Annotated in this window: 62 protein-coding genes, 3 tRNA genes, 1 riboswitch and 1 other annotated feature (2 of these 67 cut by a window edge); of the genes, 13 read left to right on the top strand and 52 right to left on the bottom strand. The window is 44.6% G+C overall.

What is annotated here, in order from left to right; all coding sequences use genetic code 11:
• Together ACZQK9_RS10490 and ACZQK9_RS10485 are read right to left on the bottom strand one after the other, a co-directional pair.
• Positions 1 to 917: the 5' portion of an HD-GYP domain-containing protein gene (locus ACZQK9_RS10490; RefSeq protein WP_178017596.1), read on the bottom strand. It extends 178 nt beyond the left edge of the window; only the first 917 of its 1095 coding nucleotides appear in the window; the start codon lies at positions 915 to 917; its stop codon lies beyond the left edge, outside the window.
• Between the two features lie 151 nt (positions 918 to 1068).
• Positions 1069 to 2739 (bottom strand): 2-isopropylmalate synthase, encoded by a 1671-nt coding sequence (locus tag ACZQK9_RS10485; RefSeq protein WP_483270524.1) that lies wholly within the window; start codon positions 2737 to 2739, stop codon positions 1069 to 1071.
• Between the two features lie 45 nt (positions 2740 to 2784).
• Positions 2785 to 3063, bottom strand: a binding site (T-box leader).
• A gap of 206 nt (positions 3064 to 3269) precedes the next feature.
• Here ACZQK9_RS10485 and ung point away from each other — a divergent pair.
• Positions 3270 to 3944 carry a uracil-DNA glycosylase gene (ung, locus tag ACZQK9_RS10480; protein WP_178017598.1) on the top strand — a complete coding sequence of 225 codons (675 nt, stop codon included), beginning with the start codon at positions 3270 to 3272 and terminating at the stop codon, positions 3942 to 3944.
• A 75-nt stretch (positions 3945 to 4019) separates the two neighbouring features.
• Positions 4020 to 4640, top strand: coding sequence for a histidine phosphatase family protein (locus ACZQK9_RS10475; protein WP_483270523.1), 621 nt, complete (start codon positions 4020 to 4022; stop codon positions 4638 to 4640).
• Between the two features lie 93 nt (positions 4641 to 4733).
• Here ACZQK9_RS10475 and ACZQK9_RS10470 read toward each other — a convergent pair whose 3' ends face one another.
• Genes ACZQK9_RS10470 through ACZQK9_RS10460 form a run of 3 tightly spaced genes read right to left on the bottom strand, consistent with a single transcriptional unit; the run spans position 4734 to position 6116 of the window.
• A complete protein-coding gene (locus ACZQK9_RS10470; RefSeq protein ID WP_021984605.1) occupies positions 4734 to 5375 on the bottom strand; it encodes a manganese catalase family protein in 642 nt (213 codons plus the stop codon).
• The gene (locus ACZQK9_RS10465; RefSeq protein ID WP_178017600.1) at positions 5376 to 5642 is read right to left on the bottom strand and encodes a spore coat protein CotJB; all 267 of its coding nucleotides are present in this window, start codon (positions 5640 to 5642) and stop codon (positions 5376 to 5378) included.
• Between the two features lie 6 nt (positions 5643 to 5648).
• Positions 5649 to 6116, bottom strand: a complete 468-nt coding sequence (locus tag ACZQK9_RS10460; protein WP_483270522.1) for a spore coat associated protein CotJA — start codon at positions 6114 to 6116, stop codon at positions 5649 to 5651.
• Positions 6117 to 6262: 146 nt separating this feature from the next.
• Here ACZQK9_RS10460 and ACZQK9_RS10455 point away from each other — a divergent pair, with 146 nt between their 5' ends.
• Both ACZQK9_RS10455 and ACZQK9_RS10450 read left to right on the top strand, forming a co-directional pair.
• Positions 6263 to 7288, top strand: coding sequence for a lysylphosphatidylglycerol synthase transmembrane domain-containing protein (locus ACZQK9_RS10455; protein ID WP_178017601.1), 1026 nt, complete (start codon positions 6263 to 6265; stop codon positions 7286 to 7288).
• Between the two features lie 208 nt (positions 7289 to 7496).
• Entirely contained in the window at positions 7497 to 7622 is a 126-nt protein-coding gene (locus ACZQK9_RS10450; protein ID WP_483270521.1) for a hypothetical protein, read from the top strand.
• A gap of 21 nt (positions 7623 to 7643) precedes the next feature.
• Here ACZQK9_RS10450 and sdaAA read toward each other — a convergent pair whose 3' ends face one another.
• From sdaAA to ACZQK9_RS10430, 4 genes are all read right to left on the bottom strand, one after another.
• Positions 7644 to 8510, bottom strand: a complete 867-nt coding sequence (sdaAA, locus tag ACZQK9_RS10445; protein ID WP_483270520.1) for an L-serine ammonia-lyase, iron-sulfur-dependent, subunit alpha — start codon at positions 8508 to 8510, stop codon at positions 7644 to 7646.
• Positions 8507 to 9199, bottom strand: coding sequence for an L-serine ammonia-lyase, iron-sulfur-dependent subunit beta (sdaAB, locus tag ACZQK9_RS10440; protein ID WP_483270519.1), 693 nt, complete (start codon positions 9197 to 9199; stop codon positions 8507 to 8509). Before sdaAB ends, sdaAA begins: the two co-directional genes overlap by 4 nt.
• A 176-nt stretch (positions 9200 to 9375) precedes the next feature.
• Positions 9376 to 10173, bottom strand: coding sequence for a CotH kinase family protein (locus ACZQK9_RS10435; RefSeq protein ID WP_483270532.1), 798 nt, complete (start codon positions 10171 to 10173; stop codon positions 9376 to 9378).
• Positions 10174 to 10237: 64 nt separating this feature from the next.
• Entirely contained in the window at positions 10238 to 10918 is a 681-nt protein-coding gene (locus tag ACZQK9_RS10430) for a polyphosphate polymerase domain-containing protein (RefSeq protein ID WP_483270518.1), read from the bottom strand.
• A gap of 178 nt (positions 10919 to 11096) precedes the next feature.
• Here ACZQK9_RS10430 and ACZQK9_RS10425 point away from each other — a divergent pair, with 178 nt between their 5' ends.
• The 3 genes from ACZQK9_RS10425 to ACZQK9_RS10415 are packed head-to-tail and all read left to right on the top strand — an operon-like array spanning position 11097 to position 12966.
• A complete protein-coding gene (locus ACZQK9_RS10425) occupies positions 11097 to 11471 on the top strand; it encodes a GntR family transcriptional regulator (protein ID WP_483270517.1) in 375 nt (124 codons plus the stop codon).
• Between the two features lies 1 nt (position 11472).
• Positions 11473 to 12330, top strand: a complete 858-nt coding sequence (locus ACZQK9_RS10420) for an ABC transporter ATP-binding protein (protein WP_483270516.1) — start codon at positions 11473 to 11475, stop codon at positions 12328 to 12330.
• Positions 12331 to 12966 (top strand): ABC-2 transporter permease, encoded by a 636-nt coding sequence (locus ACZQK9_RS10415; protein ID WP_483270515.1) that lies wholly within the window; start codon positions 12331 to 12333, stop codon positions 12964 to 12966.
• A gap of 58 nt (positions 12967 to 13024) precedes the next feature.
• Here the strand turns inward: ACZQK9_RS10415 and ACZQK9_RS10410 are convergent, their stop codons facing one another.
• From ACZQK9_RS10410 to ACZQK9_RS10390, 5 genes are all read right to left on the bottom strand, one after another.
• The gene (locus tag ACZQK9_RS10410; RefSeq protein WP_483270514.1) at positions 13025 to 14026 is read right to left on the bottom strand and encodes a sensor histidine kinase; all 1002 of its coding nucleotides are present in this window, start codon (positions 14024 to 14026) and stop codon (positions 13025 to 13027) included.
• Positions 14027 to 14066: 40 nt separating this feature from the next.
• Complete coding sequence (locus ACZQK9_RS10405; protein ID WP_483270513.1) at positions 14067 to 14246, bottom strand: response regulator; 180 nt, start codon at positions 14244 to 14246, stop codon at positions 14067 to 14069.
• A 78-nt stretch (positions 14247 to 14324) separates the two neighbouring features.
• Positions 14325 to 14398, bottom strand: a tRNA-Pro gene (locus ACZQK9_RS10400).
• A gap of 104 nt (positions 14399 to 14502) precedes the next feature.
• On the bottom strand, positions 14503 to 15282 hold the full coding sequence (locus ACZQK9_RS10395) for a tRNA lysidine(34) synthetase (protein WP_483270512.1): 780 nt from the start codon (positions 15280 to 15282) through the stop codon (positions 14503 to 14505).
• Between the two features lie 15 nt (positions 15283 to 15297).
• Positions 15298 to 16923 (bottom strand): metallophosphoesterase, encoded by a 1626-nt coding sequence (locus ACZQK9_RS10390; RefSeq protein WP_483270511.1) that lies wholly within the window; start codon positions 16921 to 16923, stop codon positions 15298 to 15300.
• Between the two features lie 279 nt (positions 16924 to 17202).
• Here ACZQK9_RS10390 and ACZQK9_RS10385 point away from each other — a divergent pair, with 279 nt between their 5' ends.
• The 4 genes from ACZQK9_RS10385 (at position 17203) to ACZQK9_RS10370 (ending at position 21848) form a co-directional block, all read left to right on the top strand.
• Entirely contained in the window at positions 17203 to 18378 is a 1176-nt protein-coding gene (locus tag ACZQK9_RS10385) for a glycosyltransferase (RefSeq protein ID WP_483270510.1), read from the top strand.
• 36 nt (positions 18379 to 18414) lie between these two features.
• Positions 18415 to 19374: a glycosyltransferase family 2 protein gene (locus tag ACZQK9_RS10380; RefSeq protein ID WP_483270509.1), complete on the top strand. Its 960-nt coding sequence runs from the start codon at positions 18415 to 18417 to the stop codon at positions 19372 to 19374.
• Positions 19375 to 19470: 96 nt separating this feature from the next.
• On the top strand, positions 19471 to 21081 hold the full coding sequence (pyrG, locus tag ACZQK9_RS10375) for a CTP synthase (RefSeq protein WP_177971278.1): 1611 nt from the start codon (positions 19471 to 19473) through the stop codon (positions 21079 to 21081).
• Positions 21082 to 21194: 113 nt separating this feature from the next.
• Positions 21195 to 21848, top strand: coding sequence for a phosphatase PAP2 family protein (locus ACZQK9_RS10370; RefSeq protein WP_483270508.1), 654 nt, complete (start codon positions 21195 to 21197; stop codon positions 21846 to 21848).
• An 82-nt stretch (positions 21849 to 21930) separates the two neighbouring features.
• Here the strand turns inward: ACZQK9_RS10370 and ACZQK9_RS10365 are convergent, their stop codons facing one another.
• The 5 genes from ACZQK9_RS10365 to ACZQK9_RS10345 all read right to left on the bottom strand — a co-directional run bounded on the left by ACZQK9_RS10365 (position 21931) and on the right by ACZQK9_RS10345 (position 25755).
• Positions 21931 to 22959: a glycosyltransferase family 2 protein gene (locus ACZQK9_RS10365; protein WP_483270507.1), complete on the bottom strand. Its 1029-nt coding sequence runs from the start codon at positions 22957 to 22959 to the stop codon at positions 21931 to 21933.
• Positions 22960 to 22962: 3 nt separating this feature from the next.
• Positions 22963 to 23988 carry a branched-chain amino acid aminotransferase gene (locus ACZQK9_RS10360; protein WP_177982132.1) on the bottom strand — a complete coding sequence of 342 codons (1026 nt, stop codon included), beginning with the start codon at positions 23986 to 23988 and terminating at the stop codon, positions 22963 to 22965.
• Positions 23989 to 24115: 127 nt separating this feature from the next.
• Positions 24116 to 24496 carry a RidA family protein gene (locus tag ACZQK9_RS10355; protein WP_483270506.1) on the bottom strand — a complete coding sequence of 127 codons (381 nt, stop codon included), beginning with the start codon at positions 24494 to 24496 and terminating at the stop codon, positions 24116 to 24118.
• Between the two features lie 27 nt (positions 24497 to 24523).
• Positions 24524 to 25363: a CvfB family protein gene (locus tag ACZQK9_RS10350; protein ID WP_483270505.1), complete on the bottom strand. Its 840-nt coding sequence runs from the start codon at positions 25361 to 25363 to the stop codon at positions 24524 to 24526.
• Positions 25364 to 25404: 41 nt separating this feature from the next.
• Positions 25405 to 25755, bottom strand: a complete 351-nt coding sequence (locus ACZQK9_RS10345; protein WP_178017613.1) for a hypothetical protein — start codon at positions 25753 to 25755, stop codon at positions 25405 to 25407.
• Between the two features lie 262 nt (positions 25756 to 26017).
• On the opposite strand from ACZQK9_RS10345, the gene ACZQK9_RS10340 reads away from it, so the two are divergent.
• Positions 26018 to 26090: transfer RNA gene (locus ACZQK9_RS10340), tRNA-Gln, on the top strand.
• A 254-nt stretch (positions 26091 to 26344) separates the two neighbouring features.
• On the opposite strand, the gene ACZQK9_RS10335 is transcribed toward ACZQK9_RS10340, so the two are convergent.
• The 9 genes from ACZQK9_RS10335 to rpmG all read right to left on the bottom strand — a co-directional run bounded on the left by ACZQK9_RS10335 (position 26345) and on the right by rpmG (position 30937).
• Positions 26345 to 26418, bottom strand: a tRNA-Arg gene (locus ACZQK9_RS10335).
• 156 nt (positions 26419 to 26574) lie between these two features.
• On the bottom strand, positions 26575 to 27300 hold the full coding sequence (locus ACZQK9_RS10330; protein ID WP_483270504.1) for a 4'-phosphopantetheinyl transferase family protein: 726 nt from the start codon (positions 27298 to 27300) through the stop codon (positions 26575 to 26577).
• A 1-nt stretch (position 27301) separates the two neighbouring features.
• A complete protein-coding gene (locus ACZQK9_RS10325) occupies positions 27302 to 28357 on the bottom strand; it encodes a hypothetical protein (protein WP_483270503.1) in 1056 nt (351 codons plus the stop codon).
• Positions 28358 to 28375: 18 nt separating this feature from the next.
• Positions 28376 to 28621 (bottom strand): acyl carrier protein, encoded by a 246-nt coding sequence (locus ACZQK9_RS10320; RefSeq protein ID WP_178017616.1) that lies wholly within the window; start codon positions 28619 to 28621, stop codon positions 28376 to 28378.
• A gap of 149 nt (positions 28622 to 28770) precedes the next feature.
• Positions 28771 to 29460: a 50S ribosomal protein L1 gene (rplA, locus tag ACZQK9_RS10315; RefSeq protein WP_178017617.1), complete on the bottom strand. Its 690-nt coding sequence runs from the start codon at positions 29458 to 29460 to the stop codon at positions 28771 to 28773.
• A gap of 55 nt (positions 29461 to 29515) precedes the next feature.
• Positions 29516 to 29941 carry a 50S ribosomal protein L11 gene (rplK, locus tag ACZQK9_RS10310; RefSeq protein WP_021984629.1) on the bottom strand — a complete coding sequence of 142 codons (426 nt, stop codon included), beginning with the start codon at positions 29939 to 29941 and terminating at the stop codon, positions 29516 to 29518.
• A 21-nt stretch (positions 29942 to 29962) separates the two neighbouring features.
• The gene (gene nusG / locus ACZQK9_RS10305; RefSeq protein WP_178017618.1) at positions 29963 to 30550 is read right to left on the bottom strand and encodes a transcription termination/antitermination protein NusG; all 588 of its coding nucleotides are present in this window, start codon (positions 30548 to 30550) and stop codon (positions 29963 to 29965) included.
• Positions 30551 to 30562: 12 nt separating this feature from the next.
• Complete coding sequence (secE, locus tag ACZQK9_RS10300; protein ID WP_021984631.1) at positions 30563 to 30772, bottom strand: preprotein translocase subunit SecE; 210 nt, start codon at positions 30770 to 30772, stop codon at positions 30563 to 30565.
• Between the two features lie 15 nt (positions 30773 to 30787).
• Positions 30788 to 30937 carry a 50S ribosomal protein L33 gene (gene rpmG / locus ACZQK9_RS10295; protein ID WP_177985712.1) on the bottom strand — a complete coding sequence of 50 codons (150 nt, stop codon included), beginning with the start codon at positions 30935 to 30937 and terminating at the stop codon, positions 30788 to 30790.
• Between the two features lie 203 nt (positions 30938 to 31140).
• Here rpmG and fliD point away from each other — a divergent pair, with 203 nt between their 5' ends.
• Positions 31141 to 32400, top strand: a complete 1260-nt coding sequence (gene fliD / locus ACZQK9_RS10290) for a flagellar filament capping protein FliD (RefSeq protein ID WP_483270502.1) — start codon at positions 31141 to 31143, stop codon at positions 32398 to 32400.
• A gap of 6 nt (positions 32401 to 32406) precedes the next feature.
• Here the strand turns inward: fliD and ACZQK9_RS10285 are convergent, their stop codons facing one another.
• The 24 genes from ACZQK9_RS10285 to ACZQK9_RS10170 form a co-directional block, all read right to left on the bottom strand.
• Positions 32407 to 33222: a TraX family protein gene (locus ACZQK9_RS10285; RefSeq protein ID WP_483270501.1), complete on the bottom strand. Its 816-nt coding sequence runs from the start codon at positions 33220 to 33222 to the stop codon at positions 32407 to 32409.
• Positions 33223 to 33291: 69 nt separating this feature from the next.
• On the bottom strand, positions 33292 to 33933 hold the full coding sequence (locus ACZQK9_RS10280; protein WP_483270500.1) for an HAD family hydrolase: 642 nt from the start codon (positions 33931 to 33933) through the stop codon (positions 33292 to 33294).
• A gap of 122 nt (positions 33934 to 34055) precedes the next feature.
• The gene (locus ACZQK9_RS10275; protein WP_483270531.1) at positions 34056 to 35408 is read right to left on the bottom strand and encodes an MATE family efflux transporter; all 1353 of its coding nucleotides are present in this window, start codon (positions 35406 to 35408) and stop codon (positions 34056 to 34058) included.
• 60 nt (positions 35409 to 35468) lie between these two features.
• Positions 35469 to 36056, bottom strand: a complete 588-nt coding sequence (locus ACZQK9_RS10270; protein WP_483270499.1) for an HD domain-containing protein — start codon at positions 36054 to 36056, stop codon at positions 35469 to 35471.
• Positions 36057 to 36243: 187 nt separating this feature from the next.
• A complete protein-coding gene (locus ACZQK9_RS10265; RefSeq protein WP_178017623.1) occupies positions 36244 to 36555 on the bottom strand; it encodes a DUF308 domain-containing protein in 312 nt (103 codons plus the stop codon).
• Between the two features lie 121 nt (positions 36556 to 36676).
• Positions 36677 to 37714 carry a sensor histidine kinase gene (locus tag ACZQK9_RS10260; RefSeq protein ID WP_483270498.1) on the bottom strand — a complete coding sequence of 346 codons (1038 nt, stop codon included), beginning with the start codon at positions 37712 to 37714 and terminating at the stop codon, positions 36677 to 36679.
• Between the two features lie 82 nt (positions 37715 to 37796).
• Positions 37797 to 38486 carry a response regulator transcription factor gene (locus ACZQK9_RS10255; protein ID WP_483270497.1) on the bottom strand — a complete coding sequence of 230 codons (690 nt, stop codon included), beginning with the start codon at positions 38484 to 38486 and terminating at the stop codon, positions 37797 to 37799.
• Positions 38487 to 38599: 113 nt separating this feature from the next.
• Positions 38600 to 39880, bottom strand: a complete 1281-nt coding sequence (locus ACZQK9_RS10250; RefSeq protein WP_483270496.1) for an ABC transporter permease — start codon at positions 39878 to 39880, stop codon at positions 38600 to 38602.
• Between the two features lie 113 nt (positions 39881 to 39993).
• The gene (locus ACZQK9_RS10245; RefSeq protein WP_483270495.1) at positions 39994 to 40947 is read right to left on the bottom strand and encodes a COG1361 S-layer family protein; all 954 of its coding nucleotides are present in this window, start codon (positions 40945 to 40947) and stop codon (positions 39994 to 39996) included.
• Between the two features lie 108 nt (positions 40948 to 41055).
• Positions 41056 to 41724: an ABC transporter ATP-binding protein gene (locus ACZQK9_RS10240; RefSeq protein ID WP_483270494.1), complete on the bottom strand. Its 669-nt coding sequence runs from the start codon at positions 41722 to 41724 to the stop codon at positions 41056 to 41058.
• Positions 41725 to 41792: 68 nt separating this feature from the next.
• Positions 41793 to 42065 (bottom strand): hypothetical protein, encoded by a 273-nt coding sequence (locus tag ACZQK9_RS10235; RefSeq protein WP_483270493.1) that lies wholly within the window; start codon positions 42063 to 42065, stop codon positions 41793 to 41795.
• Positions 42062 to 44284, bottom strand: a complete 2223-nt coding sequence (locus ACZQK9_RS10230) for an ABC transporter permease (RefSeq protein ID WP_483270492.1) — start codon at positions 44282 to 44284, stop codon at positions 42062 to 42064. Before ACZQK9_RS10230 ends, ACZQK9_RS10235 begins: the two co-directional genes overlap by 4 nt.
• Positions 44285 to 44523: 239 nt before the next feature.
• Entirely contained in the window at positions 44524 to 44874 is a 351-nt protein-coding gene (locus ACZQK9_RS10225) for a DUF6198 family protein (RefSeq protein ID WP_483270530.1), read from the bottom strand.
• A 19-nt stretch (positions 44875 to 44893) separates the two neighbouring features.
• On the bottom strand, positions 44894 to 46399 hold the full coding sequence (locus tag ACZQK9_RS10220; protein WP_483270491.1) for a hypothetical protein: 1506 nt from the start codon (positions 46397 to 46399) through the stop codon (positions 44894 to 44896).
• 23 nt (positions 46400 to 46422) lie between these two features.
• Positions 46423 to 46908: an RNA polymerase sigma factor gene (locus ACZQK9_RS10215; protein ID WP_177982127.1), complete on the bottom strand. Its 486-nt coding sequence runs from the start codon at positions 46906 to 46908 to the stop codon at positions 46423 to 46425.
• An 86-nt stretch (positions 46909 to 46994) separates the two neighbouring features.
• Positions 46995 to 48191, bottom strand: coding sequence for a cation:proton antiporter (locus ACZQK9_RS10210; RefSeq protein ID WP_483270490.1), 1197 nt, complete (start codon positions 48189 to 48191; stop codon positions 46995 to 46997).
• A 132-nt stretch (positions 48192 to 48323) separates the two neighbouring features.
• Positions 48324 to 48395, bottom strand: a riboswitch (Fluoride riboswitch).
• 47 nt (positions 48396 to 48442) lie between these two features.
• Entirely contained in the window at positions 48443 to 48823 is a 381-nt protein-coding gene (locus ACZQK9_RS10205) for a DUF1934 domain-containing protein (RefSeq protein ID WP_216507945.1), read from the bottom strand.
• Between the two features lie 108 nt (positions 48824 to 48931).
• Complete coding sequence (locus tag ACZQK9_RS10200; protein ID WP_483270489.1) at positions 48932 to 50341, bottom strand: MATE family efflux transporter; 1410 nt, start codon at positions 50339 to 50341, stop codon at positions 48932 to 48934.
• Between the two features lie 40 nt (positions 50342 to 50381).
• Positions 50382 to 50822 (bottom strand): MarR family winged helix-turn-helix transcriptional regulator, encoded by a 441-nt coding sequence (locus ACZQK9_RS10195; RefSeq protein ID WP_483270488.1) that lies wholly within the window; start codon positions 50820 to 50822, stop codon positions 50382 to 50384.
• 134 nt (positions 50823 to 50956) lie between these two features.
• The gene (gene rbr / locus ACZQK9_RS10190; protein WP_021984654.1) at positions 50957 to 51496 is read right to left on the bottom strand and encodes a rubrerythrin; all 540 of its coding nucleotides are present in this window, start codon (positions 51494 to 51496) and stop codon (positions 50957 to 50959) included.
• A gap of 494 nt (positions 51497 to 51990) precedes the next feature.
• Entirely contained in the window at positions 51991 to 52983 is a 993-nt protein-coding gene (locus ACZQK9_RS10185) for a helix-turn-helix domain-containing protein (protein WP_483270487.1), read from the bottom strand.
• A 420-nt stretch (positions 52984 to 53403) separates the two neighbouring features.
• Positions 53404 to 54168 (bottom strand): ABC transporter ATP-binding protein, encoded by a 765-nt coding sequence (locus ACZQK9_RS10180; protein ID WP_178017639.1) that lies wholly within the window; start codon positions 54166 to 54168, stop codon positions 53404 to 53406.
• A 39-nt stretch (positions 54169 to 54207) separates the two neighbouring features.
• Positions 54208 to 56571 (bottom strand): ABC transporter permease, encoded by a 2364-nt coding sequence (locus ACZQK9_RS10175; protein ID WP_483270486.1) that lies wholly within the window; start codon positions 56569 to 56571, stop codon positions 54208 to 54210.
• A gap of 85 nt (positions 56572 to 56656) precedes the next feature.
• Positions 56657 to 57671: the 3' portion of a sensor histidine kinase gene (locus ACZQK9_RS10170; RefSeq protein WP_483270485.1), read on the bottom strand. 209 nt of this gene lie beyond the right edge of the window; only the last 1015 of its 1224 coding nucleotides appear in the window; its start codon lies off the right edge, out of view; its stop codon occupies positions 56657 to 56659.

The following is a 57671-nucleotide window of genomic DNA, read 5'->3' as shown; positions in this document are numbered from 1 at the left end:
GATATGACAAGTCCCTTCTCACGGTTTGTAAGTTCGATGCAGACACCTGGTGTCAGGATGTTAATACTCTTGATAAGTGCACCAACTATCTCCTCGTCAAACTCGTCTTTATTCAATAACAGATATTTGATTGCTGCAATCTCCGATATCGCTTCCTCGCTGATCTTCATACAGGTCATTGTATCAAACAGATTCGCAACTTTCAAAATCTTTGTGCTCTTTAAAATCTTGCCCTGTTCCAGATTGCTGTTTCCATATTCCATGCGATGAATCTGGGCTACAATTCTACGGACACCACTGTCAATTCCGATCTCCGGTCTGAGCAGTCCCAGACCATCGTTTTGGATTTTCTTAACAATAATCAGATCATTCGTATCGTAATCATCATATTTTTCACGCACCTTGTTCGGCAATAACAGCTTTCCGATATCATGCAACAACGCTGCCAATACCAGTTCTTCCTGCTCCGTCGGTGTGTAATACGCCTGTGCCGAAATCAGTGCACACAAAATCGCCGTGTTGATCACATGCTTATACACATAATCCGTTGTGGAACGGAGATTCTGTGTAAATGTAATCTTGTGATCCAAACGTCCATAGTTCGTGATGATTGCATTTGCCAGACGCTTCAGATTCACTGGTTCTCTGCCAGCAATGATATTATCCAGTTCTTCCCGGATACTGAACACTGCCATCGTCTGAAAACGTTCAAAGTCCAGATCTTCCTCTGACATCGGTGGCACCGGTTCCGCCGGTTCCAGAATATAAAGTCCAAGCAGTCCGAAGTTCTTTACACTCTCGATACCCTGAAGTGTCAGTCTTGTATTACGCTCATACAACAAAACACCAGTCTTATTGTAGATTGGTTTTGCCAGACGCATACCATATTTCAAGTCTTCCGACTTCACAAATATCATGGTGTTACTCCTCCTGCTCGTTTACTACGCATTTTTCTGCACATGTTGTTAACTGTGTTATCGGCACAATACAACACAACATTTAGATTATTTTAGCACAAACTGTCAGATAAAACAAGAAGAAACAACATGGTATATTATATTCAAATATCTATTTGTTCATATGGTTTGAACGATTCAACGCACTGAGCAGAGCATATGCAGATGCATCAATAATGTCCGACTTGATGCCTGCGCCCCAGACAATACCATTCACGCCTTCCACTTCCAATCCTACATACGCACACGCCTGTGAATCCGAACCTACCTGCAATGCATGCTCTTCGTATGTAACAAGTGCAAACTTAATATTGAAATGCTTCATAATCGCGTTACTGATCGCATCAAGACGTCCATTTCCCTGTCCGTGATATACCTTCTTCTCACCATTTACGAGGATGGTAAGCTCTGCCTGAATACCGTCAATCTGCTTGAAATGACACTCTACAAGCTTGACCGTATCCTCGCGGTTTACATATTCATTCTGGAAGATATCCAGTACTTCCTTTGGAGAAAGCTCCTTATGCTGATGATCCGATACGTCTTTAACTGTATAGCCAAGATCCTCACGCATCTTCGGTGGCAGGTTAAAGCCATACTTCTGCTCGAGCAAAAATCCGATGCCGCCCTTTCCGGACTGGCTGTTAATACGGATGACATCGCCGTCGTATTTTCTTCCGACATCTTCCGGATTTAACGGCAGATACGGAACTGTCCACATACCATCCGGATCATTCTCACGATACTTCATGCCCTTGGCAATCGCATCCTGATGCGAACCGGAGAACGCTGCAAATACCAACTGACCTGTATATGGAGAACGCTCGTATACATGCATTCTTGTCAGTCTCTCATAAACCTCTGTCAAGTGTGGAATATCAGACAGATCCAACTTTGGATCAACGCCGTGTGTGAACATATTCATAGCAAGTGTGATAATATCAACATTTCCGGTACGCTCACCATTTCCAAACAGTGTACCCTCAATACGGTCAGCGCCAGCCAGGATACCAAGTTCTGCATCTGCGACACCACAGCCACGGTCGTTGTGTGGGTGAAGAGAAAGCACAACATTATCACGGTCATGCAGATTCTTGCTCATGTACTCAATCTGGCTTGCGTAAACATGTGGCAATGACATCTCAACGGTTGCAGGAAGATTGATAATAACCTTGCGCTCCGGTGTTGGCTTCCAGATATCAATTACCGCATTACATACCTCCAATGCGTAATCAACTTCGGTTCCGGTAAAGCTTTCCGGTGAATACTCAAACTGGTGGTTCACACCATACTGATCTGCCATATCATTTAACAGCTTTGCGCCGTCTGTTGCAATCTTCAGGATTTCTTCCTTGGACTTCTTGAATACCTGTGTTCTCTGTGCATAGGATGTAGAATTGTACAGATGCACAACAACATTCTTTGCACCCTGAATCGCCTCAAATGTCTTCTTGATAATATGCTCTCTCGCCTGTGTCAAGACCTGAATCGTCACATCATCCGGAATCAGGTTCTCCTCAATCAATGTACGACAGAACTTGTATTCTGTCTCTGAAGCTGCCGGAAATCCAACCTCGATTTCCTTGAAGCCTACACGTACCAGTTCTTTGAAAAATTCAAGCTTCTCATCCAGACTCATCGGAATGATCAATGCCTGATTACCATCACGAAGATCCACGCTGCACCATGCAGGTGCCTGATCGATATACTCTTTGTTTACCCAGTCTGTACTCTGTGCCGGCGGCATATAATAGCCACGCTTGTAATGCTCAAAATTTTTCATCTTTCTACCTCCATACATAAAAAAATAAACCTGTGCCTCCAACTACTTAGAGACGCAAGTTTCATCATTCTAACCTCTTACGCGGTACCACTCTAATTCATACATATCGTATGCTCTCACAGATACAAAGATGCATGCATCCTATATCTTCCCGCTGTAACGGTCAGGCTCCGTCCGGATCTACTTATGTCAAACCGCTTCGTCTCACATCTGTTCAATCGGCTACTCCAAGGCGAGTTCAAAATCTTCGGATTATCGTTTCACACCAGCCAACGACTCTCTGAAATCCTTTGGATTCCTACTATTCCTCTTCTCTGTATTTACAGACTTACATTATCACAGATTCTTTTTGCGGTCAACCACCTTTTTTCAAATAAGCAGAAAAGATTTATATCTACAAAATATTTCCTATTATATAGAGAAATTCCCTGTGGTATTCTTCTGGCAGTTGTGATAATCTAGTACTAACGAAAATCCATAGATTGATAACTGCCTGCTTCCTGCCGGCAGCATTTACAAAGGAGAGTATTATGCCACCAATCCGAAATGACTGGGCCAAGGTTTTGGCACCGGAATATGATAAGCCTTATTATCGAAAGCTGTTTGATTTTGTCGGTAAGGAATACAGCACCCACACAATCTATCCACCTGGAGATGATATCTTCAACGCATTTCATCTGACACCGTTAAAAGATGTAAAATGTGTCATCATCGGTCAGGATCCTTATCATGGTCCCGGACAGGCGCACGGACTTTCGTTCTCTGTAAAACCGGGCGTGGATATCCCCCCGTCACTGGTCAATATCTATAAGGAATTACATGACGATGTCGGTTGTTATATTCCAAACAACGGCTACCTTGTCAAATGGGCCAAGCAGGGCGTTCTTCTGCTCAATGCGGTTTTAACCGTGCGGGCACATCAGGCTGCCTCCCATCAGGGCATGGGCTGGGAGGAATTTACAGACGCGGCAATTCGCGCTGTCAACAAGCAGAACCAGCCAATCGTATTTTTGTTGTGGGGAAGCTTCGCACAAAAAAAAGCAGCCATGCTGGATAATCCAAATCATTTGATTTTAAAAGCACCTCACCCATCACCACTTTCTGCCTACCGTGGATTCTTCGGTTGTAAGCATTTCAGTCAGGCGAACGAATTTTTGCAGAGACATGGTGTCGCTCCAATCGACTGGCAGATTGAGAATATTTAACTACAGGCTTCTGTAGTTGCAATCTATATATGCAGCTACAATTGTGGTAATTCTATATAGAATGGAGATTAATAGATGGAAATATACATTGTAAGGCATGGGGAAACCCTGTGGAATCGTGAGAAACGTCTGCAAGGACGTGAGGATATCGAATTAAGTGAAAAAGGCCGCGAGGTTGCACGACTGACAGGTGCGGCATTAATGGACACAAGGATTGATAAAATATTTTCCAGTCCCCTAAAACGTGCCTATGAAACAGCTTGTCTGATCCGGAATGGACGCGACATCGAGATTGAAACCGATGACCGGCTGCGCGAATTATCGTTCGGACATTTTGAAGGTCAGAACTTCTCAGAGCTGATCAAGGACGAATCCCTTACCTTCCGCTACTTCTTCAAGCAGCCGGAATTGTATGTGCCTGCGGACGACGCAGAGACGCTTCCGCACCTGATCGCGCGTGCCGGGGATTTTATGCAGGATAAGATTGAACCGCTCGCTGATTCCTGCGAGCGTGTGATGATCGTTGCACACGGTGCCCTCAACAAAGGAATCATGTCTTATATTAAGAAACACGGGATCAAAGATTTTTGGTCAGGCGGATTACAGCAAAACTGCAATGTGATGATCGTCGATTATACCGATGGGAACTATCGGATTGTGGATGAGACGAAGTTATTTTATACACTGCAGGAGTGAAAGTTCAAAGCACACAGTACCCCGAAATCAAGGGACTGCCATCCCCATTACATGGCAGTCCCTTTTTATATTGGCTTAAGTCCCGAGAAATCCTTATTTCTCACAATTACATTTCTTCTTATCCACGCAAGGTGCCGAACGGTCAAACGCCGGATTGAATGCATAGAAATTCTTCTCATCCAATTTATCCTGCACCAGGCGAAGTGCTTCACCAAACCGCTGGAAATGCACTACTTCACGTGCACGCAGGAATTTGATCGGCTCGTAGACATCCGGATAATCCTTACATAATCGGAGGATGTTGTCGTAGGTACTGCGTGCCTTCTGTTCAGCCGCCAGATCCTCGTACAGGTCGGTAATCGTATCCCCCTTGCTCTGGAATTCACAGGCATTAAACGGAATACCTCCCGCTGCCTGCGGCCAGATACCAATCGTGTGATCGATATAATATTTGTCAAAGCCGGAGGCTTTGATTTCTTCCATAGAAAGATTCTTTGTCAACTGGTAGATGATAGATGCAACGATCTCCAGATGGCCGAGTTCCTCCGTTCCGATATCGGTCAGAGTTGCCTGACACTCTTTGTATGGCATGGCATACCGCTGGGACAGATACCGCATGGATGCGCCCATTTCCCCGTCAGGGCCGCCATATTGTGAAATTATCGCCTGTGCCAGCTTCGCATTTGTCTCCTTGATATTCACAGGACATTGAAGTCTCTTTTCATAAATCCACATTTAACAACCACACGCTCCTTCCCAAGGCCATGGACCATCGATCCATGCATTCCAATCATCGCACGTGTCCACATCATAACGGTTGAGCGGACCATACTGCTTCACATAGTCAGATACTGCATCGCACCGCATCATCTTGAAATGATTGTAGGCATCTATTGCTTCCCGGCAGTCCGGATGTGTATCTAAAAATAAGGTAATATCATCGATCATAAAGGAAACCTGATCGATAAACTGTCGAAGCTCTGCTTTACACATAGGTTTCATGATCCGTTACCCCCTTTTCCCGCAGAAAATCAGATTTAAAGATGGAAAAGCTGTACCCTGACACAATGCCGTCGCAGGATCATACATTTCCTCCCATTTTTGCATTGGAACATAGCCCATACCAACCGGCATGTGCCGCATATGTTCATTTGGATCTCCGCATCTGCAGTTATTTCTGCGTGGAATGGATGCACACCCACCATCTGATTTCATCGGCAATTCCTTGCAACCGCAATCCGGCATGGATGGTTTATTTCCGCAGCCACAATCTGACATGGATGGCTTATTACCGCAACCGCAATCTGACATGGATAATTTATCGCCACAACCACAATCCGGCATGGATGGTTTCCGGCACATCGTATCGCCCGGCATCACACAGCGACCGGTACCTGAACACGGATAGCAGCTATTTGTGCCGCGCGGATTCATGACACGGCCTCTGCCGCAGCCATAATTTCTATAAGAATCCAAACTGGTTACCTCTTACATTCTTTTTGTATACTTCATTGTATGTATTTGTGAGAAAAATGTGAAAACAGGAATATATCTTGCAAAGATTGGACAAACATACTAAAATAACGCTATTATCTTTTATTTCCATATAATGGGGGAACAAAATGGACGATACACATCAGTCAGATAAAAATCAGAAAATGGTATTAAAAAGCATCGCAAAATGGTTGGTTATCTTTGCACTGATTGCTTTTGTATGCTATAAAAATCAGAATCTGATGCAGGAAGCGTTGGAAGAAATCCAAATAACTCCTGTATGGAAACTGGTTGTGTGTCTGCTGCTTGGAAATCTGTATTTCATCGCGGAAGGCTGTATCATCAGCGAAATGACGAACACCTGCGACCATCGTTTATCTGTATGGCAGGGAATCACCTGTGCATACCTGTGTACATTTTTCCGGATTGCAACACTTGGAAGCGGAACCGGAGTCGCACAGCTTTATTATTATAATCTGCATGGCATCCGCGTGAGTACCGCAACCGGCATGTCCCTCGCACAATATACATTCCAGAAAATTACGATTGGTTTATTCGGCGTTGTGTCATTTCTCCTTCTGATTCTGAGCGGGCACAGTGGCATCCGCAAATACGCATGGTATATGTTTGCCGGGGCTGTTGTGATTTCATTGATCTGTCTGTTTTTGTTTATATTAACGGTTTCCAAGAAATTCTCCGATCTGATCATGAAGCTGGCTCGAAAGCTTGTGAAACAAAAGAGCCGTCTGTATCCGCTATTGGATAAAGCGCAGGTTTCCATCGACTATCTGCAGGAACAAGGGCGCATCGTATGGAAAGATAAGCGATTGTTTCTGACTGTCGTTTGTTTGGATTTCTTCAAATTCGCATGCTGGTATGCAATTCCGGGAATTTTCTTTGCCGGAAGTTATTCTGTCACAGTTGCAACCTGTCTGGGACTTACTGCCGTCTGCAACATGGTTGGCTGTGTCATGCTGGCACCATCCGGTGTCGGTACGCTTGACTTTGTATTCGCGTTGTTCTTCGCCTGTGTCATTCCGGACGGCGATGCCGTAGCAGCCGCACTTGTAATCTACCGGTTATTCACCTGGATCGTACCTTTCGTGATCGGACTGGTTCCGGCACTAGCGGTACGGAAGAAGGATGCGAAGTAAGTTAAATATGGTTGATTTTCTTCACAAGTGGTGGCAAATTGTCACCACTTGATTTTTTTCTCTAATTTCCCGAAAAAGGCGAAACACTGTTTCGCATATTTGATTATTATTTTCCTACAATTTCAGAATTCTAAGGTTGATTTAAGGTTCGTCCTCTATACTTCGTATTGTAAACAAAAACAAAATGAATTTGAAAGGACGTGATTTTATGAAGAAAAAATCCATTTTGCCACTTGTAACAGTAACGATGCCTGCAACCGCCCTGCTTGGTGGATGTGCAAATAAGACAGATTCGACTACAAGCTTTTCGGGTTATGCAGTCACACAGCCTTAAACAATAAATATTTCTTCACAATTATAAACTCTTTCCTATTTGAATCGCGGTCGGGGTGGTTGCAAGTCCACCCTGACCCGTTTCTTTTATGTTCGGAGACATTTCATTTCCGATTCTGCGCATCGCGTCGATCACTTCATCCACCGGAATCGCACTCTTAATCCCTGCCAAAGACAACTGCGCCGCACTTACTGCATTGACAGCTCCGGCAACATTCCGTTTCACACAAGGCACTTCCACGAGTCCGCAGACCGGATCACATGCAAGCCCGAGCATATTTTTAAGCGCCAGCGCAGCCGCATTTGCGATCATTGCATTCGTGCCACCCTGCAGGAAGCATAGCCCTGCCGCTGCCATCGCAGATGCAGAACCGATCTCCGCCTGACAGCCACCGGACGCCCCGGCGATCGAAGCATTTTCTGCAATCACGGCGCCTACCCCTGCGGAAATGTACATCGCTGCCACCATCTGTTCTTCCGAACACGCAAGCTTCTCCTGCGCCGTCAGGAACACCGCCGGAATCACGCCGCACGAACCTGCGGTCGGTGCCGCAACGATTCTACGCATGCACGCATTTCCCTCTGCCATCTTGATTGCCTTCTCCATCACCAGACCTAAGAAGTCACCACAGAGATTCTTCCCTGCTTCGTTGTATGCGCGAAGTTTCTCGCCATCGCCACCGACCAGCCCGGATGCTGACGTAAGCTTCGCATCATAGGTTTCATCCGCATGGCGCATCGCCTCATACATGCTCTGCATCTTCGCATAGGAAGCTTCCTGCGTCACGGCGCGTTCTTCCATATCCGCATGTTCGATCACCTGCGCAAACGTCATCTGTTCTTTCTCGCACAGCTCCAATATATCCTGAATCGAATGATACGTTATCATCTTGCAGTTCCTCCCTTATCCATAGCTTCCGTATCGTGTCCGAGATACGTGACCTTCTTCACACCCTCGACTTTTTTCAGCCAGTCAATTCCCTCCTTTGGGATCTCCTGATCGCATTCCACGACCATAACTGCCTCTCCGCCACGGCTGGAGCGGTACAACTGCATGTAAGCAATGTTCACGCCTTTATGTGAAAGCATCGACGTTACCTCCGCCACGTGTCCCGGCTGATCCTGATTGTGTACGACAAGCGTCGGATAATCACCGGAGAAATTCGTTTCGATTCCATCGATCTCGGCAATGTTGATCCGGGAGCCACCCAGCGACTGCCCGATGATCTCCAGGCTTCTGCCATCCTGTCCCTGCAGAAAAAGCTGCGCCGTGTTCGGGTGTGCTTCCTTTAACTGTGCCTCTCCGAATTCGATGTGCATGCCCTGTTCTTCGGCAAGCGTAAGCGCCTGCGGAATCCGCGCATCGTCCGGCTGCATTCCAAGCAAACCTGCCACAAGTGCTTTCCGCGTACCATGTCCTTTTCCGGTCGTCAGAAAGCTCCCATATAATAAAATACATGCGGAGACCGGCTGTTCGCCCAACAGCTTCCGGCTGATATATCCTATTTTTACAGCACCTGCGGTATGGGAGCTCGATGGTCCGACCATCACAGGTCCTACGACATCAAATATATTCATTGCTTCACCCTCTTTCATCTGTATTATGAGATTTCTGCCTTCAAATTATGTCAAACATACAATAGAAACTTAAAAAAATCAACCGGAAACGACTGGTCTTTTCATTCACAGTTTTTCCGGTTGATTCACTTAAATTGTTGCTTTAATTTACATTTCAGACTTTTCTATTATAAGTTTTAATCCGGCCGCTCACCACCGCCCGGTGTACCGCCGCCGTGTCCCATACTTCCCATATCCGTAAGGGAAAGAGAAGAGGCATCGACGAGTGCGGAATCATCTTCCTGCTGCCCATCACTTGTGGACGGAATCGTGCCATCTATCTGACCGCGGATGCTCTCTGCCCGGAGCAGGCAGAACGATTTCAACGTATCCACGCCTGTCTCGAACTCTTCGTAGCTACAGAATTTCGTCGGATCCTGTTCTACATAAGTAGCAATCAGATTCTCCGTCTCTGTAATCAGATTCTCGAAATATCCGCTTTCAAAATACTCGGAGATAAATGTATCAAAATACGTGTGATACAGTTCTGTATAGCTCTCATCTGCAAAGATCCACGCAAGCATCGGGCGGGAATCTACCGCTCCACCGGAGACCGGTGTATCGATCGGATAGTTCACCATCTGTGTTGCCGAATCGCTGCCTCCGCCACCCGCCGAGAATCCGCCAAAGGCGAGATTGTAATCCCACGGAATCATTGAAAGCTGTCCATCTTCTTCGTACAGATAGTAATTGTGGATCATCGAACCGGTATAGCTGTCGAAGTTGCAGACGAAATTATGTACGACGAAGTAGCGTATCACCTCATCTACATTTACCACATTCTCGATATCTGAATTCTCGTTCAAAGACTTCAGTGAAGCAATCAAACGTTCTTTATCCTCGTCTGTAATATCTGTCTTGGCGTTATCGAAGATGTTGCTGTAACTGCTATATTCATCATCCGAATAGATGAGCGATACATCATCACTTCCCATACTGCCTCCCGGTCCGCCTTGCTTATTGCCCATGTCACCATCCGGTTTCTGCATTTTCTGACCGTCAGACTCCGTACCTGTCGGCGGTTCCATCTTCTGTCCATCCGAAGAATCTCCATCCGGTCTCTGCATATTCTGACCGCCCGTAAAATCTCCATCCGGTTGCTGCATATCCTGTCCACCTATGAAATCTCCATCCGGTGGCTGCATATCCTGTCCACCCGCGGAATCTCCATCCGGTCTCTGCATATCCTGACCATCTGTAGAATCTCCTTCCGGTCACCCGCACATTTCCGGGCGCATAGGTAAACGCTTCCCGCGTGTAATCAACGATTGTCTTCGGTCGCAGTTCCTGATTCACAAGCTTCGTGTAAAATTCCAGCAGCAGTGGTTCTTCTGACTCCTGCAGCCACGCGACATCACCGCGCAGAATCTGCGTCACCTGTTCTGCAGTCACCTGCACACTCTGTTTGCAGGATAGTCCATTGATCTTCGATTTCTTCTCCAGATGGATCACGGATGTATCGCCATCGTAATAGCGCAGGCGGTATTTCTCCCTGCAGTTCACGCCGTTAATCTTCTCCATAAACGCTTTATCGTACAGATTGTCGAAATACAGGCTGCGAATGTGGTATTTCCCATGATCTCCGTGTGCATCCGCATGGGCGACAGCGTTCAGGCGTCCACGCAGGCAAAGCATATCGCCATAGGTTATCTCATGCTTTCGTTCGTGTCTGTAATTCATAGTCTCACCTCCCGATCTTATCTCATATCGTTGCAGGATTTCCTGCTCTGATCATGAGTATACGGGGGCTACCTTAAATTTACCTTAGAAAATCTAAATGAAATATTATCTATTGACATAAATGTGTGTATAGTGTATTGTGTGTATATACATACATCACACTTTAAGGAGGCTTGAAATGAAAATCCTTATATCAAATACATCCGATACTCCGCTTTATCAGCAGATTGAGGAACAGATTATCGATGCTATTTTAAGAGGTGAACTGGCAGAAGGAGAGGCTCTTCCGTCTATTCGAACATTTGCCAATGACTTAAAAGTAAGTATTTTGACAATACGACGGGTTTACGATGATCTGGAAAAAGAAGGATTTGTAAATAGTCAGGTCGGTATCGGAACATTCGTTTCTACTACAAATATAGACCTTTTAAGGGATTCGAAACGACGAATCGTAGAACAAAAAATGCTGGATATGATACAGACTGCAAAATCCCTTGGAATCACGCAAGAAGAATTAAATGATATGATGAATATTCTATATGAGGAGGACTAAAATGGAACACATTTTAGAGATTACAGGGTTGAACAAAAGCTATCCGGGCTTTTCTCTGCAAGATATTTCATTTGCATTGCCCGATGGGTGCATCACAGGCTTTATCGGAAAAAACGGAGCCGGAAAAACGACCACGCTCAAGTCTATTTTAGGGCTGGTTCCTAAAATATCCGGAACGATCAAATGGTTTGGAATGGATTTGTCTTCCAACGAAAAAGAAATAAAAGAACGGATTGGAATTGTTCTCGATGATGGCGGTTTCTATGAGGAATTGACCTTATCCGAGATGAAAAGCATCATAGCTTCCGCATACAAATCATGGAGTAACGATGATTATAACATGTATCTTGCGCGGTTTTCACTTAACCCGAAACAGAAGATCAGCACCCTGTCAAAGGGTATGCGAATGAAATACGCTCTGGCACTTGCCTTATCCCATAAAGCAGAATTTCTGATTATGGACGAGCCAACCAGTGGTCTTGATCCACTTATCCGAAATCAGTTGGTAGAAATTCTGAAAGAGTTTATGGATAACGGTGGACGCGGTGTGTTCTTTTCGACACACATAACATCTGATCTGGATAAAATTGCAGATACGTTAATCATGATTGATGAAGGGCATATTGTTTTTCAGAAAGATAAAGACAGTTTATTGGATCGTTACAGAATCGTAAAAGGCGATATAGCAGATTTATGTCCGGATACCGAAAAACTGCTGATGAATATTGATAAAACACCATTCGGCTTTACTGCAATTACCAAATATGCGGATGATCTTAGAAAGCGCATGCCAGACTGCATGCTCGAACGGCCATCCATCGAAGATATCATGCTCTGCAATATCAAAGGAGGAAACTAAATGTTACTTCAATTAGTAAAAAAGGACTTTCTAATCATAAAGAAATATGTACTGCTCATGGTTGCAGTCTGTATCCTGTTCCCAGTATTTTTGTTGTGGCGTATACCAGAATTCGCTGGATTACTCGGATTTGTATTAGTGACTGTGTTCTCGATTTTAATGCTTTTACAATATGTTTCTCTAAAAGAAACGCAATATTCAAAAGCATCCACGTTACTGTGTGCATTGCCATTTTCAAGAAAAAACATTGTGCTGTCCAGATATATTTTTTGCATCGTGATCTATTTCGCCTGCTGTTTGATCTTTGGAATCGAAGCTCTTTTGTTTCCAACACTTCAAAGCGTAAGCTACAGAGTCCCGATTGTGCTATTCCTGCTTGTGTCACTGTGTTTAAGCATCTACCTGCCAATCCAATACAAAGTTGGATACGAAAAGACAAAATTGTTTTTTACAGTACTTATCATGGCAACCCCTGTTGGATTTGCCCAATTAATGAAAAAAGGAATAAACCTAGAATTCTTGTCAAATATTCCCTCTGCACTTTTACTGTTCGGAAGCTTGATCATAAGTGCACTGCTTTTAATAATATCTTCTATCCTGTCTATAAAAATATATAGCAAAACCGAATTAGCATAACAAGAAGTAATAAGATAGTTTCAAAAAGAGAGGATCAAACTAAATCCTCTCTTTCTTCTTATAATTCTACCATGAACACAATCTGATTGCCATCCTTATACTCAGCAGTAATTTTCCCTTTGTGGTTTTGTACGATTGCGCGGGCTACGGAAAGTCCGATGCCGTAGCCACCGCTCTTCTGCGTACGTGCTACGTCCGAGCGGTAGAAACGATCGAAGAGCCGGTCTGCTTCCACATCCGGCAGCTTCCCGCATGTATTTTCACAGCTAAGCATTACTTCCTTGCCACGCTTAGCAAGCGTAAGCACAATATCCGCCTGCTCGATGGAATACTTAATCGCATTGTCCAGCAGGATCGTAAGAAGCTGTGTCATCTCCTCGCGGTTTGCATGTAATTTGATATCCGAAGCAATCTTCGTCTGCAGTTCAATCTGTTTCAGCTTTGCGGATTCCGCAAACGAATCTGCCACTTCTTTTGTAAGCTTGCTCATATCCAGATCGGCCATCACAACCGGTGCCGTTCCTTCTTCCATACGAGCCAGCGTAAGCAGATTCTTCATCAGCCCCGACAGGCGTTCCGTCTGTTTGCGAATATTCTTGCTCCATTTACTCTCACCGTTATGCAGTTCCATTGCCTCTGTATTCGCGAGAATAATCGCAAGCGGTGTCTTGATCTCATGTCCGGCATCTGTGACAAACTGCTTCTCCAGATTCTCTGCGATTGGCCGGATCGCACGCTTGGAAAGCGCGATCACCAAAAGTAACATCAAGCCCCAACCAACGACAAATATCAGACTGGATATAAGAAGAACCGCCAGCATAGATTGCCGGTCACTGCTGACATTTAGAAATACAATATTCGTGCCGCGTCTATCCTTCGATGCCTGCATTCTGTAACGAAACTCTTCTTTCTTGCCAGAGGTCTTTCCGGATGCATAGACTTCCCTTGCATATGCATTGGCTGTCTCTTCGTCAACGGAGGAAATGTTATTTACATCCGTATAGACGATCTTCCCATCCATGTCGAACCGCACAAGGAAATATCGTGCCGCCATCGCCATGTCCTCGCTGATCTCCGGGTTAAAGAGATTTGGACGTTTGTCATTTTTTCATCTTCAACATCATGATATCCAGGATGATGCCATCATATTCGCCGATTGTTGCGTAATCAAGCGCTTCTTCCCCATCAAACACAGCATCCACCGTATACTTGTGATAGGTGAGAATATCGACCAACGCCTCGGACATATCCACTTCATCTTCTGCAAGTAATAATTTCATGCCGGTTCCTCCAATATCAAAATAATCCATTCATTTCATTGTTCAAGTTTTTTTGGGGGAAAAATGGGTACAAAAAAATCGGTGCGACGGGATTCGAACCCACGACCTCTGCGTCCCGAACGCAGCGCTCTACCAAGCTGAGCCACGCACCGATAAAATTGGAAATCAATCCAACATTTGACATGATAACACAGATGACAAAAAAAATCAATTCATAATTCCATATAAATTACAATTTTCACCTTTCTGTTTCATTCTACCAGCCATCAATATGGTCTCTCTGAATTGCCGCGAACATCCGGCTTTTCGCCTTCGGAAATTCTTCTTCCATCCGCGCTAACATCTGCTTGGCGGCCTCCCGCTTCGTCGCGCCATCCACCGGACACAGATTCTTCACCACCGGAAGCTGATACCGTCGCATAAAGCCGTGCACCTCCGCCTCGGTCACATATGCAAGCGGCCGGATCAGATCAAGCTCCGTGCCATCGAGATGTGTCACCGGTGAAAATGTATGCACCCGCCCCTCTAACACCTGCGACATCAGAAACGTCTCCACAACATCATCCTTATGATGCGCATATGCAATCTTATTGCACCCTAGTCGAAGTGCTGCTTCATTGAAAGCACCCTTCCTCATCTTCGCACAGAGCGGACACATCCGCTTCTCCTGCCGCTCCATCAAAATCGGAAATATCTGCGTTTTGACAACCTCATATGGAACCTGCAGCGACTCACACAAGTCTTTCACCTTAGAGAAATCCATTCCCAGTATCTGCCGATTCGCTTGTGCACCAGCCCCGGCATCTGCATCGTTTTCCCCGGTACGTTCCATATATTCTCCTACACCGGTATCAACCGTGATCGCCACGACGTCATATTTCTTCGGATAAAATTTTCGCATTCCAGCCAGTGCATACAGGAGCGTCAGACTGTCCTTGCCACCGGAAATACCGATTGCAATCTTATCTCCATCTTCAATCATCCGGTAAGCATCTACCGCCTGCCGCACCTTGCTGTATAATTTCTGTAATTCCATATCTATTTATACTTTTTATTCTTTTACTGTCTTGTTTGCATTCACATCCAATACAAGCAAAATCACTTCTGACAGTTCCAACAGCTGCTGATACTGCTTCTGTACCTCTTTCATCCTACGGCTATTCTCGTCATAATTTTTCTGATCTAAAAATCTTGAACTTTCTTCCAATTGCAGATCATGAATCTGACCCTCCAGTAGACGAATCTGACTTTGCAGCCGCGCATGTGTCTCCACCGGAATCTCTGTGCCAAATAGCTTCTTCCGTAGCTTCTTTGTCATATTATACACACAAAAACCAAGCACCGTAAATACAATTTCAAATCCAATCAGACTTGTCACAAGCCGAAACCATGCATCCCATGCCTGCATAAAGAATACATCAATCATTCCAATCGTCACAAGTAATGCCAACACGATTGCAAGCGGTGTATCGATCCACAAGACAAACCCAATCCGTCTACGGCTGTACTTCTTGTCCACCTGCTGATCTTCAAACTCTAACTTTGATAGATTAAATTGCAGCCTTCCGATATCCTCATGCAGCACATTTGTCATGCCCGTCTGATCCGGACACGCCAGAAGTTTCTCTTCTAGTTCCGCCTGTTCCTGCTCATTTACATAAATTTCCTGCTGCAGGGACTGAAGCTCTGCCTTTAATTGCGCCTGCAGCTCTGTCCACGCCTCTGCAACCTGTGTCGGCGTATATGTGGATAATGTCTGTTTTCCTGTCAGCTCCTGTAAGTTCTCCAGCATACCATCCGCATATTTTTTCTTTACCGCCCGTGCCTGTCTGATCTTCATCTGCTCAAGTTCCTGCAACCGTTTTCCAAAAGCATTCTTCTGATTTAGTTCCTGCAACAATTCATAATCAATTTCTGTTTTTTCTTCTTTCTTCTCCTCAAACCGTCGCATTGCAATTGGAACAAATTTTACACTTGTCAGTTGCTTGTCAATATATCCATAGATAAACCCATGTTCCCCGGTTTCATCCTCATTGATTGGCTCTAAGCTTCCCGGATAATATACATGCTGTTTTTCAAATGCCAGATATTGGTGCTTATGTCCAAGCCCAATATATCCAAAATGTTTTCCTCCGAAATCTTCAACCTCAAACGGGCAGACATTTGCACTGCCTCCATGTCCAAGAAAGATATTGATTGCCCGGAGATTTCTGGCATACACACTGTCAAAATCATTTCGCTCATTCCGGGCACTATACTGGCAAATGCCATAAATATCTACATTGTATTTTTCAAAATGCAGACTATCCATGATTCCTTCTGCATAGGAATTGCGTTTGGCACGTTCCCCCTCCGGCACATGATTATGGATATCCTCACAATCAAGCAGATACATCCGCGATACAAACTCATAATTCCAGAGAACGCTTTCCTTTCCCAGATAGTCACATTCTCCTGTCACATAAAGAATATCCGTCTTATCCAATCGCGCCAGCTGTGTATCGACAAATACAATATCCTCCCTCGTTGGTACATGATCAAACAAATCACCGGTAATAAAGATCATGTCCACTGGATGCAATTCCATATAATCAATAAAATTCAAGAATCCATCATACAGATATGGTGTTTCTCTTCTCGTTCCAAGATGAACGTCTGCAATATGTGCAAATTTCATGGTAATTTCTCCTTGTATAACATAACACCTATTTTTATTCGTTTCTAAATCCAATCTAAAAGTATAGCATATTTTATCATTCTGCTCTCGGTTATTTTATACATTATTGCCATAACACACATTGTACATTATCCAGATGTCTTGCATTGTATTGAAATGTATTGAATTGTATTGAATTCCATTTTGTAGTATAATTCATATTAGTTGTGGAAATCTGTATCACAGTTTTCCACATATGGTCACAATAAGATTACAAGAATATAAACAGGACGTTATTATATGGAAAAACACGCCTTATTGATTGCGAATTCCGCATCAATGATTGATCATTTTAATAAGGACAACATCCGGATTTTGCAGGATATGGGATACACGATTTCGGTTGCCGCGAATTTTCAGGAGGGAAATTCAAGCACCGCGGAACGTATCCACGCATTTGCAAACGAGCTTGCCGCACAGGATATCGAGATCATCGATCTGCCGATTCCCCGAAAGGTAACCGAGCTTGGAAAGGCATTCAAATCCATCCGGATTCTGAAGCGATATATGCGGAACCACCCTTGCCGGATCGTGCATACACAGACACCATTTGGCGGCGTGGTTGGCCGCCTTGCCGCGAAGAAATTCCGCAAAGAAGATGGTACGAAAGTCATCTATTTTGTTCACGGATTTCACTTTTTCCGCGGTGCAGGTCTCAAGAATTATATCCTATATTATAATGTTGAGAAATGGCTGTCCCACGTAACGGATTGTCTGATTACGCTCAATCAGGAGGATTACCTGGCAGCAAAGCAGAAGTTCCACCATCCAAACGTACACCATGTTCCCGGTGTTGGCGTGGATACGGACGCGATTGCTTCTATCCGTGTCAATAAAACGGAGGTATGCAGACGGTTCGGTCTGCCCCCTGACAAGAAGATTATACTGACGGTCGCAGAGCTGATCCCCCGCAAGAACGTTGCAACTGCCATCCGTGCATTTGCGAAGGCCGACCGGGACGATGCAATCCTTGCCATCTGTGGCAAAGGCATTCTCGAACCGTCGTTAAAAGAACTGGCACAGGAGCTGCAGATTGCTGACCGTGTATTTTTTGCCGGCTATCATACGGATGTTCTGGATCTGTATCGCTGTGCGGATCTGTTCTTATTTACAAGTTTTCAGGAGGGCTTATCTGTCGCTGTTATGCAGGCAATGGCTGCCGGGCTCCCCATCATTGCATCGGACATCCGTGGGAACCGCGACTTACTTGCTTCGGAACCTCATACCCGCAGCAAGCATTACCTGCTTCCAACGAAGGATGTAGACGCATATGCAGCGAAGACGAACAAAATCCTCGATGATCCGGCACTGGCACAGGCACTCGGCGCGGAAAATCAGGTCAACTGCAGAAAATACTTTGATATATCGCTTGTACACAAGCTTATGACTACGATTTATACAGAGTTGACCAATTAACGGTCTACGACATTGCATTTATAAAAGGAGACTATTATGTATACAGTTCAGGTTCTGCTATCTACTTTCAATGGCGAAGCTTATTTAAAAGAACAATTAGACAGTATCTTGAATCAGAAAAATGTTGCCGTGAAGCTGTTCGTCCGTGACGACGGTTCATCCGATGGCACCGTGAATATCCTGCGTGCCTATGCCGCACTCCATGACAACATGCAATATCTAAGCGGCGAAAACTGCGGCGTGGTCGCTTCTTTCTTTCGTCTGTTCGAATTATCCGACCCGGATGTGGATTTCTATGCCCTCTCCGATCAAGATGATGTGTGGGATGAAGATAAGCTTTCCATCGCCTGTCAGAAACTCGAACAGATGCGCAAATCAAAATCGCCGAAAAAAAAGAAGCATGATTCCCAGATTCGCACATTTGCAACACCGCTTCTCTACTGTTGTGACGCGTGGAATACCGACGATGCACTGAATCTGCTTCCGGAATCCATGCAGACCGCAGGCAGAGAGCTGGTTCCCGACTTCCGGAATGCATTGATTGAGAACATCGCACGCGGTGCCAGTATCGTATTTAACCAGGCTCTTATGTCTTATATCCGGATCAGCATGCCTCAGGATATCTATATGCATGATTGGTGGCTCTATCTTGTTGCTTCGTGCTTCGGCGAAGTCTGCTATGACAGCGCAGCGCATTACAAGTACCGTCAGCATGCGGGAAATGCGCTCGGTGCAGCAGCCCCTTCCGGCTATTCCAGATTCTTCCGCCGCTTAAAGCAGAGCCGCACGAACGGCGGACATATCTCCAGACAGGCAAAAGCATTTGAACGGATCTACCATGTACCGGAAGAAAAGCAACCGTTTTTGAACATTGTAACGAAGTATCAGGACGTAAAATCCTACCGTAAAATGGGCAAATCCGGCAAATATTTATTCCGTCAGAACCCAAAGGATAACCGCATCTTCCAACTTATGTTTTATTCTAATCATTTGTAATTGACTTCGTTTTCCTTTTCGTTTATAATAATTTTTGAATTTTTCTTAAGTAAATAGAATGAAAATATAAAAATCAAACAGAAAGAGGAATGAGCTATGGCAGTAAAGTACATTTTTGTCACCGGCGGCGTTGTATCCGGGCTCGGTAAGGGTATTACCGCGGCATCACTTGGACGCCTGTTGAAGGCGCGCGGCTACAAGGTAATCAGCCAAAAATTTGATCCATATGTCAACATGGATCCGGGAACTATGAATCCGATTCAGCATGGCGAGGTATTTGTAACAGATGACGGTGCAGAAACCGATTTGGATCTTGGACACTACGAGCGTTTTATCGACGAGAGTCTGAACAAGGGTTCCAACGTGACAACCGGAAAGGTTTACTGGAGCATTCTGAACAAGGAGCGTCGTGGTGACTTCGGCGGTCATACCGTTCAGATCATTCCGCATATTACAAACGAAATCAAAGATCGTTTCTATCGCAATCCAGATGCAAAAGACGATGAGATTGCAATCATCGAAGTTGGCGGTACTGTCGGCGATATCGAGAGCCAACCGTACATGGAAGCCATCCGTCAGTTTCAGTTGGATGTCGGACATGAAAATTGTATCATGATCCACGTCACACTGATTCCTTACTTAAAATCATCCGGCGAACTGAAGACAAAGCCGACACAGGCAAGCGTAAAGACATGTCAGTCGCTTGGTATCCAGCCGGATATCTTAGTTTGCCGTTCCGATCTTCCGTTAGACAAAGCAATTAAAGATAAGATTGCCAGCTTCTGTAACGTTCCAAGCGAATGTGTCATCCAGAATCTGGACGTGGATGTATTATACGAAGTGGTTCTTGCTATGGAGCACGAGAAGCTTGCTGATGCAGCCTGCAAATGTCTCCACATTCCATGCCCGGCACCGGATCTTGATGACTGGATCGCCATGGTTGACAACTGGAAGCATCCACAGAAGAAGGTGCGCGTCGCTTTGGTTGGAAAATATGTCAGCCTGCATGACGCTTACATCTCTGTCGTAGAATCCCTGAAGCATGCCGGTGTCGCGCACCGTGCGGATGTTGAGATCAAGTGGGTCGATTCTGAGCTTGTCACGAAGGAAAATGTCGCAGAAATCTTAGGCGATGTATCCGGCATCTTAGTACCCGGCGGTTTCGGTGACCGTGGTATCGAAGGTATGATTGAAGCAATCACCTATGCACGGGAAAACAAGATTCCTTACCTTGGCTTATGTCTTGGTATGCAGCTTACCATCGTGGAGTTCGTAAGAAATGTTGTCGGTTATCCGGATGCGAACAGCTCTGAGTTCAACCCAAGCTCCAGCCATCAGGTCATCCATATCATGCCTGACCAGAATGGTGTCACAGACTTAGGCGGAACATTGCGGCTTGGTTCTTATCCTTGCGTACTCGACAAGAGTTCCAAAGCATACCAGTTATATGGCACCGATCACATCAACGAGCGTCACAGACATCGTTATGAGGTAAACAACGATTACAGAAAGGTTCTGACGGATCACGGCATGCTCCTGTCTGGTCTGTCTCCGGACGGACATATCGTTGAAATGATCGAGCTTCCGGATCACCCTTGGTTCATCGGGACACAGGCACACCCGGAGTTTAAGAGCCGTCCGAACAAGGCACATCCATTATTCTTAGGATTTGTCGGTGCTGCGATTGCACATTCCGAAGAAGCATGATATACTACCATTTGTCTACATTTGAAAGTGGCAGTTTTAAATGCATGTGAATTCACCGGCTGGATATCCTTTCGGTTTTCTATGCAGCACAAAAGAAAGGGTATCCGGACCATATGAATAAAAAAAGTCCTACGTTTTTAAAAAAGTATAATCATATATGGACACTGTTATACGTCGCAATCTATATGCCATGGTTCATGTGGCTGGAGAAAACAGTAACCACAGAGTTTCATCTCGTATCGATGCCGGTTGATTACAAGATTCCGTTCTGTGAATATTTTATTATCCCCTATTTTATGTGGTTTTTGTTCGTCCCGGCGATTGTCGGCTATGAATTTTTCTATTCCAAGAAAGAATATTATCAATGTTGTGCGTATCTGTTCAGCGGCATGACGATTTTCCTGATCATCTGCACCATCTGGCACAATGGTCTGGATCTGCGGCAGGATATCTCCTACAACAATAACCTGTGTGCAAGACTCGTCAAGATGCTGTATAAGACAGACACAAGCACGAACGTATTCCCAAGTCTGCACGTATTTAACACACTTGGTTGTCTCGTTGCCCTATACAGGAGCAAAGGTGTAAAAGATAAAGCATGGATCAAAGTGATTGCAACAGTCATTGGTATTCTGATTATCTTATCCACGATGTTTTTGAAGCAACATTCGGTGTGGGATGTCATCGGTGCATTTGCAATGGCAGCAATCCTCTATCCAATTGTCTATGTGATTCCTTGGGGAAGAACAAAACAGAAAGAAATGTAATAACTGTTCGTTTCATAGTTTTTTGATAAAACAAAAATTCCGAAGTTTGTTATAAACAAGCTTCGGAATTTTTATTTATCTTCTAATTAAATCCAAACAACTTCTGGAATACACGATATCCGGTTCTGGCAAACCATCTGCCCGTTGGTCCGTGCAGATTGAACGTGATACCGAACAACGTTGTACGAAGTTCCTTGTATAATTCTGCGTCTGTATCCTTCAGATACTTCCACAGTTCTTTTTTCTTCTTATATAACTCTTTGTCCTTTGATACAACACAGATACTCGATGCAACACACATCATCATATCTAAGTACTGGAACAAAAACCGATACATCTGTGGCGGGAGTTCTTTTCGATTCTCACTGAAAAACTGGATCAGCGTCCGGTTGACAAGCATCTGCTGATCAATCCGCTTCATCATCGTCTTCTCATTGACCGACTGTCCTTCTCTGCCAATATAATAATGATATAAATCAACATTCAGGTACATCAGCTTCTTCACACGAATCATCGGTTCAAATATATAGAGATTATCCACATAAAATGTATGCTTCGGAAGCTGCAAACCGCAATCCTTCAGCAGCTGTGTCCGGTAAATGACTGAGTGCATCAGTACATACTGGAACTTATTGAACCGAATCCGGCTGTCTTCCCAGCTGATGATACGTTTCTCCGGCAAAGCACCATGGTAACGCATCACGCGCTTCTTCCGACGTTCTACCTTGTCATAGATGTAGTTTGAGAGCAGGACATCCAAATCCTTCTCATCTTCCACAATCTTCTTTAAGACCTTCAGCACTTGTTTGTAGGCCTCTTTGTCAAGCCAGTCATCACTGTCAACAACCTTGAAATAAACTCCGGTTGCATGAGCGATACCGGTATTCACCGCATCGCCATGCCCACCATTTTCTTTATGAATTGCCTTTACAATTGTCGGGTACTTCTCTGCATAGGCATCTGCAATCTGCGCCGTGTCATCTGTAGAGCCGTCATCCACGATCAATATCTCCACAAGTTCGCCACCAATCAATGCGTGATCGACACACTTTTTCATATAGTCCTGCGAATTATAGCAGGGAATTGTAATGGTTAATATTTTTTTATTCATAAATTACTTGATTACCTTGATCCAGCCTTCCGGTGCTTCGATTCGTCCCATCTGGATACCTGTCAGAGCATCATACAGCTTCTTAATGTATGGTCCCATCTCATCCATACCGCTTGGGAAGCAGATTTCCTTGCCGTGATCGTTGATCTTTCCAACCGGAGAGATAACAGCAGCTGTACCACACAGACCACACTCTGCGAAATCCTTTACCTCATCGAAGTAAACTTCTCTATGTTCTACCTTCATGCCAAGGTACTTCTCTGCAACAACCATCAGAGAACGACGAGTGATAGATGGAAGGATACTGTCTGACTTTGGTGTAACCAATGTGCCATCCTTTGTAATAAAGATGAAGTTTGCTCCACCTGTCTCCTCTACCTTTGTACGTGTTGCAGCATCCAGATACATATTCTCTGCAAATCCCTGGTTATGTGCATCAACGATTGGGTATAAGCTCATAGCATAGTTCAATCCAGCCTTAATATGACCTGTTCCATGAGGTGCTGCACGATCATAATCACTGACACGGATTACAATTGGCTTTGCACCGCCCTTAAAGTAAGGGCCAACCGGTGTACAGAATACACGGAACTGATACTCATCTGCAGGCTTTACACCGATAACCGGATTGCTGCCGAACATATACGGACGGATGTACAAGGTTGCACCTGAACCATATGGTGGTACCCAGTCAATATTCGCCTCAACTGTCTTCACGACTGCATCAACCCACTTATCTTCCGGATATACAGGCATCTCCAGACGCTTGCAGGAATCTGCCATACGGGATGCATTTAAGTCAGGACGGAAAATCACAATCTGTCCCTTCTCTGTTGTATATGCTTTCAAACCTTCAAAACAGGTCTGTGCATACTGAAGGACTCCGGCACACTCACTCAGATTAACTGTTGCATCCTCAGTCAGCACGCCGTCATCCCATGCACCGTTCTTATAGTTTGATACGAAACGCTTGTCTGTCTGCACATAGCCAAAGCCAAGTGAAGACCAATCAATATTTTTGCTCATGATCTATTACTTCCTTTCCCTCATGCGTATTATCTGCCCTTTATTTTACCACTCATATGTAATTATGCAAGCAGAAAATAGCATAATCGAGTGATTTTGCTTGGTTTAACTGTTCAAAATGCTTATTTTATTATTTTTTGAGTGCAATTGCTTCGATTTCAATCTTCACATCTTTTGGAAGTCTTGCCACCTCTACACAGGAACGTGCCGGACAGTCCTTCTCAAAAAATGTTGCATATACTTCATTCACTGCAGCAAAATCATTCATATCTTTAATAAATACCGTAGTCTTTACCACATGCTCCGCATCACTGCCCGCCTCATTCAACAACGCGATCAGGTTTCCGATTGCCTGCTTTGCCTGTGCCTTGACATCACCAGTCTCAAGCTCACCGGTCTCCGGAATAATCGGAATCATACCCGATGTATAAATCATATCTCCCACCGCAATCGCCTGGGAATACGGTCCGATTGCTGCCGGTGCCTTAGGTGTCTGAATCACTGTCTTCATAATATATGTGCCTCCTATAAATATTATCTAATCAACGAGTTCAATTGTCTTCTCCGTAATGCGGATCTTTCCCTCTTTCAAGAGACGTCCACAGGCGCGCTTAAATGCGTTCTTACTGAGTCCGAACTCTTTCTTGATTATATCCTTATCTGCCTTATCTGTAAACGGTAAAACGCCTTTATAGCTCTTTATAACGGCATATACCATCGCACTGTCCTCTTCCATCTGTGCATATGCCAGTTTCCGCAATGCAAGATCTGCCTTTCCATCCGGACGGATCTTCACGATTCTGCCATGCACCTCATCGCCGACACGCACCGGCGCATACAATTCACTTGCATAAATCAGTCCCGGATATTTGTCATCAATTGCCACAAAAGCGCCGAAATCTTTCTTGAACTCATACACCGTTCCTACGAAATCCTGTCCCTCCTCGTAACCCTCGATTGGCTGCAATTCCTTACCAACCTTCATCGATACTGCCAGTCGTCCGGACTTATCCACGTACATCCGCACCAGATAGGACTTCCCAGTCTCCACTTTCGTCGTCTGCTCCTTAAATGGAAGCAGCACATCACGTTCCAGTCCACAATCCATAAATGCGCCTAAGCTTGTCACACTCTTCACCTGCAGCTTCTTCACTTCTCCTACGGTGATCAACGGTGTATTCGTTGTTGCGATGATCCGATCCTGTGAATCCCGGTAAATAAAGACTCGCAGGGATGCGCCCGCTTTCACGCCCTCCGGCACCTGTTTTCTTGGAAGCAGAACCGTATCCACGGTTGCACTATCCTCTTCTCCGAGATATATTCCAAAGTCTTTTGAACGAATGACTTTCAGATCATTCCATTTTCCAATTTCTATCATATTTCCCTACTTTCTAAAAAAAGACCACAAACATGCGTGGTCTATTTTTTCTTGTCCTTATTCAACTTCAATACTTTATTCTTTATAAAGGATGTCTCTGTCTCATCTGCCTTTACAAATCCCATATCCAGTAAAACATCCGGCGAATTCGTAAGCGAAAATACAGACATGCCTTTCTCATTCATCTTTTCCTTATAGCCATTGAATACATCCACAACCGCATACGTATCCTTTGTTCTGCGATCCGGGCTTGCAATCACATTACGGATGCACCATGAATTAAACTCACTGCCCTTCTCCGGCACCTGCACATCGTCGCCCTTGACTTTCTTCACATATATGCTTTCTGTATCACAAATGGCCCACGGAACCACATATATTACGCTGCTCATACTTACTTCCTTTCAAATGGTTGTTCACTACGCAATTGATTTACAAAAATCTTTGTTTTCTCCTAGCGTTCAACGTATGCAATCATATAGTATTTGTTTCCGTTTGTCAAACAATTATTTATCCAATTCCTGACAAGTGTGGCGTTTTGTAGCGTATTTCAACTTTTTGTAACTTTTTTTAAAAAAAGGGTTGCATTTTCAATAGACATGTAATATAATACCAACTTGTGAGACACAAAAGAGTCTCCAAACTTCATAATGATGGGCTATCGCCAAATGGTAAGGCACTGGACTCTGACTCCAGCATTTTCCAGGTTCGAATCCTGGTAGCCCAGTTTATAAGACGGTCGAGGTTCGATCGTCTTTTTATTTTCTGCTTTGGAATGCGAGCCATTTAATATATTTTAAGGATGCAACATACAACGTAATTCTCCGCAGACCCGCTCCCGCTCACTTCCGCACATAGCAGACACTAAACTCGCAAAGTATCAATTCTACGAATTGTCACTTTCCTCGTTAAGTGCTGATGTGCAGTGCTTGTAGGAACGCGCAAAAAAAGCTCCCCAATAAATTGGAAAGCTTTAAGGTATGCGGCCGAGAAGATTCGAACTCCCGACACCTTGGTCCGTAGCCAAGTGCTCTATCCAGCTGAGCTACGACCGCATCTGTGTTGTGTCTCACAACAGATGATATTCTACCGTAGTTTAGACCAAATGTCAAGCGTTTTCTTAACAAAATTGAAGCCAATATCAAAATCCTCAAAAAGTCCAAACGTGACAACCAGTGAATGTCTCCAAAAAATCAGCATAACCAACCATCTCAAAAGCGGATGCAGGAATCCAGACTATATTCCACCATACAGTCTTCCTCCGCACAGACAGAAATCCAATAATCATCCATTCGAAGCATAAAGTACCGGTACGGCGTTCCAATGACAGCCTTCTGCACCAGATCGATTTCAAAGGAATTGAGCGGCACGCTGATTCCGTCGCCTGTAAGCTTCAGATATGACTCTTTCATCGTCCACAGATAAAAGAACCGTTCTGCACACAGACTGTCATCCGGCTTGAACCTCAATTTTTTCGCCAAACCACCATGCGAATCTGCCGGCTCCTGAGATACTACCTCTTTTTGTCCGGATACATAAGCATACTCCCGCTCGGTAAAGCAACGTCTGGCTACACGCAGATTATCCTTTTCCCGGATCTGCTCGATATCAACCCCCAGCGGCACATCCCCATATGCAAGCACAACATAATCCCCCGCATGGGAGAGATTAAAGTAAAACTCTGGATGTCCCTGTACTGTCGGCTTTCCATTCTCATTTTTTTCTAGTACCAATGCCTGCGGAGCTATGCCAAGCTTCTCTTCTACAAGTGTCTGTAACATTAAGCCTGCAACAATCGAGGTATATGCCGGTTCCCGTCTACGAAAAGCCAATACCCGGGACTTTCGTTCCGGGTATAAGCGTTCGACCAATTCATCAAAATGTTGTTCTATGTATTCACGATTTACTTTTACAACAGATACATGAATCTTTGTCATATTATTTATCTTCCAGTTCTGCAAGGATACGGAACAATGTACTGATTTCCTTTTCTCTTGCAAGTTCAAAATAGTTCTTGAAGCGGACAGCTGACTCGATCTCACCTGTGATAGAGATACGGACAAGCAGGTTACGCGCAGTCAGCATATTACGGACAACTGTCTGGTACTCGCTGATCGTATTCTCATTGTATTTCAGGAATCCATGATTCATCAGATACTTAATACGCTCTAACATCAAAACCTTATGGTCATACATGACATGCAATGCACGGATATCAAAGTCCGGTTCCTCTGCATGCAGCTGCTTTTCTATCTGGGAAAGAACCTTGTCATAAACCTTGATACCGAATGTTGTATCATCAAAACGGTTACGGAGCATACGGAAATGATCCTTTGTATCCTGGGAATTCAGATATTCACTGATTGTCTGTTTGATCAGTTCAATATCTACTTCATAGATTGGATGCTCCGTATTCTTCATTACAACATACAATCCACGTCCACCCTTATGGTCATCCTTAAATACATGGTCATCCTGCTCTGTGATAACCTCATAGCCGCGCTCTAAATCAGAGAAGCTGACTGTGTTATAAGAATAATGATCCTGGAATGTGAAGTCGCCTACATAGAATACTTCCTCATCACGATTGTATCCATAAATAAACAACTCATGAGGGAACTTGTAATCAACCTCTGCATCACACAAAATCTTTGCCTCATCGAATACTCCATATACATATCCGTTCAGATCAATTGTCTTGATGATGAAGTCAATGATGTTTCCGCAATAGCTCTGAATCTGCTCTTTTGTAAGCAGCGAGAACATAAGATACGGGCACTGCTTCAATGCACTGCTTCCAGGCATCATATCTGCGAGAAGCATATCGTCACCTGTGAAAATCTCCTGAATATTATAGCATCGAAGCTGAATATAGTTGCTGAAAATCCACTTCTTTGCATTCTCATCATCTGAAAGAATAGAAAACAGTGTCGCATGCCACTGCCAAGATGTAATCATTGGATATGTTACCGGTAATTTTTTCATATCTGCCATTTTGCTGTTCCTCCCAATCTATGCTAATTTTTCTGCGATCAATGCTGCAATATCACTAAAAGAATCGTAATCACTGAGAGCAAGCTCATAATCTGTAAATGAAATATCAAACTTGCTTTCTGCCGCTACGAGCAAACGAATCAAAGATACGGAATTTACGCCGTATTCATTTACCATATTGGCATGCAAGTCTACCTCATCCAACTCCGGTAACACGTCACGAATCACTTCCGTAAGTTTCGTTACAATCTGTTCCTTTTCCATTGTTTGTACCCCCTTGGTAAAATTACTTTCTCGATGTATCAAGTATTTTAATTTTACTATTATTACGTCTGAAAAGCAAGAAAAAAAGAGTGTGCATGCACTTCACATCGGAAATCCATTCACACTCTTTTCTCTGTTATGGCTAAATCTTAGTACTTTGTAACATTCAGCTTTACGCCAGGACCCATTGTAGAAGCTACTACCAAGCTCTTAATGTACTGTCCCTTTGCAGCTGCCGGCTTAGCCTTAATAACTGCATCTATTAAAGTCTGGAAGTTGTCTGTTAACTGCTCCTCTGTGAAAGAAGCCTTTCCAATTGGCACATGGATAATGTTTGACTTATCAAGTCTGTACTCGATCTTACCAGCCTTAATATCGTTGATTGCCTTTGTTACGTCCATAGTAACTGTACCAGCCTTTGGATTTGGCATCAGACCCTTTGGTCCAAGGACACGTCCAAGACGTCCAACAACACCCATCATATCCGGTGTAGCAACAACAACATCAAAATCCAACCAGCCTTCGTTCTGGATCTTTGGTACAAGCTCATCTCCACCTGCGTAATCAGCGCCTGCTGCAAGAGCCTCGTCTACCTTGTTACCCTTAGCAAATACGAGAACCTTTACAGTCTTACCTGTTCCATGAGGAAGAACAACTGCACCACGAACCTGCTGGTCTGCATGACGACCATCAACGCCCAGACGGAAGTGAGCTTCGATTGTCTCATCAAACTTTGCACTGGCTGTCTTCTTAACGAGTGCAACAGCCTCTTCTAAGTCATATGTTTTTGTCTTTTCAATAAGCTTTGCAGCTTCTGAATATCTCTTACCTGTTTTCATTCAAATAAACCTCCTGTAGTTTTTGCGGGAGCGACCCTCCTACGATTATTTCTTATTAATCCTCAACTTCGATTCCCATAGAACGAGCTGTACCAGCGATCATGCTCATAGCAGCCTCAAGGCTTGCTGCGTTCAGATCTGGCATCTTCAGCTCAGCGATCTCCTGAACCTTAGCCTTAGAAATCTTTGCAACCTTTGTCTTGTTCGGTGCTGCAGATGCTGACTTAAGGCCGCACGCCTTCTTAAGCAGTACTGCTGCCGGTGGAGTCTTGGTTACAAAGCTGAAACTCTTATCTGCATAAACTGTGATTACAACAGGGATGATCATATCGCCCTGATCAGCAGTTCTTGCGTTAAACTCCTTTGTGAACTGTACAATGTTAACACCGTGCTGTCCAAGTGCAGGACCAACAGGTGGTGCAGGTGTTGCCTTTCCTGCAGGAATCTGTAATTTAATATATCCTTCTACTTTCTTAGCCATTATAGCTACCTCCTAAACCTCTTACATCTTCTGGATATCTCCAAATCCAATCTCAACAGATGTAGCACGTCCGAAAATGTCAACGTCGATGGTCACGGTTCTCTTGCCTTCGTTAATTGCCTTAACAACTGCAACATTGCCTTCCCAAGCTCCGGTAATAACCTTGATCTGATCACCAACCTCCACATCAATGTGAACCACTGGTGCCTCAGTCACAATACCCATCGCACGCATCTCACGTTCCGTGAGTGGAACCGGCTTGGATTCCGGACCTACAAATCCTGTAACACCCCGTGTGTTACGAACTACATACCATGTAACATCGTTCATGTACATATGAACCAGAACATAACCAGGAAACAACTTTCTCTGAACTGTCTTTTTCGCGCCTGTCTTTGTTGTCTCAATTACCTCCTGAACCGGTACGGTTACCTCAAGGATTTGCTCTTGAAGCTTTCTGTTTTCAACAGTCTTCTCGATATCATTTTTCACCTTGTTCTCATAACCTGAGTAGGTATGAGCTACATACCATCTTGCCTCACCATCAGTCGGAATTCCACTTTCCGGTGTTCCAGATGCTGTAGCTTCGTTTTCGAATAGTTCTGACATACATTCACCTACCTAACCAACAATATAAGTTAAACCGATCTGTAACAGGTAATCCACACCTGCAATGATAAATCCGAGAATTACGGAAATCACGATTACAGCCGCAGACTGTCTCACGAGCTTGTCCTTCGTTGGCCAAGTGATCTTGCCAAACTCAGCCTTGAGCTCCTGAAACCAGCTTCTCTTCAAGGAAGGTGAAGAAGTCTCTTCTTTTTTTGACATAGACTACTCCTCCGATTACTTTGTTTCCTTGTGCATCGTGTGCTTCTTACAGAATCTACAATACTTCTTTGTTTCCATTCTGTCCGGATGCGTCTTCTTATCCTTTGTCATATTGTAATTACGCTGTTTACAATCCTGACATGCCAATGTAATTTTTACACGCACAACTATCCACCTCCATATTTATTTTTTCACAGATGACATAATAGAATCCTCTTTTTCGTGCAAAAAAAAAGGACCTCTTCCATCGCAAGCTTTAGAATAACAAAACCTGCATATAAAGTCAAGGAAAAAGTTGAATTTTTACGATATTTATAATATATTTAATTATAACAAAATCATTATATTGGGAAAGGAGGCTTTCTTATATGAATATATCACAAGTGTACAATTATTTAAACCATGATTTAGTACCAAAACGTCGTACACGTACGCACAAGGCTTCCGAACTCAAAGCGGTTTATAACAGTATTTCCAAATACAATCAATCATCCCCTCTCTATCTGGTTTCCCTTTCGGACTCCAGACAGTCACACATGATTGATATCAAGGAGCAGGCATTAACCTTGCGGGATATCACCGAGCAGCTTGCAAATCCTGACAGTGAGCTTTACACAAAAAAGCTGCTCTTCACTGACAATCCGGATGCTGTATCCGGTTCTTTCCGTACACACGCCTCCGGAGAACTTCCGGATCACATAACATTGCAGATTGACCAGCTCGCCAGTGAACAGGTAAATATCGGAGCTTATCTTGATTCTGACAGTGCAATACTGGCACCAGGCAATTACAGCTTCTCCATGCATACGATGCGAGGGAATCTGCCATTTACATTGTCTGTCTCCGGAGATGATACAAGCCTGTCATTGCAGCAACAGCTTGCCGATCAGATCAACCGCAGACACATTGATGTACGCGCTTCTATTATAAAGGAAGAAAATACAAGCGCACTTATGCTTGCTTCTACCAAGACAGGTACTCCCGAAACAGTTTCTTCCTTATATTTTACATTTGATAACAAGCAGGGGACTGATGTAGTCGATGCCTTTGGTCTTAACCAGGTACAGACCTACCCGGAAAATGCGCGGTTCTATATCGACAATCTCGTACATACCTCGGCTTCCAATCATATCTCTATCAATCAGGTTGCGGAATTTGATTTTCATAAGGTCACGGACACTCCGGTAAATGTCCGGTTCACACCAGATAAAAGTCTGCTTGTCACACAGATGACGAATTTTACCGACGCATACAATCAGCTGGTTACCCTCTCGGAGGAGAGTGAGCCAACCTCCATCGGAAGCCGGAATCTCTATCACGATATTTCCGGTATTGTCACACGCCACGAGGATCAGCTTGCCTCCATCGGCATCACCGTTGGCGAGGATCACCGTATGCAGTTTGACTCGGAGCTCGCAAATGGTGTTTCATATGACACACTGAATACGTTGTTTGGAGATAATTCCAGTCTGCGCGCAGATATCGGAAAAGCAGTGAATCGCCTGACCTTAGATCCGCTCGCATATATCGACCGCCTGATCGTGACATATCCGAACGCAAAAGAAAAACAGACCGCAACATATACGCAGTCTGTTTACAGTGGTCTGATGTATAATAATTATGCATAGTCGTTTCTATTTAAAAAGCAGAACACAGATGCCGGCAAGAATCAGTAAATGCAATGGATAGAATATGTAAAATACCCATTTTAGTTTCAAGCCACGCTTCCCATTATAGAAGTGCACAATGCCTGCATCCGCAAGCGCACATAATTCTGACATGTTTAATACCGATAATACAATACAGGGAACTGCCATCTGCAGTTCCTTTTTTTGATTCCGGAATCCATACGCCGCACAGATTGCCAGTACGCCAATCGCACCATAATCGGTATGCAGCGCATATGCAAGTGCTGCCCCCAGCGCAATCACGCCAACGATCAGAATCGTTTTCAAAATCGTATCTATTTGTATGACTCGCAGTCCCTCCAATACCGTCAGCACAATCATGCCGATTGCCAGTGTAAAGAATACATTCTGGCTGGTAAATTCGAGGAAATGTCCTTTCATGATCAACTTTGCCGGCAGATTCACTGCCAGATCAAATGGAATTTCAGAAATAATCGCAAAAAGCAGCAGCCGTCCAATATAGAAAAACCGGTTATGTGTATATCGAAATCCCTCCAACAATAGAAAGATAAAAATTGGAAATGCCAGTCTGCCGATTCCACGCAAAATATAATACAGGATAACCATCCCTGTCATGTGTACATTCCCAAACACATCAAAATTATTCGGATTTCGCTGGACAAGCTGTAACACGATTGTCGCCCCGATATGGTCGATCAGCATCGCGAGCATAGCAATCAGCTTGAGCGTACTTCCGGATATTCCTCGTTGTATTTGTATATCTTGTCCGATTGTTTCGTTCATTTCTATATTTTCTTCCATAACCATCTGTCATCCATGTTTATAGGCATATCAATATTGAACGCTATGCGCTACATATCTTTATCCATACTACATTGCAGCAAAAACCTGTTCTGCCACTTCCGAAAGATTGCTGAACTTCTCGATTTCCGCAACCTTCGTATTGATCGTTCCAAATCCATATTTCGCATGCACGAAGGCAGCGCCTGCCTGCATGGTCGCATCATAATCACCCTGGATATCGCCGACATAGATTGTCTGTTCCAGCCCATTCCGATCCATCACCAAACGGATATTATCCCCCTTGCTCTTCTCGTTATTCCCATAACATTCAATATCTTCAAAATACTGTCCGAAATTATAATAGTCCAAAAATGCCTCGATATAGCCACTCTGGCAATTGCTTACAATATACAGATGATACTTTTCTTTAAGTGCTTTCAACGTATCTTCCAGTTCCGGGAACAGCTTACCACCATTTCTGCGAAGATATTCATTCTCCCAGTCACCACATTTTCCAACAAGAGTCTTTCTCCCCTCCGGAGTAAGCTCCGGGAAAAAAATATCCCCTATCACATCCATTGTTTTCCCCATCACACGTTTGATATCCTGTTCCGTGACAACCATATCTTTCTTATACTCATTTTGAATTACCTGTGTCCATGACTTTGCGACGCCATCCGCAGAATCCCACAATGTGCCATCCATGTCAAATATGATACCCTGTTTCATCGTAAGTCTCCTTTATTTTAGAAATTTATACCTTATTTATTCCCGAAAATAGTTCCCGCATACACATTGACAATTCCGGTTACTTCCATAATCAGCTCATGTATGCAGAGTATTCTGATGTCTCACTTCGTCCCGTTCTGAAATTTCAGCCGCCTGCTTAACTTCCGTCGCACAATCACAAAGCATATCACGTGTGCACATGTTGTGATAATCCAGCTCACAGGATACGTCAGATACAGAGAACGTGGGGTATGAAACTGATCGTACATACGGAAAAATGTAAATATCCACAGCAACCGGAGCCCACAGGCACCAATCAATGATACAATCGTCGGCATTACCGAATATCCAAGTCCCCGCAGCGAGCCAACCATGACATCCATCATACCACACAGTGCATAAACTGTACATATAATCTTTAAACGGTTCATTCCTGCCGCTTTGACAACCGCACTTTTCGTATAAAAGCCAAGAAGGTTATGTCCGAAAATCACTGCGAGATTTCCAAGCACCAGTCCGGTCACAATGACACATGCCTGCGCAGTAAACAAAATCTTATTTACACGCTCATATTTGCCGGCACCGACATTCTGGCTCGTGAAGCTGATCGTACCCTGATAAAATGAATTCATAGATACATACACGAAACCTTCGATATTACTTGCCGCAGAATTTCCGGCAACTACCGTCGATCCAAAAGAATTCACGGACGACTGGATAATGACATTCGATATCGCAAAGATAACTCCCTGCAGGCTTGCCGGGAATCCAATACGCAGAATCTCCGCAAATCTCCGCGGATGAATGCGAAGCTTCGACAACGTCAGCCGGATACTTCCCTTCTCCTTCATCATACAACGAATGATCAGACTCGCTGAAATTGTCTCAGAAATCACAGTCGCAAGTGCAACGCCTGCCACGCTCATCCGGAACACAATCACGAAAAGCAGATTGAGTCCAATATTGATTACGCCTGCCGCTGACAGATAATACAAAGGTCGTTTTGTATCTCCGACTGCACGCAGGATGGCACTGCCAAAGTTATAAACCATCATGGATGTCATACCTATAAAATAAATGCGCAGATACGTTGTCGCAAGCGGCAGCACATCTTCCGGAGTCTGCATCCAGATTAATATCTGTCTGGCTCCCAAACATCCGACCACCGTCAGAATAATGCCACTGAACACACTAAGCAGCATCGCTGTATGTACAGTATCACTCACATCTTCCTCCGCCTTCGCACCATAAAACCTCGCAACCAATACGTTTGCACCAATCGATAGTCCAAGGAAAAAGTTTGTCAGCAGATTGATGAGTGCTGTGTTACTTCCAACCGCAGCAAGCGCCGTATCTCCGGCAAAACTTCCGACAACGATAATATCCGCTGCATTGAATAAAAGCTGCAACACACTCGAACACATCAACGGCAATGTAAACGCCAGCAGCTTCGGCAGGATAGCACCGTTACACATATCAATCTCATATTTTTTCTTATTTTTTGTTGTCTCTCCGGACACGATGTTTCGCCTCCATTACTGTAGATTTCCACTCTCAATATTAGGTCTTATAAAATTCTCGTACGCATAATCCCACAACTCCTTCGAGCCTTCCGGTGTAATCTCGTTTCGTTTCATTACCTGCTCCGCGCGCACACCACGGTCTTTCCAGTCAAATCCGCCGGTACTTGCGGTGAGCATCATCGGCTGCAGGTTGTCCATCGCGCGTGCGAACTTCGCTTCCGGGGTCTCCTTCGCCTCAAACTCCATCCAGATGTCATACAGCTTCTTTGCCTGATCCTCCGGAAGCAGGTTATAAATGCGATCTGCCGCCGCCTTCTCCCTTGCTTCCTGCGTCTTCTTGCCTTCCTCGTCATAGGCATACGTATCTCCTGCGTCAATCTCCACCAGATCATGAATTAAAAGCATTGTAACTGTCCGAAGCACGTCAATTTCCTCGTTTGCATATTCCGAAAGCAGGATTGTCATGATTGCCATATGCCATGCATGTTCTGCATCATTTTCCCGTCTTTTTCCATCCGTTAATTTTGTCATCCGGGTAATGAATTTCTCCTTGTCAATTTCCCGGATGAAATCCATCTGTTTGTCTAATCGTTCGTTCATTTTATTCACTCCGTTTTTATATAAATTATCCATTTTCATTATATATAGAAGTCGCTTTCCTACTCCATACTATTGTTCTGAAAATAATTCAATGCTGGCATACATGGAAGCTGTATCTCTCTAACAGGTTTCAAAGAAACGAAAAACATGGCTGGACTTTCGCTCCCTCCATGTTTTTATTTTCGTTTTATGATTCTCTGGTTCTTCCGCTTGTGAACAGCACAACCGCTGCGATCAGATCAATTATACCCTCTGCCAGATAAAACCAATGATGTCCCTGGATATTCGGGATGATATGTATCACGCTCATCAATGCCAGATACGCGCCAGTCACATAATTCATATATGGTACGCCCTTGATGATCAGAAATGCAAGCGCTCCACTGATCAATAGCGTTACAATATTTCCAACCGAAAATCCCAATATCAGATTGACGATTCCTTTTACGATCATGTATGCCCCGATCAGAGACATCCACTTTCCGCCTGTCTGTTCCATATCTGCACCTCATTTATCTACTTTACTGCTATATTTCTTTATAAGTGTAACACTTTGATTGGAATAACTCAATTGTTTTCTGTTCGAATCTGGATATATTTACACATCCCCACAAGTACATCTATGTATGCACAAACGTCAGTATAAACTGCGTATAACTTCCAACCTCACTTCGTACCGAAATCTTACCGCCCATACCCTCGACGATGGATTTCGTCAGGGAAAGGCCGATGCCGACACTGTTCGGATTGACCTCTTTGTTGATTCGATAAAAACGCTTGAATATATTTTTAAGTTCAGACTCCTCAATGCCGCATCCCTCATCCTTCACATAAATGCGCGTGTACATCGGATTGTCTTCGGTCCAGATATGGATCGTCGTCTGCTCACCGGAATAGTCCGATGCATTCTTAAGCAGGTTGATGATTGCTTCGGTCAGCCAATCCCCGTCGCAGACAAGCATCTGTTTCTCGTCGATCTGCACGTCAATGTGCTGCCCGCGTTTCTCCGTCAGATAAGCCACACTCTCCTTCGCCTGTGCCACAAGTGCATACAAGCTGCATGGATGCTTCTCAAACTGGATAGCTCCCGCCTCGATTCGCGCAAGCTTCAGCATGGACAGTACCATCCACTCCATACGGCCAACCTGATTCTTCGATTCAAGAAGCATCTGCTTCTGCTTATCTACATCCGGCACTCGTCCATCATACAGAAGATCCAGGAATACCGTGAGCGACGCAAGCGGTGTCTTCAACTGATGAGAGATATCCGACATGATATCCCGCAGAAATATCTTCTCCTGCTGCTCCTTGCGGTTACTCTCCTTCAATGCCTGCACCAGCTTATACAGATTCGTATATAACTCTCCAAGCTCGCCCTGTTTATATGGTTCTGCCGGAACCTGCTCCGGTGCTTCGAGAATCTGATTCATGATCTCGACGATTGCCCGCAACTCCCGGCTCACAGTGCCGATCGAACGACGCCCTGCCACATAAGCACTTCCAAGCAGCAGACAGCCAAGTAACAGCGTCACCCACAACTGCCAGCCGCGCAGCCAAAGAACAAGCACAACAAAAACGGCGTATATGTTGTATGCGATACCTCCATATAAGAAAAATCGCTTATGAAATTGTTGTAATTCGTAACTTTTCATCTGCATATATTATCCAGCAGCAATGCGTTTCAAACTATTTTTACAATCTGCTTCCGAAACGAATCACCTGCACCATATGTACTTACAATTACTTGCGGAACCGGTACCCCATTCCACGTACCGTCTCAATATAAGCCCCATCTTCCCCTAATTTCTGCCGAAGCCGTTTGATATAGACCGAAAGAGTATTATCTTCGAAAAACTCCCCATCCATATCATAGAGCTGTTCCATGATTGCATTCCGGCTGATTATCTGTCCGCGGTGCTGCAACAAAAACCGCAGCAAACGCAACTCGCTCGTCGTACAATCAAGCCTCTCGCCGTGCTGTGTGAGTACAAATGCTTCGCCGTCGAAGGTTGTATCTCCAAATGTCATGACTCGACTGCTATTTCCATTACCTGTCTGCCTTGTCTGTGCGTAACGCCGGATATTCACTGCCACCCGTGCCAGCAGCTCCTTCACCCGATACGGCTTCGTCACATAATCGTCCGCACCAAGCTCCAGCCCCTGAACGATATTTGCTTCCTCCGCAACCGCCGTCAGAAAAATAATGGGAACATCGCTCTTCTTTTCCCGAAGTTCCTTGCAAAACTCAAATCCGGTTCCATCCGGCAGCATCACATCCAGCAGCACCAGCTCGATACTGTCATCAAACTTCTCGCGTGCATGTGCCAGATTTCCCGCAGTTGCCACCTCATATCCCTCCGAAGTAAGTGCATATTCCGTTCCCATTGCAAGGGCGAAATCGTCCTCCACCATCAATATCTTATGTGCCATAATCCCCGATTCCTTCTATATTACATCATCATTTACCAGCCATATTGGTTATTATATCATCAATATGAAAAAGACGCACACCATTTCAGATAATACGTCACATTTCTTCTATATCAGTCTGTCCGCATTGCAGTGAGCGGTGAAAGCTTTGCCGCCCATCGCGATGGGAAATAACCTGCAATCGTTCCAAGTACCATCGCCATTCCGACTGCCGATAATGCAAGCTTCGGTGTGATCACCGCGATCTTCGTACCTGCTTCTAAAAGCAATGCGGATACAGCAATCCGGTTGATAATCTTTCCAAAAAGCAACGACAGCAGCACGCCACATGCGCCACCAACAAGTCCGTAAATACCTGCTTCCAGCAATATCATCGCCATCAATTCGCGCTTCTCACAGCCAAGTACCTTCAAGGTTCCAATCTCGGCAACCCTGTCATAAACAGCTGTTGTCATCGTGTTGCTGATACCAATCGCCGCAACAAGAAATGAAATGAGTCCAATGCCGCCTAACAGCAGCTCAAGCATCCGTACCGTCCGCATCGCAGTATCGCGGTACTCTTTCATATTGGTTGTCTGATATCCCATATCCTGCAATTTTTTGACAACAAACTCTACGTCCTCCATCTTACCGACTTCAACAACCACACTTGAATAAACCCACAAGGTGTATGCATTTCCGTTCTTGTCGAGTGGCTGCCCCAACACACTTCCCTGTGCCGCATGTTTCTTCAGATAGGAACGCAGCACATCAATATCGCAATAGATGCTCTGGGACTGCTCGCTGAACTCGTCCGCATCCCCCTGCATCACACCTGCAATCGTCAGCCGGTCTGTAATCCCATTTTCATCAAATCCCAGTGAAACCTTCGCCTTTTCGCCAATCCATGCGTTCAGGTCTCCACCGCCATCCTGGTAGCTGGACATGGTACTCTCATGGAAGAACATATATCCCATAGCATTTCCAATGACCATCTCCGGCTTTCTGGCATGGTCCGACAGGCTGGACGTATCGGTCAGCGCGATTGCAGATAACTGCTCTGCGGGGATGCCAACCAGATTCGTATAGGCTGTGTATTGTCCAACCTGAATATTCGCAAATACTTCATAACGCGGATATACATTCGCTACCTTATCGAGCTTTGCAAGCTTCTCCAAAGTATGATCGGTCAGAAGCATTTTCTTGTTCCGGTTGTTCTCCGGTGTCTGCACGGTAATCTGACGAATCGAAGCATCATCTCCATAGCCTTGCAGGAGTTCGCGTTTCACGCCCATTCCAAGCGATAAGAGGGAAACAACCGCTACCACACCAATCATCACGCCGAGTAAGGTCAGGATGGTTCGTGCCTTTCTGCGCTTGATATTTTGAATTGTTAAATGCATGATAAATTTCATGGATTCCTCCTTTTCGCAAATCCATATAGTTTATCGTGAGTTGTTCAGAAATACAATTCTATACAGACACGCTCTCGCTCACTTTTGGGGATTTGCGATTTCTCCATTTCACCTTATCGTGAACGCTTTTTATTAATAGTTACACCCACGAATACACCGACTGCAAGTACACAGACGCAGATCAGGGTGATCTGCCATGTGGCAGGTCCGTCTTTCTCCGGTGCTTCCTTTAAGACTTCCAGATTTTCGTAATCGACTGTCTCAATATAGAAGGATACATCCACTTTTTCTTCGCGCTTATCGCCATTCCGGTCTTCGTAGGTCACAATAATCCAGTCTTCTGCCTTTGCCATTTCGTCAAAATCTGTCACCTCGATTGCCTTTGCCAGAAGGTCTACACTGCCGCTTTTCCCTGTGTCGATATTGCCGATGTAGGTCTCCTGTTTCTCCACGTGTTTTCCTTCCACACGTGCATTTACATTGTAGAGTGTCCCTTCCCCTAGGTTATTCACCTGGGCGGTAATCTCCACATCATCACCAACCTTCGCATCATCGGTCATGACGTCGGTCACGGATACCCGCTGTTTCAGATATACCGGCAAATACAACGTATCCTCCATCTCAAACGCCTCGCCGGAAGTATTCTCGTACTCCATCTTCACCGAAAGCTTGTATGTCTTCTCTGCAAGTCCTGCTGCCGCCGCCATGGGAAATGTCTGCTCGCTCGTCTCGGTTCCGGCAATCTCTGCCACATAGACGCTTCCGGTTCCGGAAACCGGAATAATCTCGCCGCCTTCGGAAGCAACCGTCACTTTCATATTTTTGACTTTGTTCTTGGAAGTGTTCTGAATCTCTAATGTCAGGTCAAAATTATCTCCGGAATAGATTGTTGTTTCCGATACTTTATAATTGGAGACCAGAACCTTCGGCGTCGCCGCCTTTGCGGAATACGGGCATACAGGTGCGGCTACACTCAAAACCACCAGAATAGCAAGGATAATCTCTCTTAAACGGTGATTTCTTCTTTGATGTTTGCTTTGTTGATTTTTCCATCCTGACTTATTCATTTTCTCTCCTTTCATTCTGCCCTGTTTTTTCCTCTGTCTTTTAGATATTCCTAAATTTTTCTCACTTATCTAATTTTCATTTTTTGACGACTTATCGATTTTCCCCACTCACTCCTCAGTCAGCTTACCATCCGTAATGCGTACGATGCGGTCTGCCTCTCTGGCAAGATCAATATTATGCGTGATAAGTACAAGCGTCTGATTCAGCTTCTTTACAGAGTCCTGCAACAGCGCCATAACTTCATTTCCATTTGTAGAATCAAGTGCTCCGGTCGGCTCATCAGCAAGAATCAGAGACGGGCGGTTTGCAAGTGCCCGCGCGATTGCCGCACGCTGCTGCTGTCCGCCGGACAACTGGTTCGGCAGATGCTTCCGTCTGTCTTTCAAACCAAGCATCTCAATGACATGGTCGATGTACTCCCGATCCGGCTTCTTGTGATCTAACAGAATCGGCATCTGAATATTCTCCTCCACGGTAAGTACCGGAATCAGATGATACGACTGAAATACAAATCCAATCTTTCTCCGGCGAAACACAGACATTTCTTCATCCTTCAATGTTGTGATGTCCCGGTCGTCCACGATTACCTTGCCATTTGTAACTGTGTCGACACCCCCCATGACATGCAGCAGTGTGGACTTGCCGGAGCCGGATGCTCCGACCACTGCCAGACTTTCTCCTTTTTTCACGGTCAGATTCATATCATCGAGCGCCCAAACCCGTGTGTCTCCGCTTCCATATATCTTTGTCACATGTTCCATCTTTACAATATCCATGTTAATTTCCCTCCTGATATCTTGATTTTTGTTTTCTTATTCCTTTATTGGAGCAATTCTTCTTTTTTCTACTTCGTTACTCCTACCTGTTTTTCTCTTCTTTTCTTCCTGTTGGAGCAAATGTAATGTTTCCTATCTCTTTGCCCCAATTCTGCTTGCTTCTTTCTTCTCGGCATTGGGGGATTTTCCTCTATTTCGGCTTTTTGCCCCAATTCTGCTTGCTTCTCTTTTCTTCCCGTTGGAGCAAATATTCTTTTTTCAACTTTTGCCCCAATTCTGCTTGCTTCTCCCTTCTGCCTGTTGGAACAAATATTCTGTTTTTCAGCTTTTCCCCCAATCAATCTCCGGCGGCATTCAGATCATCCGCGATCCGGTTTGTCATCCGCTTCATCGGTATGTAAATCGATCCGCACATTACAAGCACGGAAAGCACAAATCCAATCACCGCACCGATAATCGGGAAGGTCAGCTTCACCATGAACAGCACCAGTGCAGCTTTCGCAAGCGGCATCATAACTGCAAATCCAAGCACATCACCAACCACATTCGCACAGATAACTGTAATCACGCCTTCGAGCATTACCATCTTCCGAAGCTCACGCACCGACACGCCGATTGCCCGAAGCTGTGCGAATTCCTGTCGCCGCAGGTAGAGGTTGCTTGCCGTCGTATTAACGATATTCAAAGAGCTTACACTCAAAATCACGATCACAAACGCCAGAATATATTTGATTGCGCTGATCGATGTACTAAAGAGTGCTCCGGAATAGATTGCATCTGGATAAGAGTAATCTCCCATTGAGTTATCCAGCACGTTTACCAGCTTCGATGTCAGCGAAGCGGAGATATTGTCCGAACGAAGCTTACATTTCACACCCGTGGAATCTGATTTGCCAAGCCCGGTCATCTGGAAATAGTTCATCAGCGGTACAATACATTTTACAAATCCCTGCGTCTGTAATTTATCCTTATCGATCCGAACAATGCCCTGAATTTCATATACCTTCTTGTCATTCCCCCACGAAAGTTTAATCGTATCACCAAGCTTATAATCCGTCGCCGGATATTCCACCGTTGATGCAATCAGATCAATCGCATCATAGGATTCATCATCCACCTCTTCCTGAAGCGTTGCCTCAATATTCTGTACTAATACGATTCCGTTCTCATCGACGTCCAACGTTCCTTCGACCAGATACGATGCATATTCCTGATACTCGTCCTCTCCGTATCCAATCACGCTCACACGGTCAGCCGGAGATGCCTTATCCTTATATTTTTCACTATCCTTTAACCGCTCAATGACCTCTCCCTGCATCGTTTCCTTCTGGAAATTCTCTGTAAAATGTGACCGGAACTCCTCATAATCTACAACCTCCATAGATGCTGCATACACGGCTTTCACATCCTTCACTTCTTTGTTCTGTGCAATGTCTGTGAGTGTCTCTTCGTTTGGAAGCACTGATTTCACCGCATCCACAGTCTCTTCGTCATTTGCCTCGTTGAAGAAATACACCTGATATTCTCCGTAAGAAGGTGCAATCTGCTTCTGCATCTGTACAAACGAAGTGAAAATCGTCGCAATCGTGATAAACGCCGCGATTGATAAGGCAAATGTAAAAATTGTTTTCAGGAACCGACGCTTGTTACTCATCAGATTCTTATATGCATAATCCCCCTGCACGCCGAAGATCTTCCCGAAGATGCTCTGCTTGCGTGCTTTAATCTTCCGTGTTCCACTTGTCTGCCCACGCACCGCCTCGATTGGCGAAATCTTCTTTACCAGCTTTCCATTCTCATCCATAACGAAGAACAGATCTCCGATAAAGACAATCAGCACATACAGAAATGGAAGCACATGCGGGCGAACCTTGATATTCATGGATAAGCCAACCAGATATGCAATTGGAAATCCGATTACGATTCCGCCAAGGATTCCAAGCAGTTCCTGCATGCATCCCATTCGGAATATCACACTTTTTAACTGTCCCTGTGTTGCTCCGATACAACGCAGGATTCCATAATCTTTGATCTGCTCCATCGTATTCAACTGGATCGTTGTCCGGATGATTCCAACTCCGATGACTGCGATCACGAACGACAAAAGCAGGAACATCAGAAGAATAATGTATGTATCATTTCCGGTGTCGCCCTGCAGATAATAGGATGCGAGCTGCTGGTTTAATTGCGCCTTCACACCGTAGGTCTGCTCGATCGTTTCCATATTCGCGTCCAACCGGTAAGGATTTTTCACATTAATGTAGATTGCATTTTCAATATAGGAGTTCGAATAATAATCGTAGTATTTTCCACGATACGCCGTCTTCACGAAGTCCTGTTTGAGCAATGCCGAGACATCCTGATTTTGCTCCGGCAGAAGCACGATCTCGTAATCTGCCTGCTTGCGAAGTGCATCGCGGGTATTGATGAAGTTACTGAAATACAAGGTTAATATCACGAACAGAATTCCTGACGCTAAAGCAACGCCCAAGATTGTCAGGATCGTCCGTTTCTTCTGAAACTTTAGATATTTGATTGAAAGTCTGGTATAGTTTTCCATATCGCTCCCCCGTAGTTAATCGTGTAGAATAAATAGAAAACAACCATAAACTTTCTAACATATTCGGTTATTTGTATCATTCGTATACTTCATGATTACAAATAACCGAATATGTTACACTATTTCACCTGTGTTGTTTTCTATTTATAACTATACCCGATGAAAGTTACGGGGTCGTGACAAACTAAGTGACAGTTTTGTCACTTTCAAGCTTTATAATTAAACGCCTTGCAGCAAGCCTAGTCCAGGTGCAGTCCGGTGTCGCGATGAAGCAGACGGTCGCGCTTGTCGCCGAACAGCTTCGTGATAAAGCCAAGGTTCACACCGACTAAGATCGCAGCGATTACCGTTCCGATACCGACGGAACCAAGCTTGTGCAAAACCGCCAGACAGGATATGAGCGAGATCACAACCATCGTCACATCGAAACCGATCTTGACACGGCTGAATACGATTCCTGTCTTATCCGAGATTGCTTTCATAGCACCCTCACCAGCCAGCGGTATGATATCTGCCGGCAGATAAAAGAAGATTCCCACCGCAATCAGGATCGCACCATCAAAAAACGCTGTATACGCAGTCTCTTGTATACAGCGTTTTTCGATATAATTATTGCCGGATATCTACATATCCATTTGAAAGTGCAATATTGTTGAATTCCGTATTGATACTGCTTCCTGAGAACAGATCCAGGAACAGATATGGCAGCTCATCCTCCGATACAAGGAATGCCCATGTTACCGTTCGTGTTTCTCCCGGCTGAACGTGAATCAAATGATTTTTTTCTTCTACACTTTTCCCATTATAGTAATAGATTGGTGAACCGTTAATCAGATAATTTTGTCCATAATAACTATCGTACTCTAAGCTGTCAATTGCGTAAACATCAACGATTTCATATCCATCGTCTGTTTCCTTCGCCCGGATCAGCTCGCAGTTATACAGCGTATCACCTGTCTGCGTCTTACCGGTATTTGTGTATTCAACCTCGATGTAAAGAATCTTTTCCTTTACTTCTTTGGTTGCTACAACCTCATCTAACTGATTTATACCATCTCCATATTTCTCGTAAGCTATCACATTATTTACGAGCTTTCCAGCAGCGTCTGTTTCTATGGAGTCAAGCTCGTATGCTGTATCCAGCTCATTTGGTGAATCGAGCAATTCCACCTTAGATACTTTTGCTTTCAAGGAAGAATTTGGTACATCAAAAGTTTCTCCAATCTGATGCAGATGTTCCATTGACTTCTTTGAAGTTTTCGTAAACTGATCCGTATTTGCCGTTTCATCCACCACCTCGTAGTTAGGTTCTATATATTCCTGTACCAATATACGTCGTTTTGCAGCCGGATCATCGGTCGGTGTGAGCGTTAACCCTTTTACAATATCTATCGCGGTTTCAAGCTCCGTATCATCATATACAAGCATATCCAGAAGATAATCGTTATCATACGTAACATACACATGATACCGAACATCTGCAGTCGCGGATTCCATCGTCTGATTTTCGACAATAACCGCCTGTCTTCCATCAATCTCAAGCTCCTGCGTTGAGACTACATAGGTATTATTAAACAACGATTGCTTGTCAGACGGCATTTTCCAAAATACAAATGAAACACCACCCATGAACGCTTTGTCACTCGGGAAGATACTCACCTTGCTCACATAATTGTTTCCATCCTCGTATATACCATCTAATCCATCGATCTCCATACCCTCCGGTATGTATGAAACATCCAATGTATATAGTGCATCCAGATTTGCGTCTGCCCCTGTCTGCGCATTGGTATTTGTTGCTTCTTTCTGTGTATTGGCATCCGCAGTCTCTGTCTGCGCATCAGTATCGGTTGCATCTCCGTAAATCAAGGTTGATCCGTACTTGCCCTGTTTTTCCAGATGCATTTTATATAAGGTTGTAGCTGCAAACGTCGTTCCGCTTGCTATGCAGCAAAACGCAAGTACTGCCGCTGCCGCTCTCCAGATTCTCCGACCGCCATGCTGTTTTTTCGTTACCTGCTGTTGCACAGTTTCTTCAATCCTATCCCGGATATAATCCGGCATCTGCAGACATTCGTTTTTTATCTCGCTCACTTGTTTTCTATCCATATCCATCACGCATTACCTCCTTTACCCATTCATGCCGACTTTGCCTTTAAGATTCCTTTCAAATGTTCTCTGCCCCGCACCAGGCGTTTCTTGACTGCAGATTCGGTCGTCTCCAGACATTGTGCAATCTCCCGGATACTGTACTCCTCAAAATAATACAGCCAGATGCAGGTACGCTCATTTTCCTTCAGCCGCATGATACTGTCATACAGCTCCGAATATTGTCCGTATCCGCGTATATACTCTGCTTCTCTTCCTTCTTCCTGATATTCCTCCCAAGTCGCAGCCTTCTGATTGTCCCGCTGGATCTGATGACATTCATTGATCAGAATTCTTGTAAACCATGTTTTTACATACTTATCATTCCGCAGGCTGTACAATTTTTCAAATGCATGCACAATCGCATTTTGTATCGCATCGGCACAATCCGCATCATTGCACAAGTAACTTTTGGCAATCCGGTACCAGCTTTCCTGGTTCGAGATCACAAGCTCGCCAAAGGCCTCCTTCTTCATGTTTTCCACTCCCTTCCCTTTGGAGTTTTATATTCTGTATGTCCATACACCTATTAGATGATTTCGCGCACGGAAAAGTCCCATGTTTATTCTTTTTCCAGTAAATGTTTATACGTACTGTCGATGCCAATCGCTCCGATCGGTGCTGTGATTACGATTGCCATGACCGCAACCGAAAGTACAAGCGTGCCGCAGGGAAGCCCCGCTGCCAGAGGGACCGAGCCAATCGCCGCCTGCACAGTAGCCTTCGGAAGATACGCAATGATACAGAATAGCCGTTCCTTCCATGTAAGCTTCGTGCCAAGCATGCAGATGCAGACACCGACTGCGCGGAACAGCAGCGCTGCCCCAATCATCAAAAGTGCCATTGCCCCTGCCTTTGCCATATACCGGATATCGACTGCCGCTCCAACCAGCACGAACAGGATTACCTCTGCGGCAATCCACAGCTTTCCGAATTTCTCCGATAACCGTTTCGATACAAATGTCGTGCTCTTCACCTTAAGCATACATGCCATACTGACAACTGCCAGAAGTCCGGACACTGCCACATATGCAGACACCCACTCCTCGATTGCAAGCAGCAGACACGACATACCCAGGATCACAATCAGCTTTGTTGAGTTACGAACGCAGTGATTCTTCTTATACGCAAGCTCGAAGAACCGGTACAGCAGATAGCCGACGATACAACCAAGCACGATTCCTGACACGATTGAGATGGGGATCTTGATAAAATCCTTCGCATTTGCATGTCCGCCCTGTGCCATCTGCAAAAATGTTGTAAATAACACGATTACGAAGATATCATCACACGATGCCCCCGCCAGTATCATCTGCGGGATGCCTTTCTTCGTTCCATAGCCTTCCTCCATGAGTTTCACCATACGCGGTACAACGACAGCTGGGGAAACCGCCCCCATGACGGCCCCCATAACCGCTGCCTCCACGCGCGTCACGCCGAGGATCATCGGTGCAAACAGAATATACCCACAGATTTCAAACGATGCCGGCACAAACGACATCAGGATTGCCGGGCGTCCCACCTTCTTTAAATCCAAGAGGTTCAACGACAATCCTGCCTTGAGCAGGATGATGATAAGTGCTAATTTCCGCAGATCTGCGGAGATTCCCAGAATCGATGGGGACAACAGATCCAGAACATAGGGACCGAGTACAATTCCTGTCGCCAGCATGCCGATGATACCCGGCAGGCGGATCTGTTTACAGATGGCGGACATGGCAAGTCCGACCAGAAAGATAAGTGCAAGTGATGTTAACATGTTTTTCCTCCTATGTGGTGTTGCCCCCTCACATTCGTTCGGCGGCATGTCGTCGGCGCATCCTGAATATGTGCTTCGCACATATACGCCTCCTCCTTTTAAGCTCAAAAAAAGCTGACACCTTCTGCGATCAATATCGTAGAAGTCATCAGCCTTATAAGCAGTTCCGGTTACCCGAGGGAGAACTTCATTCCCTTTTTCTGTATGTAACTATACGCCCGTATTGCCGGTCTGTCAATCCTGAAGTTCCATCACTTTGTTTCAAACACCAGACGCATGCTGTCGCTCCCTGAAATCACGATCGTCATCTGTTTTCCGGAAATCGTAGCTTCCATCGTTTTGTTCGAATCACTGTAATGCAGGATGTATTTTTCACCTGATTTTTCCAGTGTTCCCGTGTGCGCTTTTCCATTGTTTGTAAATGTAAAATTCGTTCCATCCGTACACGAAAACTGTGGTGCCTTTGCATCCCGGTTTGAATCATCATACGTCATAGACTTCCCATTTACTGTCATTTCGACAATTGACCACGCAGATGTAATCTTCGCATTTTTTGAACCCGCACCTCCACATGCTGCAAGACACAACGCCATCGCAACAACCATTACAACACATAATAACCTTCTCTTCATCTCATTTCCTCCCCTGTTACTTTATTTTTCTTAATATAACATAGCAAGATTATATATTGCAAGCAATCTCATGTTAACTATATGCAAATCATTCATGCGCAAACAAGATTATGAAATCTCCCGCAGCGCCTTCTTAAACTGGAACGAAAACAGGATCGATGTAAATGTCACCGCAAGCACATCCGCGATCGGCTCCGCCAGATAAACAGCCATCGTCTTATCTGCTGTAATGATATGCGGCAGAATGAAAATAAGCGGGAGCAGGAGCACAAATTTACGCATGATCGCAACAAGAATGGATGCCGGTGCATTTCCCAGTGCATTGAATGTCATCTGACAGGCAATCTGGATACCGAACATGAATAATGCTGCCAGATAATAACGGAGCGCATCCTTGGTAAATGCAATCAAGGCTGCATCCGTCGTAAAAATTGACGCGAAAACCTTCGGAAAGCACATGATAAATAGCCACAGAATCGTAGAATATATCAGACTGACCTTCAGCAGTAATTTAAATGCAGCCCGGACTCTGGATGCATTTTTCGCACCATAATTGTAGCTGATAATCGGCTGGGCGCCCTGTCCCAAGCCCTGCAGAGGAAGCATCGCAAACTGCATCACACTTGTTAAGATCGTCATCGCACCGACTGCGATATCCCCACCGTATTTCAGGAGAGAAGAATTAAAGCATACCGATATAATACTCTCGCTGCCCTGCATAATAAAGATTGCAGAGCCGAGTGCCAGACACGGAAGGATGTACGCTGCCTTTAATCCCATGTTTTTGCCGCGGATACGGAGCGTTGTCCGCTTCCCGAACAGAAAGCTTATTACCCAGATGCAGGAGCAGCATTGGGAAATCACTGTTGCAAGTGCAGCTCCCCGGACACCCATATGAAGACCGAAGATAAAAATCGGATCCAATATAATGTTCGCGATTGCACCAATCAATACAGAGAGCATGCCTTCCTTCGCAAACCCCTGCGCTGTGATAAATGCATTCATGCCGAGGGTAAGCTGAACAAAGATCGTTCCAAGTGCATAGATATTCATATAGGATGTCGCGTACTCAATCGTGTTGGCACTTGCTCCAAAAGCGAGCAGGAAATCCCGGTTCCAAATCAGCAAAACTACCGTCAGAATAATGGATAAGAGTATCTGCATCGTAAAACAATTGGCAAGGATCTTCTCCGCGTCGTCTTTCTTATTTTTCCCCATAAAGATCGTCGCCCGAGGCGCGCCGCCATTTCCAACCAATGCTGCAAAGGCGGTTATAATCATGATGAGCGGCATGCAGACACCCACGCCGGTCAGCGCCATCGCCCCCGTATCCGGGATATGTCCGATATAGATACGGTCAACAATGTTATATAACATATTAATCAACTGTGCCGCGATCGTCGGCAGTGCCAGCTTCGCAAGCAGCTTGCCGATTGGCTCTGTCGCTAAGAATGTACGGTCGGATTGTACGGACACGGATGCAGCATTCGATTCTTCGTTTTCATTTTGTTGTTTCATTTCTTTTCCTCATTTCTACTATATACTTGATAATTTTTCCTTATTTCAAATGTGACATTACATTTTGATACAGCCGTGCATTATACGCTGCAAAATTCTTCTTCTCATCCTCCGAAAATCCCGCAAAGATGCACGATACAAGGGCTTCCTGTTTTTCTTCAATGGCACGGACAATATCATCTGTCTGTTCCGTGAGTTTCAGGTGTACGATCCGCTTGTCATCCGAATCTGTATAGCGTATCAGATATCCTTTTTTCTCCAGAGTATCGACAGCCGCAGACACATTTCCCCGCTGTAGCATCCGAAATTCCACGATATCCCGCGCAGAATCATAGGATGGGTTATTATGCAGAAACGTTAGAATAATAATCTCGATGCGGCTGAGATTAAACTCATCCCGCACACTTTCCAGATATTTCTCCTGTAGTTTCATCAGACATTTCGTCATGTCAAAGACATTGGATGGCGTCTGAAGTTTCATTTCTCGATTCCTTCTTTCGGTTAGTTCTTTTTAGAACTATTATAATAATAAAAAAGAAATAGTCAACCACTATTTTGGAAATAAAAAAAGAGCCGTCGCCATATATTAAGCAACAGCCCTTTCACATGTTCTATTTAATAATTCTCTGCATGTACCTCAAAGTAAGACTGTGGATGTGCGCATACCGGGCAAACCTCCGGTGCCTTCTCGCCAACTACGATATGTCCGCAGTTTCTGCACTCCCAAACCTTCACTTCGCTCTTCGCAAATACTTCCTGCATCTCCACATTATGCAAAAGTGCGCGATAGCGTTCCTCATGCTGCTTCTCGATCGCACCAACGAGACGGAACTTCTCTGCAAGCTCTGGGAAACCCTCTTCCTCAGCCGTCTTTGCAAAGCCCTCATACATATCGGTCCACTCGTAGTTCTCACCCTCAGCCGCGGCAGCCAGATTCTCCGCCGTGCTTCCGATTCCGTTCAATTCCTTGAACCACATCTTTGCATGCTCTTTCTCATTGTCTGCGGTCTTCAGGAACAGGGAAGCGATCTGCTCGAATCCGTCCTTCTTTGCCTTGGAAGCAAAATACGTATATTTGTTTCGAGCCTGCGACTCTCCCGAAAATGCCTCCAATAAATTCTTCTCTGTCTGTGTTCCTGCGTACTTATTTGCCATAACTCTTTTCTCCTTTCAAAAGTAGTAATCATTACTATTTTTATGTATTATACAAAGAAAAATTTTATTTGTCAATTAGGTCTTTATACTGAACATTTGTTCGGTTTTTGATATACTTTTATTGTGTAATTGAAAAGAAAGCAGGATGTGTTTTTCCGATTATTTGATGCCCTCTAGTTTTACGAAGGAGGGCGCTGGATGTCCAGTGGACATCCGTTTAGCGCGGACCGAAGCGGAGCGTAGAAGATGCCCTATGAACACGCTTGAAGTTTTAACTTTATTGCTCGTTGTTTTCGCGGATTTGTCTTACATAGACGATCATAATAAAAAGAAATAGCATCCCACCGACCAAAGTGAATGCTATTTCTAAAATCTGTATTTACTGAGGGCAAATCGGATATTACATCCGATTACCTTTCTAAGTAGATTATACACGAGGGTACTTGATTTTTCAAGTGCCCTTTTGAGTTACATTAAAGCATACCTTACAATGGCTATTTTTCCTTACTGCATACATGCTCCACGATCACACGTACAGCCGCATACAATACACCTACAATCGGCCACACGATCCAAGTATCTCCCCAGTCATTTGTGATAAAGCTGATACCAAGATAAATTGCCGTTGAACCAAGCCAATACGCAAGTGAAAATGCGCCCATCTTGTCGCTGATTTTCTTTTTTGCCCTTGCATAATCGCCTTCTTCCAGAAGCATCTCCATTGCAGCCATCTGCGTTCCTCCCAGCACAAAGAAATATACACCACAAGAAATCAGAAACAGCATAATCCCTACCATACACGCAATCGGAAAGTCCCGGTCACCGAATATAGCGATACCTCCAAAAAGCGGAATTACAGAGAAAATGCACAATATAACACCAATCACATTGTAACGGACATATCGCTCATGGAACTGTTCTTTGCGTTCCTTCACCATTCCTGTCACACCATATTCTGTCTCGAAGCATTTTGTCTCTAAGAATTCAAATTTCTTCTGTTTCATACCGGTACATACAAAAATCGCAGCCGCAATTCCAACCAGTATGAACATCACACACATACCAACTCCACCTGAAAAGTCTTCTCCGATTCCAAACGCTTCCACTTCGCTGGCTGCCCCTAACACGATCAGGCAGATTGGTGATATCACGCAGAGCCACGTTGCAAATGCGATTCTTTTTGCAACCTCTTTTCTGATCTGCAAAAACTCACTTGCCATTTCCATCGTCACTTTATACTGTGGTTTGTCTTCTTCATAAGAATCCTCCCCGGTATAAATCTCCTCTTCCATCTCATCTTTAATGAGATAGTCCGTTGTCACACCAAAGATCTGACTAAGCTTCAATATTTTATCCAGGTCCGGAACTGCCTGTGCCCCTTCATATTTGGAAACAGACTGCCGGCTGACTCCCAATTTATGTGCCAGTTCTTCCTGAGACCAACCATTCTTTTTTCGCAAGTTAATAATCTTATCCGCTAATATCATAAGCGCCTCCTCCTGCCATCCGCATGGCAAATTTGATGTTCTTATCGTACGCATTTTCTCCGTTACACACAAGAAAGCCGCACGGACAATTTGTCAACCGATGGTTGCAACCCCTGATTTTTAGCCATTTTTTAAGCGCGAACCAGAAAATCCGCAGAAGCACCATATAACAGACTGTTCCAAGCAGGATGCTCAAAAATGTATTGTGCTTCCATTTGTAACTGACCGCCACGCCCAAGCCAATAAGTGCCGGCTTTTGACTCGTCGCAATATTTTTCTCTTTTGTTTGCCCATCTTAACTATTGATTCCTTTATGTTTATTTGTCGTGCGTCAAATAGATTCCATTCCTAAGTATATTTATTTTTATATCGCGCGTCAAATAAAAAAGCAGATACCTTATGATATCTGCTCTTCTAACTCTACCACCCCAGATCCAGCAGCCAGTTCTGTAACCTGCGTTCGCGGTCTGCATCTGATAAATTCTCATCCTCCGGGGCTTTGTATTCCCCTTTGATTGTTCCATCCAGTATATATAAGACTCTCTTGCAGCAAGATGCAACCTTGGCATCATGTGTTACCATCATAATCGTTGTTCCTTCGCGATTCAGCTTCCCAAGCGCATCCATAACCTCTGTTGAGGCAGCCCGGTTCAATGCCCCGGTCGGTTCATCTGCAAAAAGAAGCTTCGGATGATTCACCATGCTTCTGCAGATACACGCCCGCTGCAGTTGTCCCCCGGAAACCTCATTGATATCATTGTCTGCAACCTCTATGATTGACAGTTTCCGCATCAATTCTTCCGCAAATGCAACCTTCTCGGCACGCGACCGCTCATCCTTTTTACTCTCCATTGCCGGAAGCAGAATGTTATCCAATATTGTCAGATTCTTCATCATATACATCTGCTGGAAGATAAATCCCATCTCATCCAGCCGCACCTTCGCAAGCTCCGTCTGTGACAGCTTCGCAATATCCCTGCCTGCAAAGCAAACCGTTCCGCTTGTCGGCACATCCATACCCGATACCGAATAAAGCAGCGTCGACTTTCCGGAACCAGAAGGTCCCATGATTGCTACCATATCGCCCTCTTCCACTTCAAAGTTCACATTTCGAAGAACATTATTCTGCCGCTTGTCAATCACATATGTTTTGCACAAATCTTTTACTTCCAATATATTCGCCATAATTTACACCCTTTCCAATTTCATTTTCCAAGTGCACACCTACTCTACATTTACAATGTCTGTGCCACGAATCCTGCGTATATGAAATGCGGTCACGCTGACTGCAATCCATGTAATCGCAAGCACGATACCCGGATAGATCAGGATGATTCTTACCGGACTGAAATAATAATCTACGTTTGTCGCTCCCATCATCGCCCAGATCGGATCACACCACAGTTTCGTAATTGGTCTGGTCAGTACAACTGCAAGGATTTCTGCAAACCCGGCAACCAGCATGAACCGTATTACATGCCACCGGAAGATGCTTCGATTAGAAAATCCAATCGCTTTCAAAAGAGCAATCTGACCATGTTCCGTAGATATAAACGACCGTTCCATCAAAACCGTCACGAGAATAACGACGATTCCTGTTATCGCCAAAAGCAGCAGACAGACCGTATCCATCGTATCCCCAACCCCCATGCAATCTACGCAATATCCCGCAGCATCAAACACTCCGGTAATTCCATATAATTCCTTGATTTTCTTTACACGCGATCGAATTTCCTTCTCATCCGGATGATCTGAAAAATCAACCTGAAAGCCCGGCATGGTCGTCGAATACTTCATTGAAGTCGGTGCCTCTTCATGAAGCCGTCCGACCTTCCCCAACTGATTCATCGTCTGAAATAACGCTGTCACAACACAGTCCCGTTTCTCCGTTTCAAAATCAATCGTCACGGTATCTCCGATATCCACGCCAAGCTGGTCGGCAATCATTGGCGTAATGGCAATCTCATACGCATTTTGTGGTGGAGTTCCCTTCTCATATGTATAATCCGTCGTATGCGTCTCTGTATTCTGCTGGAATAACACAGAATATAACTTTCCATTTGCCTCACAGGCATACTTGTACCAGACTTCCATGCTTACCTTATCCACCGGCATACCTGCAGCTTCCAACTCATCCGCAATCGCCTGATAGTTCTCCTGCAGGACGGGCTCTTGATCCTTATCCACAAGAACCGGTTTCATCATTTTAGGATCTGTGATATAGATATCCGACTCCTTTCCAAAACAGGTGATCATACTCTTACTCTGCATCGTCGATGTCACCATCACAACGCCAAGCATAAATACCGAGCAGATAAAAAATGGCAGCACGATTGTAATAAACCGGCGTGGTGCACTCAATATATCATTCAGTGCCATATAAAATGGTGTACGCGCGCGACTTTTACTTAACCGGTATATCGTTTTTTTGTGATACCGTTCTCCCGTCTGTCCGTTTCGTATCGCGTCAACCGGTGTCAGCTTTCTAACCTTTCCTGTGCAAAGATATGCAAATCCAACCATCAGACCAATCACAGCCAACACGCCGATTGCATTAAAGAGATACCCGCCTTCATTGCCAAGCACCATCTTTTTCGAGACAGATGCGATCAGCAGATTGCCAAATGGAATGCTCACGAAAAATCCAACTGTTCCGCCAACGATTGCCATTGCCAGATATTTCACAATATACAGGTGACGGATCTTTGCATTTCGGATACCGATTGCCTTCATCACGCCAATCTCGCGAAATTCCTCCCGGATGGAAAATGTAATCACAAATTTCAAAATCACGAAAGATACAATGATCAGGCAGATACTCAGCACAAGCACAAGCATCGCCAGAATCATATCCATAACATACGACAGGCGGATTGTAGCTCTCTCTGAAGAAAACAATATATTGGTTGCACTTGCCAATTCCGCTGAAAGTGTCCCTGTATCATCCGTCTCCACCTGAAAGATTCTCCCAAGATAAGGTTCCAACGATTTGTCCGCTTCATACGCTTTGAAATCATTTTCGCTGAGCAGAAATCTTGTATTTCCCATAAGGTCAGAACCAAGCAGCGCATCTTTGATTTCGCCCGCTACGCGAAATGTCTTGTCTGTGTTTTTCATCTGAATCCGGATCGTATCTCCGACGTGCATGTCATTTCTTGCAAAACTTCCAGCAGTAATATAGATTTCCCCGTCCGCAATCTCCGTCAACTCCTGATTATCTTCCAGAAAATAATGAAACTGCGTCGTATCCAGCGATTGTATCAACAAAGTATTGTTCTTTACCTTCAGTTTCTCGCCCTGATATGTGACATCTCCATTCGTTCCCCAGATACATTTTTCCATGCTGTAATCCTTTACACCTCCCGATGTTTTCAGGATCTGCTCTACGCCGCCATCCCCATTCTGCGTGAACAACACATAATCTTTGATCCCGGCTTTTTCAAAAAAATAATCAGTTCCATTCATAACAGTGACCACATTGTTCAGACCACTCGCAACAAAAACCGCTGCCAGAATTGTGAACAATAACAGGATCACATTCATCGTCTTTTTCCGTTTGATATCCCGCTTTAAGATATTCCAGTACATAAATCTGCCCCTTTCCTTGTTTATGGCTCAATCATAACAGGGAAATTATTAAATAATCCTTAAAAAAGAAAAATGCAGGAATCACCTACATTTTTCTAAGTACAATCGTGACTGCAAAGCCTGTTTCCGGTGTCTTTGCATAGATATCTCCATCCATCTTGTGAAGCAGTTCCTTACAGATATATAAGCCCAATCCGCTTCCGCGGACACCTGCGTGATTACTTCCACGATAAAACGCATCAAAAATATGTGGCAGTTCCTCTTCTTTGAGACCATCCCCGGAATTTTCAATCGTAATCAGGCTGTGGTCTTCTTCCTCGGAAAAAGAAATATGCACGTATTTCCCATCGCCATATTTGATTGCATTCTCGAGCACATTCTGTCCCACTTCAACTGCCCTGTCCAGATCACCATATAGCAGATAATCTGCAAAGGACTCCATCTGAAAGTCTGTATGTAAATCTTCGAATTTTTCTTTGTAATAGAGTTTCAATGCCTGCATCATCTGCGACAGATAAAACTCCCCCTGATGCACGTCCAGCTTCAGGAAATCTTCCCTTGCTGCTTCCGAGATCTCGCCTACATATTTCTTAATTGTCTCTGTGTTTTTGCGAATCCCACCAATCGCCTGCTGCCTTTTTTCTTCATTTTCATACAGATTTTCCTCCAGTGCCTGCGAGTATAATTCAATCGCCGAAAGCGGTGTGCGTATATCATGCGACAACGACAATAAGAGTGTCTTCTTCTCTTTCTCCAGCTCCAGTCTTCTTAACTTATCCGCCTCCAGCTTTTCCCGCAACATATCCACACTCCACAGGAATTTTCCGAAGAAACGGCTTTTTTCTGCCTTGATTGGTACAGACAGATTCCCTTTTGCAAGTTCTGTTGTAAGTCCTTCCATCGACGCAAACGGACGAACCAGTTTTCTTCCGAGCAGTATCAGAAATGCCGCTGTACAGATCCACAATGCGCCCAGCACCAGATCCAGTTTCCATATACTTCCGTACTGCACCGTGCGTCTGCAACAAAACCGATACAGCTTGCCCTGCACTTCCTCCACACGGTACTCTTCGTTGCACACTTCCTGCGCATCAAAAATG

The organism is Wujia sp., assembly GCF_056872695.1.
This window is presented reverse-complemented; position numbering and strand designations above follow the sequence as displayed.

Bases quoted from the DNA above. Each gene is read 5' to 3' on its own strand.
- ACZQK9_RS10485 (WP_483270524.1), bottom strand. From the start codon at position 2,739: ATGAAAAATTTTGAGCATTACAAGCGTGGCTATTATATGCCGCCGGCA.
- ung (WP_178017598.1), top strand. From the start codon at position 3,270: ATGCCACCAATCCGAAATGACTGGGCCAAGGTTTTGGCACCGGAATAT.
- ACZQK9_RS10475 (WP_483270523.1), top strand. From the start codon at position 4,020: ATGGAAATATACATTGTAAGGCATGGGGAAACCCTGTGGAATCGTGAG.
- ACZQK9_RS10470 (WP_021984605.1), bottom strand. From the start codon at position 5,375: ATGTGGATTTATGAAAAGAGACTTCAATGTCCTGTGAATATCAAGGAG.
- ACZQK9_RS10465 (WP_178017600.1), bottom strand. From the start codon at position 5,642: ATGAAACCTATGTGTAAAGCAGAGCTTCGACAGTTTATCGATCAGGTT.
- ACZQK9_RS10455 (WP_178017601.1), top strand. From the start codon at position 6,263: ATGGACGATACACATCAGTCAGATAAAAATCAGAAAATGGTATTAAAA.
- ACZQK9_RS10450 (WP_483270521.1), top strand. From the start codon at position 7,497: ATGAAGAAAAAATCCATTTTGCCACTTGTAACAGTAACGATGCCTGCA.
- sdaAA (WP_483270520.1), bottom strand. From the start codon at position 8,510: ATGATAACGTATCATTCGATTCAGGATATATTGGAGCTGTGCGAGAAA.
- sdaAB (WP_483270519.1), bottom strand. From the start codon at position 9,199: ATGAATATATTTGATGTCGTAGGACCTGTGATGGTCGGACCATCGAGC.
- ACZQK9_RS10435 (WP_483270532.1), bottom strand. From the start codon at position 10,173: ATGGGAAGTGATGATGTATCGCTCATCTATTCGGATGATGAATATAGC.
- ACZQK9_RS10430 (WP_483270518.1), bottom strand. From the start codon at position 10,918: ATGAATTACAGACACGAACGAAAGCATGAGATAACCTATGGCGATATG.
- ACZQK9_RS10425 (WP_483270517.1), top strand. From the start codon at position 11,097: ATGAAAATCCTTATATCAAATACATCCGATACTCCGCTTTATCAGCAG.
- ACZQK9_RS10420 (WP_483270516.1), top strand. From the start codon at position 11,473: ATGGAACACATTTTAGAGATTACAGGGTTGAACAAAAGCTATCCGGGC.
- ACZQK9_RS10415 (WP_483270515.1), top strand. From the start codon at position 12,331: ATGTTACTTCAATTAGTAAAAAAGGACTTTCTAATCATAAAGAAATAT.
- ACZQK9_RS10410 (WP_483270514.1), bottom strand. From the start codon at position 14,026: ATGGCGATGGCGGCACGATATTTCCTTGTGCGGTTCGACATGGATGGG.
- ACZQK9_RS10405 (WP_483270513.1), bottom strand. From the start codon at position 14,246: ATGAAATTATTACTTGCAGAAGATGAAGTGGATATGTCCGAGGCGTTG.
- ACZQK9_RS10395 (WP_483270512.1), bottom strand. From the start codon at position 15,282: ATGGAATTACAGAAATTATACAGCAAGGTGCGGCAGGCGGTAGATGCT.
- ACZQK9_RS10390 (WP_483270511.1), bottom strand. From the start codon at position 16,923: ATGAAATTTGCACATATTGCAGACGTTCATCTTGGAACGAGAAGAGAA.
- ACZQK9_RS10385 (WP_483270510.1), top strand. From the start codon at position 17,203: ATGGAAAAACACGCCTTATTGATTGCGAATTCCGCATCAATGATTGAT.
- ACZQK9_RS10380 (WP_483270509.1), top strand. From the start codon at position 18,415: ATGTATACAGTTCAGGTTCTGCTATCTACTTTCAATGGCGAAGCTTAT.
- pyrG (WP_177971278.1), top strand. From the start codon at position 19,471: ATGGCAGTAAAGTACATTTTTGTCACCGGCGGCGTTGTATCCGGGCTC.
- ACZQK9_RS10370 (WP_483270508.1), top strand. From the start codon at position 21,195: ATGAATAAAAAAAGTCCTACGTTTTTAAAAAAGTATAATCATATATGG.
- ACZQK9_RS10365 (WP_483270507.1), bottom strand. From the start codon at position 22,959: ATGAATAAAAAAATATTAACCATTACAATTCCCTGCTATAATTCGCAG.
- ACZQK9_RS10355 (WP_483270506.1), bottom strand. From the start codon at position 24,496: ATGAAGACAGTGATTCAGACACCTAAGGCACCGGCAGCAATCGGACCG.
- ACZQK9_RS10350 (WP_483270505.1), bottom strand. From the start codon at position 25,363: ATGATAGAAATTGGAAAATGGAATGATCTGAAAGTCATTCGTTCAAAA.
- ACZQK9_RS10345 (WP_178017613.1), bottom strand. From the start codon at position 25,755: ATGAGCAGCGTAATATATGTGGTTCCGTGGGCCATTTGTGATACAGAA.
- ACZQK9_RS10330 (WP_483270504.1), bottom strand. From the start codon at position 27,300: ATGACAAAGATTCATGTATCTGTTGTAAAAGTAAATCGTGAATACATA.
- ACZQK9_RS10325 (WP_483270503.1), bottom strand. From the start codon at position 28,357: ATGGCAGATATGAAAAAATTACCGGTAACATATCCAATGATTACATCT.
- ACZQK9_RS10320 (WP_178017616.1), bottom strand. From the start codon at position 28,621: ATGGAAAAGGAACAGATTGTAACGAAACTTACGGAAGTGATTCGTGAC.
- rplA (WP_178017617.1), bottom strand. From the start codon at position 29,460: ATGAAAACAGGTAAGAGATATTCAGAAGCTGCAAAGCTTATTGAAAAG.
- rplK (WP_021984629.1), bottom strand. From the start codon at position 29,941: ATGGCTAAGAAAGTAGAAGGATATATTAAATTACAGATTCCTGCAGGA.
- nusG (WP_178017618.1), bottom strand. From the start codon at position 30,550: ATGTCAGAACTATTCGAAAACGAAGCTACAGCATCTGGAACACCGGAA.
- secE (WP_021984631.1), bottom strand. From the start codon at position 30,772: ATGTCAAAAAAAGAAGAGACTTCTTCACCTTCCTTGAAGAGAAGCTGG.
- fliD (WP_483270502.1), top strand. From the start codon at position 31,141: ATGAATATATCACAAGTGTACAATTATTTAAACCATGATTTAGTACCA.
- ACZQK9_RS10285 (WP_483270501.1), bottom strand. From the start codon at position 33,222: ATGGAAGAAAATATAGAAATGAACGAAACAATCGGACAAGATATACAA.
- ACZQK9_RS10280 (WP_483270500.1), bottom strand. From the start codon at position 33,933: ATGAAACAGGGTATCATATTTGACATGGATGGCACATTGTGGGATTCT.
- ACZQK9_RS10275 (WP_483270531.1), bottom strand. From the start codon at position 35,408: ATGTGTAACGGTGCTATCCTGCCGAAGCTGCTGGCGTTTACATTGCCG.
- ACZQK9_RS10270 (WP_483270499.1), bottom strand. From the start codon at position 36,056: ATGAACGAACGATTAGACAAACAGATGGATTTCATCCGGGAAATTGAC.
- ACZQK9_RS10265 (WP_178017623.1), bottom strand. From the start codon at position 36,555: ATGGAACAGACAGGCGGAAAGTGGATGTCTCTGATCGGGGCATACATG.
- ACZQK9_RS10260 (WP_483270498.1), bottom strand. From the start codon at position 37,714: ATGCAGATGAAAAGTTACGAATTACAACAATTTCATAAGCGATTTTTC.
- ACZQK9_RS10255 (WP_483270497.1), bottom strand. From the start codon at position 38,486: ATGGCACATAAGATATTGATGGTGGAGGACGATTTCGCCCTTGCAATG.
- ACZQK9_RS10250 (WP_483270496.1), bottom strand. From the start codon at position 39,880: ATGAAATTTATCATGCATTTAACAATTCAAAATATCAAGCGCAGAAAG.
- ACZQK9_RS10245 (WP_483270495.1), bottom strand. From the start codon at position 40,947: ATGAATAAGTCAGGATGGAAAAATCAACAAAGCAAACATCAAAGAAGA.
- ACZQK9_RS10240 (WP_483270494.1), bottom strand. From the start codon at position 41,724: ATGGATATTGTAAAGATGGAACATGTGACAAAGATATATGGAAGCGGA.
- ACZQK9_RS10230 (WP_483270492.1), bottom strand. From the start codon at position 44,284: ATGGAAAACTATACCAGACTTTCAATCAAATATCTAAAGTTTCAGAAG.
- ACZQK9_RS10220 (WP_483270491.1), bottom strand. From the start codon at position 46,399: ATGGATATGGATAGAAAACAAGTGAGCGAGATAAAAAACGAATGTCTG.
- ACZQK9_RS10215 (WP_177982127.1), bottom strand. From the start codon at position 46,908: ATGAAGAAGGAGGCCTTTGGCGAGCTTGTGATCTCGAACCAGGAAAGC.
- ACZQK9_RS10210 (WP_483270490.1), bottom strand. From the start codon at position 48,191: ATGTTAACATCACTTGCACTTATCTTTCTGGTCGGACTTGCCATGTCC.
- ACZQK9_RS10205 (WP_216507945.1), bottom strand. From the start codon at position 48,823: ATGAAGAGAAGGTTATTATGTGTTGTAATGGTTGTTGCGATGGCGTTG.
- ACZQK9_RS10200 (WP_483270489.1), bottom strand. From the start codon at position 50,341: ATGAAACAACAAAATGAAAACGAAGAATCGAATGCTGCATCCGTGTCC.
- ACZQK9_RS10195 (WP_483270488.1), bottom strand. From the start codon at position 50,822: ATGAAACTTCAGACGCCATCCAATGTCTTTGACATGACGAAATGTCTG.
- rbr (WP_021984654.1), bottom strand. From the start codon at position 51,496: ATGGCAAATAAGTACGCAGGAACACAGACAGAGAAGAATTTATTGGAG.
- ACZQK9_RS10185 (WP_483270487.1), bottom strand. From the start codon at position 52,983: ATGATATTAGCGGATAAGATTATTAACTTGCGAAAAAAGAATGGTTGG.
- ACZQK9_RS10180 (WP_178017639.1), bottom strand. From the start codon at position 54,168: ATGGCGAATATATTGGAAGTAAAAGATTTGTGCAAAACATATGTGATT.
- ACZQK9_RS10175 (WP_483270486.1), bottom strand. From the start codon at position 56,571: ATGTACTGGAATATCTTAAAGCGGGATATCAAACGGAAAAAGACGATG.